The 49871-nt window shown below is 71.0% G+C and carries 31 protein-coding genes, 2 rRNA genes and 1 pseudogene (1 of these 34 running past the window's edge); 21 read left to right on the top strand and 13 right to left on the bottom strand.

Features of this window, described 5'->3' with window-relative positions; all coding sequences use genetic code 11:
* Window positions 1-119 precede the first annotated feature (119 nt).
* Window positions 120-3261 (top strand): 23S ribosomal RNA (locus OG552_RS13295).
* Between the two features lie 93 nt (window positions 3262-3354).
* Window positions 3355-3471, top strand: a 5S ribosomal RNA gene (rrf, locus tag OG552_RS13290).
* Window positions 3472-3573: 102 nt separating this feature from the next.
* Here rrf and OG552_RS13285 read toward each other — a convergent pair.
* A complete protein-coding gene (locus OG552_RS13285; RefSeq protein WP_329132510.1) occupies window positions 3574-4497 on the bottom strand; it encodes a hypothetical protein in 924 nt (307 codons plus the stop codon).
* A 431-nt stretch (window positions 4498-4928) separates the two neighbouring features.
* Between OG552_RS13285 and mtnA the strand changes: the two genes are divergently transcribed.
* The 7 genes from mtnA (at window position 4929) to OG552_RS13250 (ending at window position 13310) form a co-directional block, all read left to right on the top strand.
* Window positions 4929-5978 carry an S-methyl-5-thioribose-1-phosphate isomerase gene (gene mtnA / locus OG552_RS13280; RefSeq protein ID WP_329132508.1) on the top strand — a complete coding sequence of 350 codons (1050 nt, stop codon included), beginning with the start codon at window positions 4929-4931 and terminating at the stop codon, window positions 5976-5978.
* Window positions 5979-6108: 130 nt separating this feature from the next.
* Complete coding sequence (gene mtrA / locus OG552_RS13275; protein WP_329140790.1) at window positions 6109-6798, top strand: MtrAB system response regulator MtrA; 690 nt, start codon at window positions 6109-6111, stop codon at window positions 6796-6798.
* 1 nt (window position 6799) lies between these two features.
* Complete coding sequence (gene mtrB, locus OG552_RS13270; RefSeq protein ID WP_443070924.1) at window positions 6800-8779, top strand: MtrAB system histidine kinase MtrB; 1980 nt, start codon at window positions 6800-6802, stop codon at window positions 8777-8779.
* Entirely contained in the window at window positions 8779-10629 is a 1851-nt protein-coding gene (locus OG552_RS13265) for an LpqB family beta-propeller domain-containing protein (RefSeq protein WP_329132506.1), read from the top strand. The genes mtrB and OG552_RS13265 overlap by 1 nt, the downstream gene beginning before the upstream one ends.
* A gap of 104 nt (window positions 10630-10733) precedes the next feature.
* Window positions 10734-11489, top strand: coding sequence for a ComF family protein (locus tag OG552_RS13260; protein WP_329132505.1), 756 nt, complete (start codon window positions 10734-10736; stop codon window positions 11487-11489).
* 274 nt (window positions 11490-11763) lie between these two features.
* Window positions 11764-12459: a ribosome hibernation-promoting factor, HPF/YfiA family gene (hpf, locus tag OG552_RS13255; RefSeq protein ID WP_329132503.1), complete on the top strand. Its 696-nt coding sequence runs from the start codon at window positions 11764-11766 to the stop codon at window positions 12457-12459.
* A gap of 110 nt (window positions 12460-12569) precedes the next feature.
* Entirely contained in the window at window positions 12570-13310 is a 741-nt protein-coding gene (locus tag OG552_RS13250) for a response regulator (protein WP_443070923.1), read from the top strand.
* Here the strand turns inward: OG552_RS13250 and OG552_RS13245 are convergent.
* Window positions 13307-14485 (bottom strand): winged helix-turn-helix domain-containing protein, encoded by a 1179-nt coding sequence (locus OG552_RS13245; RefSeq protein ID WP_329132500.1) that lies wholly within the window; start codon window positions 14483-14485, stop codon window positions 13307-13309. The two genes, OG552_RS13250 and OG552_RS13245, sit on opposite strands and share 4 nt — an antisense overlap.
* Before the next feature lie 62 nt (window positions 14486-14547).
* Window positions 14548-15135, bottom strand: coding sequence for a GNAT family N-acetyltransferase (locus OG552_RS13240; RefSeq protein ID WP_329132498.1), 588 nt, complete (start codon window positions 15133-15135; stop codon window positions 14548-14550).
* Window positions 15136-15386: 251 nt separating this feature from the next.
* Here OG552_RS13240 and secA point away from each other — a divergent pair, with 251 nt between their 5' ends.
* Window positions 15387-18194, top strand: coding sequence for a preprotein translocase subunit SecA (gene secA / locus OG552_RS13235; protein ID WP_329132496.1), 2808 nt, complete (start codon window positions 15387-15389; stop codon window positions 18192-18194).
* Window positions 18195-18273: 79 nt separating this feature from the next.
* On the opposite strand, the gene OG552_RS13230 is transcribed toward secA, so the two are convergent.
* Window positions 18274-18780: an Rv3235 family protein gene (locus OG552_RS13230; RefSeq protein WP_329132494.1), complete on the bottom strand. Its 507-nt coding sequence runs from the start codon at window positions 18778-18780 to the stop codon at window positions 18274-18276.
* A gap of 139 nt (window positions 18781-18919) precedes the next feature.
* Between OG552_RS13230 and OG552_RS13225 the strand changes: the two genes are divergently transcribed.
* From OG552_RS13225 to OG552_RS13215, 3 genes are all read left to right on the top strand, one after another.
* Complete coding sequence (locus tag OG552_RS13225; RefSeq protein WP_329132492.1) at window positions 18920-19426, top strand: DUF6912 family protein; 507 nt, start codon at window positions 18920-18922, stop codon at window positions 19424-19426.
* Window positions 19427-19519: 93 nt separating this feature from the next.
* On the top strand, window positions 19520-20173 hold the full coding sequence (locus OG552_RS13220) for an HAD family hydrolase (protein WP_329132490.1): 654 nt from the start codon (window positions 19520-19522) through the stop codon (window positions 20171-20173).
* A gap of 266 nt (window positions 20174-20439) precedes the next feature.
* Window positions 20440-25404, top strand: a complete 4965-nt coding sequence (locus OG552_RS13215) for an NAD-glutamate dehydrogenase (RefSeq protein WP_329132488.1) — start codon at window positions 20440-20442, stop codon at window positions 25402-25404.
* Window positions 25405-25571: 167 nt separating this feature from the next.
* Here the strand turns inward: OG552_RS13215 and OG552_RS13210 are convergent, their stop codons facing one another.
* The 6 genes from OG552_RS13210 to OG552_RS13185 form a co-directional block, all read right to left on the bottom strand.
* Entirely contained in the window at window positions 25572-27110 is a 1539-nt protein-coding gene (locus OG552_RS13210; RefSeq protein ID WP_329132486.1) for a hypothetical protein, read from the bottom strand.
* Between the two features lie 8 nt (window positions 27111-27118).
* The gene (locus OG552_RS13205) at window positions 27119-28981 is read right to left on the bottom strand and encodes a hypothetical protein (protein ID WP_329132484.1); all 1863 of its coding nucleotides are present in this window, start codon (window positions 28979-28981) and stop codon (window positions 27119-27121) included.
* A gap of 306 nt (window positions 28982-29287) precedes the next feature.
* Entirely contained in the window at window positions 29288-30217 is a 930-nt protein-coding gene (locus OG552_RS13200) for a carbohydrate ABC transporter permease (protein WP_329132482.1), read from the bottom strand.
* Window positions 30214-31608, bottom strand: a complete 1395-nt coding sequence (locus OG552_RS13195) for a carbohydrate ABC transporter permease (protein ID WP_443070922.1) — start codon at window positions 31606-31608, stop codon at window positions 30214-30216. Before OG552_RS13195 ends, OG552_RS13200 begins: the two co-directional genes overlap by 4 nt.
* 6 nt (window positions 31609-31614) lie before the next feature.
* Window positions 31615-33039: an ABC transporter substrate-binding protein gene (locus OG552_RS13190; protein WP_329132480.1), complete on the bottom strand. Its 1425-nt coding sequence runs from the start codon at window positions 33037-33039 to the stop codon at window positions 31615-31617.
* A gap of 155 nt (window positions 33040-33194) precedes the next feature.
* Entirely contained in the window at window positions 33195-36866 is a 3672-nt protein-coding gene (locus tag OG552_RS13185; protein ID WP_329132478.1) for an FtsK/SpoIIIE domain-containing protein, read from the bottom strand.
* A gap of 639 nt (window positions 36867-37505) precedes the next feature.
* Here OG552_RS13185 and OG552_RS13180 point away from each other — a divergent pair.
* From OG552_RS13180 to OG552_RS13165, 4 genes and pseudogenes are all read left to right on the top strand, one after another.
* Window positions 37506-39233, top strand: coding sequence for a serine/threonine-protein kinase (locus OG552_RS13180; protein WP_329132476.1), 1728 nt, complete (start codon window positions 37506-37508; stop codon window positions 39231-39233).
* Window positions 39234-39455: 222 nt separating this feature from the next.
* Window positions 39456-40760 (top strand): annotated as a pseudogene (locus OG552_RS13175) (serine/threonine-protein kinase); the annotation flags it as partial.
* Between the two features lie 1313 nt (window positions 40761-42073).
* On the top strand, window positions 42074-43192 hold the full coding sequence (prfB, locus tag OG552_RS13170; protein ID WP_329132474.1) for a peptide chain release factor 2: 1119 nt from the start codon (window positions 42074-42076) through the stop codon (window positions 43190-43192).
* 249 nt (window positions 43193-43441) lie between these two features.
* Window positions 43442-44317 (top strand): hypothetical protein, encoded by an 876-nt coding sequence (locus tag OG552_RS13165; RefSeq protein WP_329132472.1) that lies wholly within the window; start codon window positions 43442-43444, stop codon window positions 44315-44317.
* A 183-nt stretch (window positions 44318-44500) separates the two neighbouring features.
* On the opposite strand, the gene OG552_RS13160 is transcribed toward OG552_RS13165, so the two are convergent.
* Window positions 44501-44692, bottom strand: a complete 192-nt coding sequence (locus OG552_RS13160) for a hypothetical protein (RefSeq protein WP_329132470.1) — start codon at window positions 44690-44692, stop codon at window positions 44501-44503.
* A gap of 357 nt (window positions 44693-45049) precedes the next feature.
* Here OG552_RS13160 and ftsE point away from each other — a divergent pair, with 357 nt between their 5' ends.
* From ftsE to smpB, 4 genes are all read left to right on the top strand, one after another.
* Window positions 45050-45739 (top strand): cell division ATP-binding protein FtsE, encoded by a 690-nt coding sequence (gene ftsE, locus OG552_RS13155; protein ID WP_329132468.1) that lies wholly within the window; start codon window positions 45050-45052, stop codon window positions 45737-45739.
* Between the two features lie 42 nt (window positions 45740-45781).
* The gene (ftsX, locus tag OG552_RS13150) at window positions 45782-46699 is read left to right on the top strand and encodes a permease-like cell division protein FtsX (RefSeq protein WP_329132466.1); all 918 of its coding nucleotides are present in this window, start codon (window positions 45782-45784) and stop codon (window positions 46697-46699) included.
* 123 nt (window positions 46700-46822) lie between these two features.
* Window positions 46823-48109 carry a S41 family peptidase gene (locus OG552_RS13145; protein WP_329132464.1) on the top strand — a complete coding sequence of 429 codons (1287 nt, stop codon included), beginning with the start codon at window positions 46823-46825 and terminating at the stop codon, window positions 48107-48109.
* Window positions 48110-48127: 18 nt separating this feature from the next.
* Window positions 48128-48607 carry an SsrA-binding protein SmpB gene (gene smpB / locus OG552_RS13140; protein ID WP_329132463.1) on the top strand — a complete coding sequence of 160 codons (480 nt, stop codon included), beginning with the start codon at window positions 48128-48130 and terminating at the stop codon, window positions 48605-48607.
* Between the two features lie 17 nt (window positions 48608-48624).
* Here the strand turns inward: smpB and OG552_RS13135 are convergent, their stop codons facing one another.
* Both OG552_RS13135 and OG552_RS13130 read right to left on the bottom strand, forming a co-directional pair.
* Window positions 48625-49629 carry a helix-turn-helix domain-containing protein gene (locus OG552_RS13135; RefSeq protein ID WP_329132461.1) on the bottom strand — a complete coding sequence of 335 codons (1005 nt, stop codon included), beginning with the start codon at window positions 49627-49629 and terminating at the stop codon, window positions 48625-48627.
* A 208-nt stretch (window positions 49630-49837) separates the two neighbouring features.
* Window positions 49838-49871 carry the 3' end of a S8 family peptidase gene (locus OG552_RS13130; protein WP_329132460.1) on the bottom strand. The gene runs 3833 nt beyond the window's last position, so only the last 34 of its 3867 coding nucleotides appear in the window; its start codon lies beyond the right edge, outside the window; the stop codon is at window positions 49838-49840.

Raw genomic sequence — 49871 nt, 5'->3', positions numbered from 1 at the left:
GCGTGGAACGTGAATCGCAATTGACTGGGTTGGGCGCGCTGTTGGGTTCTCAGGGAATGGTGGTTTGTTTCCTTGAGTGTTGGTTGTTTGAGAACTGCATAGTGGACGCGAGCATCTGTGGCCAAGTTTTTAAGGGCGCACGGTGGATGCCTTGGCACCAGGAACCGATGAAGGACGTGGGAGGCCGCGATAGGCCCCGGGGAGCTGTCAACCGAGCTGTGATCCGGGGGTGTCCGAATGGGGAAACCCGGCAGTCGTCATGGGCTGTCACCCGTGCCTGAATATATAGGGCATGTGGAGGGAACGCGGGGAAGTGAAACATCTCAGTACCCGCAGGAAGAGAAAACAACCGTGATTCCGGGAGTAGTGGCGAGCGAAACTGGATGAGGCCAAACCGTATGCGTGTGATACCCGGCAGGGGTTGCGTATACGGGGTTGTGGGAGTGGGCTTTCATGGTCTGCCGGCTGTGAGACGAGTCAGAAACCGTATGGATAGGCGAAGGACATGCGAAAGGTCCGGCGTAGAGGGTAAGACCCCCGTAGCTGAAATCTGTACGGCTCGTTTGCTTACCACCCAAGTAGCACAGGGCCCGAGAAATCCTGTGTGAATCTGGCGGGACCACCCGTTAAGCCTAAATATTCCCTGGTGACCGATAGCGGATAGTACCGTGAGGGAATGGTGAAAAGTACCGCGGGAGCGGAGTGAAATAGTACCTGAAACCGTGTGCCTACAAGCCGTGGGAGCGTCGCATCGAGTGCTTGCGCTTGGTGTCGTGACTGCGTGCCTTTTGAAGAATGAGCCTGCGAGTTTGCGGTGTGTTGCGAGGTTAACCCGTGTGGGGGAGCCGTAGCGAAAGCGAGTCCGAACAGGGCGCCGTCTTTAATTAGACATTTAGTAGCATGCTCAAGACCCGAAGCGGAGTGATCTAGCCATGGGCAGGTTGAAGCGGCTGTAAGAGGTCGTGGAGGACCGAACCCACCAGGGTTGAAAACCTGGGGGATGACCTGTGGTTAGGGGTGAAAGGCCAATCAAACTCCGTGATAGCTGGTTCTCCCCGAAATGCATTTAGGTGCAGCGTCGTGTGTTTCTTGCCGGAGGTAGAGCACTGGATAGGCGATGGGCCCTACCGGGTTACTGACCTTAGCCAAACTCCGAATGCCGGTAAGTGAGAGCGCGGCAGTGAGACTGTGGGGGATAAGCTCCATGGTCGAGAGGGAAACAGCCCAGAGCATCGACTAAGGCCCCTAAGCGTACGCTAAGTGGGAAAGGATGTGGAGTCGCAGAGACAACCAGGAGGTTGGCTTAGAAGCAGCCATCCTTGAAAGAGTGCGTAATAGCTCACTGGTCAAGTGATTCCGCGCCGACAATGTAGCGGGGCTCAAGCGTACCGCCGAAGTCGTGTCATTGCAGCGTGAAGGGTTAACGCCCGTTGTGATGGGTAGGGGAGCGTCGTGTGCCGGGTGAAGCTGCGCCGGAAGGCAGTGGTGGACGGTTCACGAGTGAGAATGCAGGCATGAGTAGCGATACAAGAGTGGGAAACTCTTGCGCCGATTGACTAAGGGTTCCTGGGTCAAGCTGATCTGCCCAGGGTAAGTCGGGACCTAAGGCGAGGCCGACAGGCGTAGTCGATGGACAACCGGTTGATATTCCGGTACCCGCTTTGGAACGCCCAGTACTGAATCTTCTGATGCTAAGGCCGTGAAGCCGCCTTTGATCTCTTCGGAGTGATGGGGAGTGGTGGAGCCGCTGATCCGATGGGGTAGTAGGTAAGCGATGGGGTGACGCAGGAAGGTAGTCCAGCCCGGGCGGTGGTTGTCCCGGGGTAAGGGTGTAGGGCGTGCGGTAGGTAAATCCGTCGCACATGAAGTCTGAGACCTGATGCCGAGCCGATTGTGGTGAAGTGGATGATCCTATGCTGTCGAGAAAAGCCTCTAGCGAGTTTCATGGCGGCCCGTACCCTAAACCGACTCAGGTGGTCTGGTAGAGAATACCGAGGCGTTCGGGTGAACTATGGTTAAGGAACTCGGCAAAATGCCCCCGTAACTTCGGGAGAAGGGGGGCCATTCCTGGTGATGGGATTTACTCCTTGAGCTGGGGGTGGCCGCAGAGACCAGCGAGAAGCGACTGTTTACTAAAAACACAGGTCCGTGCGAAGCCGTAAGGCGATGTATACGGACTGACGCCTGCCCGGTGCTGGAACGTTAAGGGGACCGGTTAGTCATGCTTTGGTGTGGCGAGGCTGAGAACTTAAGCGCCAGTAAACGGCGGTGGTAACTATAACCATCCTAAGGTAGCGAAATTCCTTGTCGGGTAAGTTCCGACCTGCACGAATGGCGTAACGACTTCTCGACTGTCTCAACCATAGGCCCGGTGAAATTGCACTACGAGTAAAGATGCTCGTTTCGCGCAGCAGGACGGAAAGACCCCGGGACCTTTACTATAGCTTGATATTGGTGTTCGGTTCGGCTTGTGTAGGATAGGTGGGAGACTGTGAACCAGTGGCGCCAGCCATTGGGGAGTCGTCGTTGAAATACCACTCTGGTCGTGCTGGATGTCTAACCTCGGTCCGTGATCCGGATCAGGGACAGTGTCTGGTGGGTAGTTTAACTGGGGCGGTTGCCTCCTAAAGGGTAACGGAGGCGCCCAAAGGTTCCCTCAGCCTGGTTGGCAATCAGGTGTTGAGTGTAAGTGCACAAGGGAGCTTGACTGTGAGACTGACGGGTCGAGCAGGTACGAAAGTAGGGACTAGTGATCCGGCGGTGGCTTGTGGAAGCGCCGTCGCTCAACGGATAAAAGGTACCCCGGGGATAACAGGCTGATCTTCCCCAAGAGTCCATATCGACGGGATGGTTTGGCACCTCGATGTCGGCTCGTCGCATCCTGGGGCTGGAGTCGGTCCCAAGGGTTGGGCTGTTCGCCCATTAAAGCGGTACGCGAGCTGGGTTTAGAACGTCGTGAGACAGTTCGGTCCCTATCCGCTGCGCGCGTTGGAGTCTTGAGAAGGGCTGTCCCTAGTACGAGAGGACCGGGACGGACGGACCTCTGGTGTGCCAGTTGTTCTGCCAAGGGCATGGCTGGTTGGCTACGTTCGGGAGGGATAACCGCTGAAAGCATCTAAGCGGGAAGCCTGCTTCGAGATGAGGGCTCCCACCCACGTGATGGGGTAAGGCTCCCAGGAGACGACTGGGTTGATAGGCCGGATGTGGAAGCCCTGTGAGGGGTGGAGCTGACCGGTACTAATAGGCCGAGGGCTTGTCCATGTGTGCTCGCGTCCACTGTGTGGTTCTGAAACAACCAGCCACCAATCCCTGCCCCTGGGTTTTCGGGGTGGGTTGGTGTGTGTTTCATGGTGTTTCGGTGGTCATAGCGTTAGGGAAACGCCCGGTTACATTCCGAACCCGGAAGCTAAGCCTTTCAGCGCCGATGGTACTGCAGGGGGGACCCTGTGGGAGAGTAGGACACCGCCGAACAAATCTTGAAAAGAAGCCCCCGTTCCGAGTTTTCGAACTCGGAACGGGGGCTTCTTTGCGTTCCCGTCTTCCGTGGCGGGCGGGCCGCAGCCCGCCCCCCTCTCAGGCCACCTTGTCCGAAACCGGTTCTGCCGCAGCCGCACGTACCAGATCGACGTCCAGGGACTCACGGCGAATGCGCTGGTCCATGTAGAGAAGCGCGGTGACGCCGGCGCTGATCGGCAGGGTGAGCGCCGAGGCAAGCACCTGACCGACACCGTTGACGATCAGATACGTCCAGCTCGGATTGCCGCTGGAGCCGAACATTGAAGTGCCGCCGTCATCGGCGACCCCCGCGGCGATCAGACCGAAGGGCGCTTCCACGACGGCGGAGATGAGGAATGCCAGCAGGATGCCGACGAGCTGTACGCCGAGCACCCGCCACCATGTGCCGCTCACCAGCTTGGCGGACCGTTTCAACGCAGCGACGATGCCCTGTTTTTCGAGGGACAGCGCCGGCGCCGCCAGGGTCCACTGGACCCAGAGCCAGACCGAGATGACCGAGCCGCCGAGCAGCCCGAGGGTCGCCAGCGAGGCCCCGCCGTCCGCTGAGCCGGCCAGTGCCACCAGGACTCCGGGGAGCGCGCAGAGGGCGATCACCGCACAGAGAATCACCGCGATCAGGACGGTCAGGCCGATGAGCTGGGGCAGTCGCGGGCGGGCGTCGCGCCACAGCTCCCGGCCCTTGAGCGGACGGCCGACGACAGCCCGGCCGGCGACCAGGGCGATCGTTCCGGTGGCCAGTACCGTCGCGATCATCGTGACCAGCAACGTCACGCCCAGTGCGGTGAACGAGCCGCTGGCGCTGTGCAGGATCTCCCTGACACTCGGGTTGGGGTCGTCCCGGAGGCTCCTGAGGCGGGTGTCGTCCAGGAACAGCCCCTGAATGACGACCGAGATGGTCTCGGTGACCAGGGCGATCATGAAGGTGGCAGTGAGGATCACCCGCCAGTGGATCCGTAGCGTGGTGAAAGCGCCGTCCAGCATGTCCCCGACGGCCAGCGGGCGCAGGGGGATGACGCCGGGCTTGGGAGCTTCGGGCCGCGCGGCCCAGGGGCCCGGCTGCCAACCGCCGCCCGGCGGGGGCGGTGCGCTCCGGCCACCCCAGCCCGGTCCGCCGCTCTGCGGCGGTGGAGGGTGTACTTCGGACGGGGGAGTCCACTGGGCCCAGCCGCCGGCGGCCGGGGGCTGCCGCGGGGACCAGCGGGCGGAACTGACGTCCTGAGCGGGGGGTTCGGGAAGAGGGGAGGCGGGGCTCTGGCCGTCGTCCGGCTCAGCGGAGTCGGAGGAGGATCCGGGCGATTCGGAGCCCGGAGTGGTGGTCATCGGAAGCTGCCCCTTCGGGTTGCGCTGCTCTACTGGTCGCCCATCGTGTCACGGGCTGACGTCAACAAGCCTTTGCAGGGCAGACTGAGGGGATGGGCGATCACATCACGCGACCTGACAACGGCTTCACCCCCGCGCTGCGATGGGAGGAACCGCCGGAAGGCCCGGTACTCGTGCTGCTCGATCAGACCCGGCTTCCCCAGGAGGAAGTCGAGTTGGTCTGCACGGACGTACAGGCGCTGGTGGCGGCGATCCGTTCGCTCGCGGTGCGCGGGGCTCCGCTGCTCGGACTGGCCGGCGCGTACGGCATCGCGCTGGCAGCCGCGCGCGGATATGACGTGGAAGAGGCGGCGGATCTGCTGGCGCGGGCGCGGCCCACAGCGGTGAATCTGGAGTACGGGGTGCGGCGCGCGGTGGAGGCGTACCGGAAGGCGCCGGCGGAACAGGGGGCCGCCGCGGCGCTCGCGGCGGCACGCGCGCTGCATGCCGAGGACGCTGCGGCGAGCCGGGCGATGGTGGAGCACGGTGAGCGACTGCTGGCCGAGCTGGCGCCCGGCGGCGGTTACCGGCTGCTGACGCACTGCAATACCGGCGCTCTTGTGTCGGGTGGTGAGGGAACCGCGCTCGGCGTGGTCCAGGCGGTCCACCGGTCCGGTGAGCTGCGGCGGCTGTGGGTGGACGAGACCCGGCCGCTGCTGCAGGGTGCGCGGCTGACAGCGTACGAGGCGGCGCGGGCCGGGATGCCGTACACGCTGCTCGCGGACAGCGCGGCGGGGTCGCTCTTCACGGCGGGCGAGGTGGACGCGGTGCTCGTGGGGGCGGACCGGATCGCCGCGGACGGGTCGACGGCGAACAAGGTGGGCACTTATCCGCTCGCGGTGCTGGCCCGCTACCACCATGTGCCGTTCATCGTTGTGGCGCCGACCACTACGGTGGACCTGGGAACGCCGGACGGTGCCTCGATCGAAGTCGAGCAGCGGGCGGGCAGCGAGGTCACTGATTTCGCTCCGTCACCGCTGGGCACGCAGGCGTACAACCCGGCCTTCGACGTGACCCCGCCGGAGCTGATCACGGCCATCGTGACGGAGAACGGTGTGGTCTCGCCGGTCACGGCGGAGCGCCTGGCGGCGGTCTGCCGCTGATCAGGGCCGGTGCCCGCACGTTGTCCACAGGCCGGCGATAGGGGGCGGCGCAACTGCGGACAACCAGGGACAATGGTCGCGTAGCGTGACCTCGATCACCAAAGGTCACCAGCATCGATACGTAAATGGGATGATGGTCGGTATGAAGGGACGTGTCCTGGTCGTCGACGACGACACTGCGCTGTCAGAGATGCTTGGCATCGTGCTGCGCGGAGAGGGTTTTGAGCCGTCGTTCTGCGCGGACGGCGACAAGGCGTTGGCTGCTTTCCGGGAGACCAAGCCCGATCTGGTGCTCCTCGACCTGATGCTGCCGGGACGGGACGGCATTGACGTGTGCCGGCAGATCCGGGCGGAGTCCGGTGTGCCGATTGTGATGCTCACGGCGAAGAGCGACACGGTGGATGTGGTGGTCGGCCTCGAATCGGGGGCGGACGACTACGTCATCAAGCCGTTCAAGCCGAAGGAGCTGGTGGCCCGGGTCCGGGCCCGGCTGCGGCGGGCGGAGGAGCCGACCCCTGAGCAGCTGGCGATCGGTGATCTCGTGATCGACGTCGCCGGTCACTCGGTGAAGCGCGAAGGGCAGCCGATCGCACTGACCCCGCTGGAGTTCGATCTGCTGGTGGCGCTTGCCCGTAAGCCGTGGCAGGTGTTCACCCGGGAGGTGCTGCTGGAGCAGGTCTGGGGTTATCGGCACGCCGCTGACACCAGGCTGGTGAATGTGCATGTGCAGCGGCTGCGGTCGAAGGTGGAGCAGGACCCCGAGCGTCCGGAGATCGTCGTGACGGTCCGCGGGGTCGGGTACAAGGCAGGACCGGGCTGAGATGTGCGCGTCGTACGAGCGTGAGCGGTTGGAGAACCGGCTTGCGGACCCCATGCGGGGTCTGCTGCCGGTGATCCGCTCGTGCGTGCGCTGGGCCCGGCGTCCGCTGCAGCCGGCCGTACGGCTGTGGCGGCGGAATCTTCAGCTGCGGGTGGTCGCCTTCACGCTGCTGATGTCGGTCGGCGTGGTGCTGCTGCTCGGCTTCGTGGTGATCGGGCAGGTCAAGAACGGGCTGCTCGACGCCAAGGAGAAGGCGGCCGAGAATCAGGCGACGGGCGGTTTCTCGCTCGCCCAGGACATGGCGGACAAGGGCATCCAGACCCAGGACACCTCCGGGTCGGGCACGCCGCACAGCACGGAGGACTCAGGGAACTGGCTGACCGGCCTGGTCACGCAGTTCGCCAGCGGCGGCAAGGGTGCCTACTGGATCGTCACCCTCAGCCCGGCCAACGGGGACGAGCAGTCGTTCGGCGAGGGCAGTGTGAACGCGCACGGTCCGCGTGGCTCGGGCGGCATCCTGCCCGAGGCGAGTATCCCGAAGTCGCTCAGCGACGCGGTTCAGGCGCATCCGGGCGCCCTTGAGCAGTACACAACGGTCAGGACCAGCGACGGCAGCCCACCGCGTCCCGCCCTGGCGATCGGCAAGCGGCTGCAGGACATCAACAAGAACACGTATCAGCTGTACTACCTCTTCTCCTTCGACCAGGAGCAGAAGACGCTCGGCCTGGTCAAGGGCACTCTGGCCACCGCGGGGATCTTCGTGGTGGTGTTGCTGGGCGCGATCGCCTGGCTGGTGACGCGGCAGGTCGTCACACCTGTGCGGATGGCAGCCGGGATCGCCGAACGGCTGGCCGCCGGCCGATTGCAGGAACGTATGCAGGTCACCGGCGAGGACGACATCGCCAGACTCGGCGAGTCCTTCAACAAGATGGCGCAGAATCTCCAGAGCAAGATCCAGCAGCTGGAGGACCTCTCCCGGATGCAGCGCCGCTTCGTCTCCGATGTCTCGCACGAGCTGCGGACCCCGCTGACGACGGTGCGGATGGCCGCGGACGTCATCCACGACGCCCGCAGCGCCTTCGATCCGGTGACCGCCCGGTCCGCTGAGCTGCTGCAGAACCAGCTGGACCGCTTCGAATCACTGCTGTCGGACCTGCTGGAGATCAGCCGGTTCGACGCGGGCGCCGCGGAGCTGTCGGCGGAGCCGATAGACCTGCGCGAGGTGGTCCGCCGGGTGGTGGACGCCGCCGATCCGCTCGCCGAGCGCAAGGGCAGCCGGGTGGTGATACGCGGCGACGCGCAGCCGGTGATCGCCGAGGCCGACCCCCGGCGGGTGGAGCGCGTCCTGCGCAACCTGGTGGTCAACGCCATCGAGCACGGCGAGGGCCAGGACGTGGTGGTACGGCTGGCGACCGCCGACGGGGCGGTGGCCGTCGCGGTGCGGGACTACGGAGTCGGGCTGAAGCCGGGTGAGGCGACCCGGGTCTTCAACCGCTTCTGGCGGGCCGACCCGGCACGGGCGCGTACCACCGGGGGCACCGGTCTCGGCCTGTCCATTGCGGTGGAGGACGCCCGCCTGCACGGCGGCTGGCTGCAGGCATGGGGTGAACCCGGTGGCGGATCGCAGTTCCGGATGACGCTGCCGCGGACGGCGGGAGACAGTCTGCGGGGCTCGCCCATACCGCTGGAGCCCGACGACTCGCGCCGCAACCGCGCGCTGAAGTCGGCGGGTCCGCCCGCCGGGGCCCTGGCACCGGTCGGTGTGCCGGTTCCGCGTGCCGGTTCCGCCGACACCACGACAGCTGACGGCGGCAGCTGGACGCGGGAGTCCGGCGCCCATGCGCTCACGCCGCGGATGCCGGGCATACCGCCGGTGCCCAGTGCCCCGCCGCATCCGCCGACGGCCGACCCGGCGGCGCTGCCCGGGAATCGGGCACAGTTGGTCCAGCGCAGGGAATCCGCTCAGGAGGACGACGTCTGATGGCTGCGAAGGGGGGCCTGGGACGGCGCCTGCGCAGGGTCGCGCTGCCGGCGACTGCCGCGCTGCTGCTGGCCGGCTGTGCGTCGATGCCCAGCAGCGGCGAGGTGCGCAAGGCCGGTGACGGGCAGCGTGCGGACGCCGACACGCAGGTGCGGGTCTATCCGTTCGCGCCGCTCCCGGGCGAGGCGGCCTCGCAGATCGTCAACGGTTTCCTGGAGGCGACGACCAGCTCCGAGACCGACTTCGCGACGGCGAAGAAGTACCTCACCAAGGGCCTGGCCGCGCACTGGAACCCGTTCCAGCAGATCACCGTGTACTCCGGGAGCCTGGTCCCGGTGGCCGACGACAGCACCGGCACCAGCCGCAAGGACGGCTACACGACGGTCGACCTGACCGGGACGAAGTCGGCCATGGTGGACTCCAAGCACGCCTACGAGCCGGCCCGCGGTGCTTTCCGGGCGAGCTTCCACCTCGTCAGGGAGCACAACGAGTGGCGGATCGACGGGCTCGCCGACGGCCTCGTGCTCTCCGAGCTGGACTTCGACCGGCTCTACCACCCGGCGAACATGTACTACTTCGCCAACCTCGGGCCGGACGCCGACCGTGACGGCATCGCCCGGCGCACCCTGGTCGCCGATCCGGTCTATCTGCGGGACGAGAACGACCCCCTGCTCTCCACCCCGTCGCTGGTCTCCACCGTCTCGGCGCTGCTCGACGGCCCGACCGACTGGCTGAAGCCCGCGGTGACCAGTGCGGCGCCGGCCGGTGCCCGGCTGTATGCCAAGGCGGCGGACCACGGCGTCACTCTCGACGACTCCCAGCATCTGCGGGTGCGGCTGGACCGCAGCGCGGACCATATGACCGCGCAGCGCTGCGTCCTGCTGGGCGCGCAGCTGTTCGCCACGGTCCAGGCCCAGGCGTCGGCGCAGCTCTCCGCCGTGCAGGTGCAGCGGGCGGACGGGAGCAGGCTCTGCAGTGCGCTCAGCGGTGACATGCAGAGTTACGGCCCGGAGAACCTGGCCGGGAACGCGACGCGGCAGTACTACATCTCGGCCGACCACAAGCTGCTGGCGCTGCCCGAGACGGGCCTGACGGCGGCACCGGTGCCGGGGCCCTTCGGTGCGGACAAGGCCGGTCTGACCTCGGTGGCGATCCGCCGCGACGAGCTGGTGGCCGCGGGCGTGCGGGCGAGCGGACGGGAACTGGTGGTCGGGTCGCTGACCATCCCGGGACAGTTCGCCTCGCCGCTGGTCAGAAGCGAGGCGACGGACTCGAAGAACGGTCTGAGCGCTCCCAGCTGGGACGGCCTCGGCGACCTGTGGGTGGCGGACCGTGATCCGCAGAATTCGCAGCTGCTGATGCTGCGGGGCGGCGCCGGGCAGCCGCATGAGGTGTCGGTACCCGGTCTGCTGGGGCGGGTGGAATCGCTCCGCGTCTCCTCCGACGGGGTGCGGATCGCGCTGATCGTGCGGCAGGGCGGCGACTCCACGCTCCAGCTCGGCAGGATCCAGCGGGGCACGGCCAAGGATCCGGACGCTTTCACGGTGACGGGACTGCGCACCCTCACCCCCGTCGGGGAGAAGGTCACCTCGGTGTCCTGGGCAGGCGTCAGCCGCCTGGTGGTGCTGGGCAGCGAGACCGGTGGTGTGCAGCAGATCCAGTACATGAACACCGACGGTTCTGCGGCGCCCGCCCTGGAGGGGATAAACGAGGCGGCGTCCGTGGCGGCCTCGGAGATCGAGGACAAGCCGCTGCTGGCGTCCTACAACGGCCGGGTCTACCGGCTGCCCGCGGAAGCGAACTGGAAGCAGGTCAATCCGAAGGGCAGCGGTCCCGTCTACCCGGGCTGAACCCTGCTTCTTCGGCGGTCGGCGGAGTCCGTTCGCCCGGAGTTTTCCACAGCCCTCGAAAGAGTGACTGGCGGCGCGTGCGATCCGGACCGCACAGTTGAGTCATGCGGGGCTGGTGGCAGGAGATCACCGGGCTGGTACTGCCGGTGGACTGCGCGGGGTGCGGGCTGCCGCGGACGGAGTTGTGCGAGCGGTGCACGGGGCTGCTGGGCGGGGCGGCCTCGGTACGGCGGGTACGGCCGTCCCCGGAGCCGCCCGGACTGCCACCGGTCTACGCGGCCGGACGGTACGGCGACGAGGTGCGGGCCGTGGTTCTGGCGCACAAGGAACGGGGTGCGCTGGGACTGGCACGGCCGCTCGGCGGCGCACTGGCCGCGGCGGTACGGCGGGTGGGCGCTGCCGGACCGCTCCTGCTGGTGCCGGTGCCCTCGGCCCGGCGGGCGGTGGCCCAGCGAGGGCACGACGCCACCGCGCGGATGGCCCGCGCGGCGGCCCGGGAGCTGCGCGGGGGAGGCGTCCCGGCCAGGGCGGTGGCCGCGCTGCGGCAGCGGCGGCCGGTCGCCGACCAGGCCGGACTGACGTCGGCCGAGCGGCTGGCCAATCTGTCCGGTGCCCTTGTGGCGGTCGGGAGCCGGGCCCCGCTGCTCACCACCGCGGCGGTGGTCCTGGTCGACGACCTGATGACCACCGGTGCCTCGCTGGCCGTCGCGGCGGGCGCGGTGGCGGCGGCCGGCGGACGGGTGGCCGGGGCGGCGGTGGTGGCGGGGCCGCACGATCCGGAGATCCGTTCGGACACAGGCCCGGCAGGTGGTTCGGACACGCGCGCGGGCAGCCGCTCGGACGCACATGACCCGAGGTAGCGGGGAGGGGGAATCATTCGAACGAGGTACCCCTGTCGTTGGGGATGCCGACCTCCACTCTCCGGGTCTATGTTCGGGGTAGAGGGAAGCGGCCCTATCGGGGTGTTGATCTTCCCAGCGGGGCAGGAGGAGGTGAAAGCCGCGGCTTCGCATCCCGGAGGCCCCGGGCGGCGAGGCAGCAGCCGACGCAGCGCCGGACAGGTCTCGGACCCGTCCCGGCCTCAGGAAAGGGACTGCCTCCGCGTGGCGGGAGCGGTCCGGAACGGAGTTCTGCGTGGACATCGTCGTCAAAGGCCGCAAGACCGAGGTGCCCGAGAGGTTCCGCAAGCATGTGGCCGAGAAGCTGGACAAGATCCAGAAGCTCGACGGCAAGGTGATCAGCCTCGACGTCGAGGTGTCCAAAGAGCTCAACCCGCGGCAGGCGGACCACGCCGACCGCGTGGAGATCACGCTGAACACCCGCGGGCCCGTCGTCCGTGCCGAAGCGGCAGCGGCCGACCCGTACGCGGCTCTGGACGCCGCCGTGACGAAGCTGGAGGCGCGGCTGCGGAAGGCCGCGAGCAAGCGCCACACCCGACGGGGACAGGGCAGGACGCCGGCCGCGGATGTGCCGGCGAGTGTGCCGGAGGCCGCCACACTGAACGGCAACGGCGGGCTCATCGCCAGCCGTGCCGCCAGCGACGGTGTGCCGACGACCAGGATGGGTCCGCTGGAGGTACGCGGCGAGGGGCCGCTGGTGGTCCGGGAGAAGACGCATGTGGCCGGCCCGATGGCGCTCGACCAGGCGCTGTACGAGATGGAGCTGGTCGGGCACGACTTCTACCTGTTCGTGGACAGTGAGACGAAGCAGCCGAGCGTCGTCTACCGCCGGCACGGGTACGACTACGGGGTGATCCACCTGAACGCCGACGAGGCGGGGAGCGCGGCGCCGGGCGGGGCCGGGGACGCGCTGAACAACCATCACGTCTGACCGGCAGACGAGCGGCAGTCGGTGCCCCCGGGAACGTCCTGGGGGCACCACCGTGCGGGGACGTGAAATGCTGGACCCGTGCCCAACTCCGGTCCGAGGGGGAAGATCTGATGCCGGACTTCGACCAGGGGGCTCCCGGTGCGCGCGGCCCGGCCCCCTATGACGATCCGCCCGTGAGCCCGGCCCGCGCCGAACCGATCCGGGTGCTGGTGGTCGATGATCATGCGCTGTTCCGGCGGGGGCTGGAGATCGTTCTCGCGCAGGAGGAGGACATCCAGGTCATCGGTGAGGCCGGTGACGGGGCGGAGGCGGTGGAGAAGGCCGCCGATCTGCTGCCCGACATCGTGCTGATGGATGTCCGGATGCCGCGGCGGGGCGGGATCGAGGCGTGCACCTCGATCAAGGAGGTGGCACCCAGCGCCAAGATCATCATGCTGACCATAAGCGACGAGGAAGCGGACCTCTACGAGGCGATCAAGGCCGGGGCGACGGGCTATCTCCTCAAGGAGATCTCGACCGACGAGGTGGCGACCGCGATCCGGGCGGTCGCCGACGGACAGTCGCAGATCAGCCCCTCGATGGCGTCGAAGCTGCTCACCGAGTTCAAGTCGATGATCCAGCGCACGGACGAGCGGCGGCTGGTGCCCGCGCCGAAGCTCACCGACCGGGAGCTCGAGGTGCTCAAGCTGGTGGCGACCGGCCTCAACAACCGGGACATCGCCAAGCAGCTCTTCATCAGCGAGAACACCGTGAAGAACCACGTCCGCAACATCCTGGAGAAGCTGCAGCTGCACTCCCGGATGGAGGCCGTGGTCTACGCGATGCGCGAGAAGATCCTGGAAATCCGCTAGACCCGGCTCTTGAGCTCGGTGACCAGCGGTTCCCGCAGCGTCTCCGGCAGCACCTTCTCCACCCGAGCCTCGGTGCAGCCGACCCAGCCGGCCGCCTCGGCGATGGCGTCGGCGGCGGGCGCGACCGCCTTCGGCCCGTCGAGGGTCACCTGCCGGGCGACCAGGGTGCCGCCCTCGCGTGCCGGGTCCACCCGGCCGACCAGCTTCCCGCCCGCCAGCAGCGGCATCGCGAAGTAGCCGTGGATCCGCTTGGCCTTCGGGGTGTACGCCTCCAGCCGGTGGGTGAAGCCGAAGATCCGCTCGGTGCGCGGACGGTCCCAGATCAGGGAGTCGAACGGGGAGAGCAGCGTCGTGCGGTGCCGGCCGCGCGGCTCGTTCGCCAGCGCCGCCGGGTCCGCCCAGGCGGGCTTGCCCCAGCCCTCGACCTCGACCGGGACCAGGCCGGTGTCGCCGATCACCGCGGTGACCTGCTCGCCCTTGAGGCGGTGGTAGTCCGCGAGGTCGGACCGGGTGGCCACCCCCATCGCCGCCCCCGCCTGGGCGACCAGCCGGCGCATGCACTCGGCGTCGTCCAGGTCGTCGTGCAGGAGCTGCCCGGGGACGGCCCGCTCGGCGAGGTCGTAGATCCGCTTCCAGCCGCGCCGCTGGGTGCAGACCACCTCACCGGTGTCGAGGAGCCACTCGACCGCGATCTTCGTCTCGGACCAGTCCCACCACGGGCCGCCGTTCTTGGCGCCGCCGAGCTGGGTGGAGTTCAGCGGGCCCTCGGTCCTGAGCTGGTCCAGCACGGCGTCCACCGAGCGCTCGGCGTCGGCCAGGACGTGCCAGCGGTGGCCACGGGCCCGTCGGGCGCGGCGGCGGAAGGCGAAGTGCGGCCACTCCTCGATGGGGAGGATGCAGGCGGCGTGGGACCAGTACTCGAAGGCGTGGTTCTCCGTCCAGTACGCCTGCTCGACCGCGTCACGGCCGACCGCGCCGAGCCGGGCGTACGGGATCAGCTCGTGCGACCTGGCCAGCACCGAGATGGTGTCGAGCTGCACCGCGCCCAGCGACCGCAGGACACCGCGGGTGCCGCCGCGCCGGTCCGGGGCACCGAGGAAGCCCTGGGCGCGCAGGGCGATCCTGCGGGCCTCGTCGGCGGACAAAGTGAGCTGAGGCGGCGGCAGGAGCGTCATGCCCGACAGCGTAGAACCGCCCACTGACAATCGCGCTGACCTGCACGTATCCGGACGGCCTGCTACTTTCCGTACGGCAGGTACGCCGTGGCCGTCTCCAGCCCCCAGTCCGAGGGCAGCAGCGAGCCGGTCCAGGCGTCGCGCCGGGTGCCCCCGTGCAGGATTCGCGACCGTATGGTCCCCTCCATGACGAAGCCCAGCTTCAGTGCCACCGCGCGGGAAGCTTCGTTGCCGGCCTCGGCGTACCACTCGAGCCGTTCCACCCCGAGCGACGCGAAGGCCCAGCCGCAGACCGCGCGGCCGGCTTCCACCGTGAAGCCCTTGCCGCGCTGCTCCTTCGCCGTCCAGTAGCCGAGTTCCGCCTGGTGGTCGGGGGCGGCGAGCTGGGCGAGGCGTACCAGGCCCATGGAGCCGACCAGGGCGCCGGTGTCCCGGGTGAAGACGCCGAAGGTGTACTGGGTGTCCTCCCGCCAGCCGGCGGGGCCGGTCCTGCCGGTGAAGTCCGCCGCGTGCTGCCGGGTGTAGGGCGAGGGGACGGTCGTCCAGCGCGGGATCTCGGGGTCCTGACAGGCCGCGTGGACCGCGTCCGCGTCGGCTGCTTCCAGCGGGCGCAGGTGCAGGCGGTCGGTGGTCAGAGTGATCGTTTCCATGCTGAACCGCACCTTCCGGCGGGAGGCAGGCGGACCTGCCGACGGGTGTCAGGTGAGTATCACCGAGCCCCAGGAGCCGCGGAAAACCGTTTTGCCTCCGCCGGGCCTCCCGGCCCGCTGGTCTCCTCGCTTACGATGGCCGTTGCAGCTGGGCCCGAGACCGTCCGAACCCTGTCCGAGACAGTCGAGAAACCCCCCGCTGTGCCAGCGCGGGAGCCGCGCCAGGCCCGACCGGCAAGGAGCCAGCCTACGTGTCCGTCATCAGCAAGATCATGCGTGCAGGTGAAGGCAAGATCCTGCGCAAGCTGCACCGCATCGCGGACCAGGTCAATTCCATCGAAGAGGACTTTCTCGACCTCTCCGATGCCGAGCTGAGGGCTCTCACGGACGAGTACAAGGAGCGTTACGCGGGCGGCGAGTCCCTGGAGGACCTGCTTCCCGAGGCGTTCGCCACCGTCCGTGAGGCGGCCAAGCGCGTTCTGGGACAGCGCCACTACGACGTTCAGATCATGGGCGGCGCCGCGCTGCACCTCGGTTATGTCGCCGAAATGCGCACCGGCGAGGGCAAGACCCTGGTCGGCACCCTGCCCGCTTATCTGAATGCCATTTCCGGCAAGGGTGTTCATCTGATCACCGTCAATGACTACCTCGCCGAGCGGGACTCGGAGTGGATGGGCCGGGTGCACAAGTTCCTCGGCCTTGAGGTCGGCTGCATCCTGGCGAACATGTCGCCGGCCGAGCGCCGCGAGCAGTACGCCTGCGACATCACTTATGGCACGAACAACGAGTTCGGTTTCGACTACCTGCGCGACAACATGGCGTGGTCGAAGGACGAGCTGGTCCAGCGCGGCCACAACTTCGCGATCGTCGACGAGGTCGACTCGATCCTGGTGGACGAGGCCCGTACGCCGCTGATCATTTCCGGTCCCGCCGACCAGGCCACCAAGTGGTACAGCGACTTCGCCCGCCTGGTGAAGCGCCTCAACCGCGGAGAGGCCGGCTCGCTGGGCAAGGAGGAGACCGGCGACTACGACGTGGACGAGAAGAAGCGCACCGTCGCGATCCACGAGTCGGGCGTCACCAAGGTCGAGGACTGGCTGGGCATCGACAACCTCTACGAGTCGGTGAACACCCCGCTCGTCGGTTATCTGAACAACGCCATCAAGGCCAAGGAGCTCTACAAGAACGACAAGGACTACGTCGTCATGGACGGCGAAGTCATGATCGTCGACGAGCACACCGGCCGTATCCTCGCCGGCCGCCGCTACAACGAGGGCATGCACCAGGCGATCGAGGCGAAGGAAGGGGTGGACATCAAGGACGAGAACCAGACCCTCGCCACGATCACCCTGCAGAACTTCTTCCGCCTGTACGACAAGCTCTGCGGTATGACCGGTACGGCGATGACCGAGGCGGCGGAGTTCCACCAGATCTACAAGCTCGGCGTGGTCCCGATCCCGACCAACCGCCCGATGCAGCGGATGGACAAGCCGGACCTGATCTACCGGACCGAAGAGGCGAAGTTCGCGGCCGTGGTCGAGGACATCGTGGAGAAGCACGAGAAGGGCCAGCCGGTCCTGGTCGGCACCGTCTCGGTGGAGAAGTCCGAGTACCTGTCGGCGCAGCTGTCCAAGCGTGGTGTCCCGCACGAGGTGCTGAACGCCAAGCAGCACGACCGTGAAGCGTCGATCGTGGCGCAGGCGGGCCGTAAGGGCGCGGTCACCGTCGCCACCAACATGGCCGGCCGCGGCACCGACATCAAGCTCGGCGGTAACCCCGACGACCTCGCCGAGGCGGAACTGCGGCAGCGCGGCCTGGACCCGGGCGAGCACGTCGAGGAGTGGGCTGCGGCTCTGCCCGAGGCGCTGGAGCGCGCGGAGGCGGCCGTCAAGGCCGAGTTCGAAGAGGTCAAGGAGCTCGGCGGCCTGTATGTGCTGGGCACCGAGCGCCACGAGTCCCGCCGGATCGACAACCAGCTGCGCGGCCGTAGCGGCCGGCAGGGCGACCCGGGCGAGTCCCGCTTCTATCTGTCGCTGGGCGACGACCTGATGCGCCTGTTCAAGGCGCAGATGGTCGAGCGTGTGATGTCCATGGCGAACGTGCCGGACGACGTGCCGATCGAGAACAAGATGGTCACCCGGGCCATCGCGTCGGCCCAGTCGCAGGTCGAGCAGCAGAACTTCGAGATCCGCAAGAACGTCCTGAAGTACGACGAGGTGCTCAACCGGCAGCGCGAGGTCATCTACGGCGAGCGCCGCCGCGTCCTGGAGGGCGAGGACCTGCAGGAGCAGGTGCAGCACTTCATGAACGACACCATCGACGCCTACATCGACGCCGAGACCCGCGAGGGCTTCGCCGAGGACTGGGACCTGGACCGGCTGTGGGGCGCTTTCAAGCAGCTCTACCCGACCAAGGTCACCATCGAGGAGCTGGAGGAGGCGGCCGGCGACCGGGCCGGCATCACCGCCGAGTTCATCGCCGAGTCGGTCAAGGACGACATCAGCGAGCAGTACGCCGAGCGGGAGAAGCAGCTCGGCGAGGAGATCATGCGCGAGCTGGAGCGGCGCGTGGTGCTCTCGGTGCTGGACCGCAAGTGGCGTGAGCACCTCTACGAGATGGACTACCTCCAGGAGGGCATCGGGCTGCGCGCGATGGCGCAGCGCGACCCGCTGGTGGAGTACCAGCGTGAGGGCTTCGACATGTTCACCGCCATGATGGACGGCATCAAGGAGGAGTCCGTCGGCTACCTGTTCAACCTGGAGGTCCAGGTCGAGCAGCAGGTCGAGGAGGTGCCGGTGGCCGACGCGATCGAGGACGCGGTCCCGTCGCTGATCAAGGAGGCTCGTCCGGAGATCCGCGCCAAGGGCCTGGACGCCCCCAAGCGGGCCGACCGCCTGCACTTCTCCGCTCCTTCGGTGGACGGTGAGGGCGGTGTCGTCGAGGGCGAGTTCGAGGGCGCCTCGGTGGACGCCGGCGGTGCCGATGCCGGCGAAGAGGTCGGTACGACGCGCGCGGAGCGCCGCCGGGCGGCCAAGGGCGGACGCCGCCGCAAGAAGTAGCGGGGGCGGCAGGACGCGGGAACACCGGCTCGGGGCCGGGCCGACACGGTCCGGTCCCGGGCCGTTTCCGTGCCCCGGCTCACTGGGCGGCGACCGCGGTGCAGCGCCAGCGGGCGTCCCCGTAGCCCGGCCCCGACTCCTCGTCGCCGGGTTCGAGGCGGAAGGCGAGTGCCCGGAAGACGTCCTGGTCGAGCGCGACCACGGCGGAGACTTCCAGGGCTCCGTCGGGGGTGCGGAAAAACCGGCAGCGGTACACGTACGGGGTACGGCCGCGGACCTGGCGGCGCCAGTCCGCGCGGGCCGCGTGCAGCTCCCACAGCCGCTGGTACGCCTCGTCCCGGACCCGTCCGGCCAGGCAGGTCAGCGGCCGGCGGCCGGTGAGGACGTCGAGCAGGCGGCCGGCGAACCAGATGTGGGGCGGGAGCGGGCGGGCAGGGGCCCCTGGGCGGCCCGCCGGGCGCCGGGTGTCACGGCGGCCCGGTGGGGCGGTGCCGGCGCCGGGACGGCGGATCACGGGCGCCTGGGCTGTGGTGACGGACGGGGGTACGGACGAGGGCAGGGACGAGTGCGGGGCTGAGTTGCGCACGGGGGACTCCGAAGATCGTTACCGGGTGGTAGGGCCGGTTGTAGGGGTCCGCGGGAGTTCCGGGCAAGCTCTCGGTGCGCTGCCGGGGGGCCGCCCGAGATTCACCTATCAGGATGGCGGCGCACGTATGCTTCACGCCATGCGCGTCTACATTCCCACCACTCTCGCCGGGCTGGCCGAGGGCTACAAGGCAGGCGAGATCGGGCCCGCGCCGCTGGACGCCTTCGCGGTGACGCCCGGACTGCGCGAGTGGTACGTCTCCGACGACATCGAAGAGCTGGAGTACGCGGCGTTGACGCGAGCGGCCCAGGCGTCACTGCGGCTGCTGGCGGTCCACCCGGACACCCCGCGCCGCCGGGTGGTGGTCGCGGTGGACATCGCCGACGGCGAGGTGGCCCACGACCCGGACCGCGGGCTCGACCCGGCCGCGCTCGGCGAGGTACGGCTGGCCCGCCCGGTGCCCTTCACCAAGACGGCGGCGGTCCACGTCGACGCGGACGACGCGGTGTCCGATGTCAGCGCGGCGGCCGAGGCGCTGGGCGCGGCCGACGCCGGGGACGACGACGCGCAGTTCACCGTGGACGGGGTGGAGGACCATGAACTGCTCTGGTACGCCACGCAGGAGATTCCCCATCTGATCGGGTGACCCGGCGGCGGCCGTGAGCTGAGGTCGCCGGGCGGACGAAAGTTATCCACAGGCTGGAAACGGGGCGTCGCCCTGCGCGAGTACGGTTTTCCTGTGAACGCGCATCTGGTGTGGGACTGGAACGGCACCCTGTTCCACGACATGGACGCGGTGATCGGGGCCACCAACGCCTCCTTCGCCGAACTCGGCTTGCCACCGATCACTTTGGACCGCTACCGCGAGCTGTACTGCGTGCCGGTGCCCCGCTTCTACGAGCGGCTCATCGGCCGGCTGCCCACCGACGCGGAGTGGGAGGTCATGGACGCCACCTTCCACCGGCACTACTGGGCCATGGCCGAGGCGTGCGGCCTCGCCGAGGGCGCCCGGGAACTCCTCACCGCCCGGCAGGCGGCCGGCCTCACCCAGTCGCTCTGCTCGCTCGCCCCGCACGAGCAGTTGCTGCCCATGGTCACCACGCACGGCATCGACCGGCACTTCGTGCGGGTGGACGGACGCACCGGCCCCTCCACCGCGGGCAAGGCCGAGCAGATGGCCCTCCACCTGGCCTCGCTCGACGGGGTGGACACCAGCACCGTGGTGGTGATCGGCGACGCTCTCGACGACGCCGCGGCGGCGGCCCATGTGGGCGCGTACGCGGTCCTCTACACCGGTGGTTCCGGCAGCCGGCAGAGCCTGGAGTCGGCGGGGGTGCCCGTGGTGGACACCCTTACGGACGCCGTCGCACTGGCCGAGCGAATAGCCCGCTGACCTGCGGCGGAACGTGACTTGTGGCCAATCGGGCCAAAGACGGACGGCCGATTTGTACGAAGGCGGCGCGCACGGGCACCCCGACCGGAGCGATAGCCTTGCGCGCGTGATCACCGTTGATCCGCGCACCCGGGGCAGATATGCGCTCACGGGCTCGACGAACCCCTTTTCCGGCATAGCGTCGTCCCGTAGCGGTAACCCCGCGCCGCGGGAAGACGTGCCATCACCCGACGTCACGCAACGGCGCGCGACAGGAGCTAGAGGACATGCAGACCAAGCTGGACGAAGCCAAGGCCGAGCTGCTGGAACAGGCAGCGCGGGTCGGTGAGAACAGCCCGGCGGGGGGAGCACCCGGCCAGGGCCTCGACGCGGAGACGCTGACCGCGTTCCTCCAGCGTTACTACCGGCACACCGCACCAGAGGACTTGATGGGCCGCGATCCGGTCGACGTCTTCGGTGCCGCGCTCTCCCACTACCGGCTGGCGGAGGTACGCCCGCAGGGCACCGCCAACGTGCGGGTGCACACGCCGACCATAGAAGAGAACGCCTGGCAGTGCAGCCACACGGTGGTCGAGGTCGTCACCGACGACATGCCGTTCCTGGTGGACTCGGTGACCAGCGCGCTCAACCAGGCCAACCGGGCCATCCATGTCGTCGTCCACCCGCAGTTCCAGGTCCGCCGGGACGTCACCGGCAAGCTCCTGGAGGTGATCGGCTCCGCCTGCGGCAATGACGACGAGCCGCTGCCGCACGACGTGCTGACCGAGTCGTGGATCCACGTCGAGATCGACCGCGAGACCGACCGCGACGACCTCAAGGAGATCACCGCCGACCTGCGGCGCGTCCTGTCCGACGTCCGGGAGTCCGTCGAGGACTGGACGAAGATGCGCCAGGCCGCGCAGTCCATCGCCGACGAACTGACCACCACGCCGCCGCCGGTCGCCGAGCAGGAAGCGGTCGAAGCGGTGGAGCTGCTGCGCTGGCTCTGCGACGACCACTTCACCTTCCTCGGCTACCGCGAGTACGAACTGACCAGCGAGGCAGGCCCGGACGGCGCCGCGGAGGACGTGCTGGTGGCCGTCCCCGGTACCGGCCTCGGCATCCTGCGCTCCGACCCGGTGCACCCGCGGGCCGACAGCATCCAGCCCGGTCACCCGGCCCACGCCAACTCGCCGTCGTTCAGCCGGTTGCCGGCCGACGCCCGGGCCAAGGCCCGCGAGCACCATCTGCTGATCCTCACCAAGGCGAACAGCCGTTCCACCGTGCACCGGCCGTCCTACCTGGACTATGTGGGGGTCAAGCGGTTCGACGCCGAGGGCAATGTGATCGGCGAGCGGCGCTTCCTCGGCCTGTTCTCGTCGGCCGCCTATACCGAGTCGATCCGCCGGGTCCCGGTGATCCGCCGCAAGGTCGAAGAAGTGCTGGACGGCGCCGGGTTCTCGCCCGAGAGCCACGACGGCCGCGACCTGCTGCAGATCCTGGAGACCTACCCGCGCGACGAGCTGTTCCAGACGCCAGCCGACGAACTGCGGTCCATCGTCACCAGCGTGCTGTACCTCCAGGAGCGCCGCAAACTCCGGCTGTTCCTGCGGCAGGACGAGTACGGGCGGTACTACTCCGCACTGGTGTACCTGCCGCGGGACCGCTACACCACCGCGGTACGGCTGCGGCTGACCCACATCCTCCAGGAGGAGCTGGGCGGCCACAGCGCCGACTTCACCGCGTGGAACACCGAGTCGGTGCTCTCCCGGCTGCACTTCGTGATCCGGGTCGACGCGGGCACCCCGCTGCCGCAGCTCGGCGACGCCGATGTGGAGCGGATCGAGAACCGGCTGTCGGAGGCGACCCGCTCCTGGGCGGACGGGTTCGGCGAGGCACTGACCGCCGAGTGCGGCGAGGAGCGGGCCGCCGAACTGGCCCGCCGGTACGCGCACGCCTTCCCCGACGGCTACCGGTCGGACTTCACCCCGCGCTCCGCGGTCGCCGACCTCCAGCATGTCGAGAGCCTGGGCGCCGACGACTTCACGCTCAGCCTCTACGAGCCGGTGGGCGCGGCCCCCGAGGAGCGGCGCTTCAAGATCTACCGCACCGGCGCGCCGGTCTCGCTCTCCGCGGTGCTGCCGGTGCTCCAGCGGCTCGGCGTGGAGGTGGTCGACGAGCGGCCCTACGAACTGCGCAGGACCGACAACTCCCGGGCCTGGATCTACGACTTCGGCCTGCGCCTCGACCCGGCGCTGGGGGACCTCGGGGACGACGCGCGCGAGCGGTTCCAGCAGGCGTTCGCCGCCACCTGGACCGACCGGGCGGAGAACGACGGCTTCAACTCGCTGGTGCTGCGGGCCGGTCTGGACTGGCGGCAGGCGATGGTGCTGCGGGCGTACGCGAAGTATCTGCGGCAGGCCGGTTCGACCTTCAGCCAGGACTACATGGAGGACACCCTCCGCAGCAATGTCCACACCACCCGGCTGCTGATCAACCTCTTCCAGGCCCGGCTCTCCCCGGACCACCAGCGGGCCGGCAGCGAGCTGACCGACGGCATCCTGGAAGAGCTCGAAGGGGCGCTCGACCAGGTGGCCAGCCTGGACGAGGACCGCATCCTGCGGGCCTTCCTCACCCTCATCAAGGCCACACTGCGGACCAACTTCTTCCAGAAGGACGCCGAGGGCAATCCGCACCCCTACCTGTCGGTCAAGTTCGACCCGCAGGCCATCCCGGAGCTGCCGGCGCCCCGCCCGGCGTACGAGATCTGGGTGTACTCACCGCGGGTGGAGGGCGTCCACCTGCGGTTCGGCAAGGTCGCCCGCGGCGGTCTGCGCTGGTCCGACCGCCGGGAGGACTTCCGCACCGAGGTGCTCGGCCTGGTCAAGGCGCAGATGGTGAAGAACACCGTCATCGTGCCGGTTGGCGCCAAGGGCGGCTTCGTCGGCAAGCGGCTGCCCGACCCGGCGGCGGACCGGGACGCGTGGCTCGCCGAGGGCATCTCCTCGTACAAGACCTTCATCTCCGGGCTGCTCGACATCACCGACAACCTGGTGGCCGGCGAGGTGGTCCCGCCGCAGAACGTGGTGCGGCACGACGAGGACGACACCTATCTGGTGGTGGCCGCCGACAAGGGCACCGCGTCCTTCTCCGACATCGCCAACGAGGTCGCGACCGGCTACGGCTTCTGGCTCGGCGACGCCTTCGCCTCCGGCGGCTCTGTCGGGTACGACCACAAGAAGATGGCCATCACCTCCAGCGGCGCCTGGGAGTCGGTGAAACGGCACTTCCGGGAGACCGGCCACAACACCCAGGAAGAGGACTTCACCGTCGTCGGCATCGGCGACATGTCCGGTGACGTGTTCGGCAACGGCATGCTGCTCTCCGAGCACATCCGGCTGGTCGCCGCCTTCGACCACCGGCACATCTTCCTCGACCCCCACCCGGACGCGGCCACCTCTTATGCCGAGCGGCGCCGGCTCTTCGAGATGCCGCGCTCCTCGTGGGCCGACTACGACACCTCGAAGATCTCCTCGGGCGGCGGCATCTACCCGCGCACCGCCAAGGCGATCCCGCTGAACCAGACCGTCCGCGCCGCGCTCGGCATCGACACCACCGCCGCGAAGATCACCCCCGCCGAGCTGATGAAGGCGATCCTGCAGGCTCCGGTGGACCTGCTGTGGAACGGCGGTATCGGCACCTACGTCAAGGCGTCCACCGAGACCCATGCCGACGCCGGCGACAAGGCCAACGACGCGATCCGGATCAACGGCTCGGAACTGCGGGTCAAGGTGGTCGGCGAGGGCGGCAACCTCGGCTTCACCCAGCTGGGCCGGATCGAGTTCGCCCGCTCCGGCGGCCCGGACGGCTCCGGCGGCCGGATCAACACCGACGCCATCGACAACAGCGCCGGGGTGGACGCCTCCGACCACGAGGTGAACATCAAGATCCTGCTCAACAGCGTCGTCGCCGAGGGCGATCTGACGGTGAAGCAGCGCAACGCCCTGCTGGCCGAGATGACCCACGAGGTCGGCAACCTGGTGCTGCGCAACAACTACGCGCAGAACGTGGCGCTGGCCAACAGCATGGCGCAGAGCGCCAGCCTGCTCCACGCCCACCAGCGGTTCATCCGCCGGCTGGCGCGCGAGGGCCACCTGGACCGGGGGCTGGAGTTCCTGCCCACCGACCGGCAGATCCGGGAGCGGCTGGCGGCCGGCCAGGGCCTGACCCAGCCCGAGCTCGCGGTGATCCTCGCCTACGCCAAGATCACCGCGGCCGAGGAGCTGATCCATACCGATCTGCCCGACGACCCGTATCTGCGCGGATTGCTGCACGCGTACTTCCCGGTCCCGCTGCGCGAGCGGTTCGAGCAGCAGATCGACAACCACGCGCTGCACCGCGAGATCATCACCACGGTGCTGGTCAACGACACGGTGAACTCCGGCGGTACGACGTTCCTGCACCGCTTCCGGGAGGAGACCGGCGCGACGACCGACGAGATCGTCAGGGCGCACATCGCGGCCCGGGCGATCTTCGGTCTCGGCCGGATCTGGGACGAGGTGGAGGCACTCGACAACACCGTGCCCGCCGACGTGCTGACCCGGATCAGGCTGCACTCGCGGCGGCTGGTCGAGCGCGGCACCCGCTGGCTGCTGAACAACCGGCTGCAGCCGTTGCAGATCGCCGAGACCATCGACGTCTTCACCGAAGGGGTGCACACGGTCTGGTCGCAGCTGCCGAAGCTGCTGCGGGGCGCCGACCTGGAGTGGTATCAGACGCTGCACGACGAGCTGACCGGCGCCGGGGTGCCGGAGGAGCTGGCGAACCGGGTGGCCGGGTTCTCCTCGGCGTTCCCGTCGCTGGACATCGTGGCTGTCGCCGACCGCAGCGGCAAGGATCCGCTGGACGTCGCCGAGGTCTACTTCGACCTCGCCGACCGGCTGGGCATCACCCAGTTGCTCGACCGGATCATCCTGCTGCCCCGTGCCGACCGCTGGCAGTCCATGGCGCGGGCCGCGATCCGCGAGGACCTGTTCGCGGCGCACGCGGCGCTCACCGCCGACGTGCTCTCCGCGGGCAAGGACGGGGCGACGCCCGAGCAGCGCTACAAGGGCTGGGAGGAGCAGAACTCCGGTCTGATCAGCCGGGCCCGCACCACGCTGGAGGAGATCCAGGGGGCGGAGGAGTTCGACCTGGCCAGCCTCTCGGTGGCCATGCGGACCTTCCGGACGCTGCTGCGCACGCACCGATGAGCCGCCGGTAGCCGCCGGTAGCCGCCGGGTGGCCCCTGGCGAGCCCGCGCGGGCGACGTGCGGGGCAGTGGGTGGGGCAGCGGGCGGGGCAGTGCGCAGCGCAGTGGGCGGGTGGTCGGGCCGTACGGCAAGCCGGTACGGCCCGGCCGCCCGGGCAGGGTGGCGGGTCAGTGCTCGCGGGGCGGCTCGTAGAGCCTGATCAGCCGCTCCTGCGAGTCCTGGCTCCACGCCACCGACTGCCCCTCGTACGGCACGTCCTGGCCCCGGGTCAGCAGCAGCCAGCGCGCGTCGTAACGCCGTACGATCTGCCGCCGCACGGCGGTGGGAGTGCGCGGGTCGAGGTAGCCGTACAGGGCGGCGAACCGGCGGGCGGTCTCGGCGGCCGGGATCGCCGGGTCCGGCCAGGTGGGCGCGACCAGGAAGATGCCGTAGGCGGGCAGCACATGGGTGGCCGCGTATCCGTCGGTGAGCACCACGTCGCCGGCCGGCACCAGGTCCGTCACCCAGGTGTAGCTGTGCCAGCGCCGCGGGTGGTCAAGGGCGACCGGCAGATAGCGGCGCGGGACCACCGCGCCCGCCTGCGCCACCAGGCCGCAGCACACCGCGACCGCGGTGAGCGGCACCAGCCACCGCCGCGCCCGGGGCCAGGGCCGGGGCGCGGCCAGCTCCACCGCGAGGGAGAACTGGAGGGGGACGAGCGCCAGCGCGAAGACCCGGCCGTAGACGTAGTGGGCACTGAGCCAGCCGTAGCCGGCGATCACGGTGTCCGCCGCGAACATCACCACCAGTGGGTCCCGCAGCCGCTGCCGGGCCCGCCACAGCAGGGCAGGCAGGCCGGCCGCGGCCAGCCCGTACCACGGGAAGGGGTGCTGGTAGAGCTTGCGGTGCAGATAGTCCAGGGAGGTGTCGCCGGCCAGCGCGAACACGTCGAAGTACGGCCAGGCCGCGGCCAGTGCCACCGCCACGGCCGCCGTCGGCGCCCAGCCGCCGGCCGCCCGCCAGGACCACGACCGCTGCCGGCCCGCCACGATCGCGGCCACCCCCACCCCCGCCGCCAGCGCCGTCACCGGGTGGATCAGCAGCAGCACCGCGCCGAGCAGCCCGAGCCCCATGCAGGGGAGCGCCCGGGCGCCGTGCCGGGCCAGCCGGTCGGTGCCCGTCCACAGCACGAAGGAGAGCCCCACCGCGAAGGTGCTCGGATAGGAGGCCCCGCGGGTCAGCGACCACACCCCGCAGAAGCCGCTCCACTCCGCGGCCTTCGGCCCCCACAGCAGGACGAAGGCGAGCAGCGCGTACACCGGTGCCCAGCGGCGCCCGGTCAGCGTCTTCGTGTACGCCCCCACCCCGGCGACCAGTACCGCCAGATTCAGCGCGCCGCACCACCGCAGGACCAGCCAGCCCGCGGTGCCGGTCGCCTTCGCCACCAGGCCGAGCAGCACGATGTAGGGCGAGTAGTAGGGGCTGCCGGTGCCGGGGGCCTTCAGCAGCGGGTTCCCCGGGTGGCGCCAGTTCGCCTTGACCTGTTCCACCGCGGCCGCGTGCTGTCCGAAGTCCGAGGCGATCGGGGTGTGCCAGGTCACCACCGCGAGCAGCAGCCAGCAGGCCCCGCCGACCAGGAGGTACGGCCCGGGACGCCACCGGACGGCACGGTTCCGCGGCGGGCGGCTGGGAAAGCGTGGCGGCTGCCGGGTCTCGGTCGCCGTCATGGGTCGGCTCACGGGCCGCACAGGGTGCGTTCGGCCCTGACGGGGTCGTCGGGGTAGCGGAAGGAGGTGCGGGTCCAGGCGCCGCGGAGGTTGTCCAGGAAACGGCCCGGGGTCATCGGGGCCCGGACGGACGCCTGGAGTTCGGCGAGCGGACCGCAGGTCAGGGCGTGCCGGGCGGCGGCCACCCGGGCCGGGGCGATACCGGGCGGCAGCGGGGTGCCCGGGTCGGTGTAGTCGGCGACGATCCAGGCGGGGTCGAGCGGCTTCTCGTGCCCGGAGCGGCCGGCGGTACGGGACGCGGCGCGGGACTGGTGGGCGGCCAACGGGTAGGCGAGGCCGAGCGGGTCGACCGAGGTGTCGGCCAGCGGGGTCACGATGCCGTTGTAGCCGAGCAGGTCGTACGAGGCGGCGAGCCGGTCGCCGAACCGGTGGGCCAGGGGCAGCGAGACGAGCTTGCCGCCCGGGGCCTGGAGCAGCAGGACGGGGCGGCCCGCCGCGCCGGCCGCGCGCAGGGCGGGGCGCAGCGGTTTGGCCCGGTGCGCGTGCGTGGCTTCGGAGATCGGGTGCGGGTCGCCGGTGTAGACGACGTACTGCCGCTGCTCGTCGAGGATCAGATACGGGTTCCCGGTCGACGCCACCGGCCGCCACAGCAGCGCGCAGCACACCGCCCACACCACCAGCGCGCCCAGGACGGCGCCCACCGGCCGGGACAGCGGGACCGCGCACAGCGGCAGCATCAGCAGCAGGAGGCCCGGCACCAGCAGCCGTCCGTGCATGAAGTCGCCGCCGACCCGGCACACGTACAGCCACGACAGCAGCCCCGCGACCGGCGGCGCGAGGAGTTCCGGGCGGACCGCGGTACGGGGGAGGAAGGCGGCGAGCGCGGCCAGCAGCATCAGCGGGAGCCAGAGGCGGTACGGGTCCGCGAAGTTGGCGAAGTAGGCGAAGCCGCGGGTCCACACCGCGTCGGAGGCTTCCTTGGTGAGCGCGGGGAGCGGGACGAGGACGCCGAAGTAACCGGCGCGGAAGATCTCGTATGCGGCCGGGAGGGCGCCGGCGCAGAGCAGTGCCAGCAGGGTGCGGCGGGCGTCGGGGCGGCGCAGCCACCACAAGGCGGCCAGGAAGACGCCGCTCACCAGGGTGAGGTCGGGACGGACGAGGGGGCCGAGGCCGATGACGAAGGCGGCGGCGTAGCCGGGGGACCGGGGGGTGCGGGGCCGGAGGCGGCCGGCCGGGATGGGGGTCGGCGGGGCCGCGGTCGGGGTCGTGGCCGGGGTCGTGGCCGAGGCCGGGGCCGGGCCGGCGGGCCCGGCGGGGCGGGCCCGCACCAGCAGCCACCAGGAGAAGCCGATCCATCCGGTGCTGAGCCCGTTCTCCAGGCCGGAGGTGGCGTAGTCCCAGTCGGCCTTCACGGCCAGCAGGACCAGCATGCCCAGTGGGAGCAGCGGGACCGTGCTGAGTGGCCGGACGGCTGTGCGGGCGGCCGCCATGGCGAAGGCGTAGCCCGCGCCGGTGAGGAGGATGCCGAGGGCGACGGCGACCATCGAGGGGTCACGGCCGCAGAGGTAGGCGGCGCCGGCCACCAGCCACTGCCAGAGGGTGCCGGTGGAGGCTTCGGCGCGTTCGCCGAGGTTGAAGACGGGGCCGTGGCCGGCCAGGAGCTGCCGGACGGTGCGGGTGTAGATCATGCCGTCGTCGCCGACCCAGCGCTGCCGGTAGCCCAGCAGCATGGCGATCAGGGCGGGGGCGCCGATGATCGCGGCTTCGCGGAGCCGGCCGCCGGGGCGCAGCATCCCGGAGCGTTCGGCGCGCCGGGCCGGTCCGGTGACCGATGGGCGCCGCGAGTCGGGGATCAGGTCGGGTGATGTCATGACAGCTCCAGGTTCCGGCGGCGTCGCCACCAGAGCCTGCCCCGGTCCCCGCACCCCGCGGCCCCGCCACGCGGACGACCCCCGCCCGACCCTCCGGGTGGCGGACCCCGACCCCCCGCTGGAGCCCTGCCCCGGAGTGCCCGCCCGTGCCCGCGGCGGCCACTTCACGCCCCCGCCCGACCCTCCGGCTGGCGGACCCCGACGCCTCGGGGTCCGCCTCGGAGTGCCGTCAGGCGCCGCGGTGGGGGCCGGGGCTCACCCGCCGGGACGGGGTTGCCTGCGCCCCGGCCGGGCGGCCCCGGGGGGCTACTTGACCGCCCCCGCCATCACGCCGGAGACGAATTGCCGCTGGAAGGCGAAGAAGACCACCAGGGGGATCACCATCGACACGAAGGCGCCGGGCGCCAGGATGTCGATGTTGTTGCCGAACTGGCGGACCTGCTGCTGCAGGGCCACCGTGATCGGCTGCGAGCCGCTGTCCGCGAAGATCAGCGCCACCAGCATGTCGTTCCACACCCACAGGAACTGGAAGATGCCCAGCGAGGCGATGGCCGGGCCGCCCAGCGGCATGACCACCTGGGTGAAGAGCCGCAACTCGCCCGCCCCGTCCAGCCGCGCCGCCTCCAGCAGCTCGCGCGGGATCTCGGCGAAGAAGTTCCGCAGCAGGAAGATCGCGAACGGCAGCCCGAACGCGGTGTGGAAGAGCACCACCCCGATGATGTCGCCGAAGATGCCGATGTCCCCGAAGAGCCGGGCCACCGGCACCAGTGCCACCTGGACCGGCACCACCAGCATCGCCACCACCGCCAGGAACCACCAGTCCCGCCCGCGGAAGTCCATCCACGCGAAGGCGTAACCGGCCAGCGAGCCGATCACCACCACCAGCACCGTGGCCGGCACCGTGATCAGCGCCGTGTTCAGCAGCGAGTCGGTGATCGCGTGATTGTCCAGCAGGGTGCGGTAGTTGCTGACGGTCAGCTGGGACGGCGAGGTGAAGACCTTCCACCAGCCGCTGGCCGAGATGTCGCTCGGGGTACGGAGGCTGGACAGCAGCAGCCCGATCGTCGGCAGCAGCCAGAAGAGCGCCACCAGCAGCAGCACGATCCGCAGCACCCCGCCGCTCGCCCGCGCCGCCAGCCGGGCGGCGAGACTGCGCCGCGGCCGGCCCGCCGGCGCCGACACCTTCGCCCGCAGGCCGGGCACACCCGCCGCGTCCGTTGTCGCGTCCGCGCTCATCGCCGCCCCTCCCTGCGCAACCGCCGGATGTTGAAGATCATGACGGGCAGCACCAGCAGCAGCAGGATCACACCGATCGCACTGCCGACGCCCTGGTCGTCACCGCCGCCGAACGACGACAGATACAGCTGCAGCGCCAGCACGTTGGCATTGGACTGGGTGTTGCTGGGCGCGATGATGTACACGAGGTCGAAGATCTTCAGCACGTTGATCATCAGCGTGACCATCACCACGACCAGCACCGGGGCCAGCAGCGGCACGGTGATCCGGCGGAAGACCTGCCACTCGTTGGCGCCGTCCACCCGGGCCTGTTCCATCAGTTCGCGCGGCACTCCGGCCAGCCCCGCCGCGATGAGCACCATCGCGAAGCCGGCCCACATCCACACGTAGGAGCCGATGATGGACGGGGTGACCAGATCCGGGCCGAGCCAGTTGATGCCGCCGTACTTCTCCGCGAAGTTGGAGGCGGGAAGCCGCAGTTGGGCGCCCGCGGCCTTCTCCGGGAGCTGATAGGTGCCGTCCTTGCCGGACTTGGCCGAGGCGATCACCTTGCCGTCCTTGACCGCCTGCACCTTCACCCCGGACAGCGCCTTCTCGCCGGGGTCGATCACCCCGGGCCTGCCGGTGCCGCCGGGCCGGAAGTCCAGCCATACGGTGCCGGTGACCGCGTCCGGGCGCTGCGCGGCCGGCTTGGCCTGCTGGGCGCCGGCCGGCACCTTGTTCTGCGGGATGCCGACCAGTGGCAGGTCCGCCGATGTGTCCGCCCTGGCGGTCGACGTGGAGGTGAACGAGCCGCCCGCGGTCGGCACCAGGTCACCGCCGGGGCGCGGCCGGGCCCCGGGATAGGCCGCGTTGTCGGTGAAGGTGTCGTGCACCGTCACCACCACCGCGTTGGCCACGCCCTGCGACGGGTCCTGCTCGTAGACCAGCCGGAAGATGATGCCGGCGGCCAGCATCGAGATGGCCATCGGCATGAAGACGACCAGCTTGAACGCTGTTCCCCAGCTGACCCGTTCGGTGAGCACCGCGAAGACCAGGCCGAGCGCGGTCGCCACGGTCGGCGCCACCACCACCCAGATCGCGTTGTTGCGGACCGCGGTGAGGATGCCGTGGTCGCTGAAGACGGTGCCGAAGTTCTTCAGCCCGACGAAGCCGCTGCCGTCGGCGTCGAAGAGGCTGCGGTAGACGGTGAAGCCGATCGGATAGGCCACCAGCGCGCCCAGCAGGATCAGCGCGGGCAGCAGGAAGAGGGCGGCGACCCAGGGGCGGGTGCCCAGGATGCTGCGGCGGAGGCGGGGCGGGGCGGCGCCGGGTCCCTTGCCGGAACCCGGCGCGACCGGCGCGGCACCCATGATGCCGCCCCCCGCTTCCGGAACGGAGGCGTCGGCCATCCGGCCTCAGCTCCCGTACGCCTGTGCCGCGTCCGCTTCCAGCTTCGCCTGCGCGCCCGCCACATCGGACGGCTTGCTGAGGAAGTCCTGCAGGTCCTTCCACTCACCCTGGCCCTTGGTGCCGCCGAAGGCCGCAGGTGCCTGGTCCGACATGTCGAACCGGAAGTCGTCGCCGGAGGCGATCAGCGACTTGGCGATGTCGCGCTGCACGTCGTCCGGGTAGGCCGACAGGTCGAGCGACTTGTTCGGCGAGAGGTAACCGCCGCCCTGCGCCCAGATCTTGGCCGCGTCGGTCGAGGCGATGAAGGTCAGCAGCGCCTGTGCGCCCTTGCTGTCCTTCAGTGCGACGCCCACGTCACCGCCGCTGACCACCGGCGCCTTCCCGGAGCCGACCGCGGGGAACGGGAATTCCTTGGCGTCGGTGCCCACTTTCGCCTTGGTGTTGGCGCTGATGAACGCCGAGACGAAGTCGGCCTCGTAGACCATCGCGGCGCCGGGCGGATTGCCGGTGAAGACGGTGGTCACGGACTTCGGGAAGTCCGCCGCGAGCGCACCGCTGGTACCGCCGGCGATCAGGTCTTTCCTGCCGAAGAGCTGTCCCAGTGTGGTGAGCGCGTCTTTCACCGACGGGTCGGTCCATTTGATCTGGTGCGCGGCCAGTTGGTCGTACTTCTCCGGACCGGCCTGCGAGAGATAGATGTTCTCGAACCAGTCGGTGAGCGTCCAGCCGTCCCCGCCGCCGATCGATACCGGCGCGGTGCCCGACTCGAAGATGGTTTCCGCGGTCTTCAGAAAGTCGGCCCAGGTCGTGGGTACGGTCGCGCCCGCATTCTCGAAGGCGGCGTTGTTGTACCAGATCATCGACTTGTTGGAGACCTTCGCGTACACGCCGTACTGCTTGCCCTTCCAGGCGCCGAGTTTCTGCCAGCCCGGCGAGAAGTTCTGGGTCAGCTGCGCCTGCGCCTCGGGGCCGAGCGGTTTCAGCCAGCCCTTGTCGGCGAATTGGTGCAGCACCCCGTTCTGGGCGAGGAAGGCCACGTCAGGCGGTGCACCGCCCTCGATCTTCGTGCCCAGGAAGGTGGACTGGCTGTCGCCGGTCGGTACGAAGGTGGATTTCGCGCCGGTCCGTTTGTCGAACTCGTCAAGAACTTTCTGGAAGTTCTTCTGCTCGGGGCCGGTCCAGACGGCGGCCACCTCGATCTTCTGGCCGTGCAGATCGGGAAGCTGCAGCCCGGAGGCGGACGCCGATGGGGAACTCGCCGATGGCGAGCCCGATGTGTCGTCCTTCTTGTCGCCGCCACCGCCGCAGGCGCTCGCGGTGAACGCGAGTGCGCCGGCGGCGAGTACGGCGACCGCTGTCCGGAGCGTGCGCGGATTGCGGGTTCCGTGTGCGGTTCTTGTGCGCGAGCTTTTCCTTGCTGACGTGGCCATTCGGTCATCCCCTCAGTCCCGTGGCGTCAGTCCTACGCCCGGGTCAACCGGCCCGCAAGACAGGGCGGGGGAGCGCGCGAGTCATCGTGACCATGCCGTGATCTTGGGGTAAACATGCCGTGGGTTGGCTGATCTTTTACCCACGCGATGATCGATCAGATAAGGGGAGTTGCCCGGGACGCGGCGGAGAAGGTGCCTTCTTCCGATGAGTCGGCGGATTCGGCTGCCGCCGCAGCGGATTCGGCCGCGGCCCGCTCCAGCGCACTGGCCAGCAGGGCGAGATCGGTCGGGCCGTTGCCCAGCTCACGCACCTGGCGGCGGGCCGGCGGATCACCCATCCGCTCCCACTCCAGCGGTACGACGGTGGGCCGCAGGGTCGCGGTCCGCGGGATACGGGTGCTGACCCGGGCCGCCTGGAACGGTGTCACCGCGCCGCCGGGGCGGCGCAGATAGCCCCGGCCGGGCACGGCGTCGTCCAGCCCCGCCGGATCCTCCACGTGCACCAGCAGCGTGGCCGACTCCGGGTCCGGCATCCGCAGCGCGATCCGCAGCCGGGCCCGCTCGTCCGCCTCGGTACCGGCGGTGCGCTCCGGGCGCCCGGTGGTGAACACCAGGTGCACACCCAGGCGTTCGCCGTCCCGGGCGACCGCTTCCAGCGCGCGGACGACGCTGCCGGCGGCGGGCCGGCCAGGGCTGCCGAGGGCGGGGGCGACCAGGGCGTCGAAGTCGTCCACGACGAGGACGAGGCGGGGGAGGGCGGGGGGCCGGCCGCTGCCCTGCTCGGCACCGTGTTCGTGCGCCGTCCCGGGGCCGCCGCTCTGCCGGGGGATGTCCGCGCGGGGCGCCGTGTCGCCGACCGGGCCCTCGGGCCAGCGGGCGGCGTCCGGGGTCGCGGGCTTGCGGCCGGCCGTGCCGCCCTGGTGCGGCAGCGTCGCCGTGACCAGCCGGGCGGCGTGCCAGGCGGCGAAGTCCTGCTCGCCGAGCACTTCGGCGCGGCGCTTCAGCTCGGAGCTCAGCGCCTGGGCGAACTCCCGCATCCGGACCGGGTCGGCGGCGACGAGATGGGTCGAGACGTGCGGGAGGTCGGCGCACGGGCGCAGGCCCTCGCCGCGTTCGCCACCGGCGCCGTCCACCAGCGCCAGGGCGAGCCGGTCCGGCCGTTCGCCGGCGGCCAGCGCGGCGGCGAACGACCGCAGCAGTTCCGTCTTTCCGGCGCCGGGCGCGCCGCCGATCGCGACGTGCGGTCCTTCCGCCACCAGGTCCACCACGACCCGGCCGCCGGCGCCCCTGCCGAGCACCGCACCGGCCGCGGCGCACGCCGCCGGTGCCTCGGCCCACCGCGCCCCGATCCTGGCGGGCGTCGCCAGCGCGAGGTCGAGTTCGTCCAGCAGCCGTACGGTCACCGGCAGCGCGTGCCGCGACCTCGTCCCCCCGGCCTGCGCCTCCGCCTCCCGCAAGGGCGCGAGCGCCCGCGCGAAGTGCTCCGCCCAGGCGGCGGAGACAGCATCCACGACGATCCCCTCCGGGGGGCTGACCAGCGCGGTGCCCTGCCCGGCACCGGTACGGTCCCCATACGCGGCCCCCGCCCCGCCCGCACGATCTCCCGCGCCCGCGGTGGCCCCGGGGGTGCCGGGGCCGGTGGCGCGTGTGGTCTGCGATGGCTCCCAGCCGGCGGCAGCCGTGTCGTCCGTGCCCGTACGGGCAGGCGTACGCTCCCGGCTGTCCGCCGGGTTCTGGCCGGCGGTGGACCCGGGGGTTCCGGGGCCGGTGCCGCGTGTGGTCGGCGGCGGCTCCCAGCCGGCGGCAGCCGGGCCTTCGGTGCCCGTGCGGCCCCCTGCGCCTGCGGCCGGCGTACGCTCCCGGCTGTCCGCCGGGTTCTGGCCGGCGGTGGACCCGGGGGTTCCGGTGCTGATGCCGGGTGTGGTCTGGGGAGGCTCCCAGCCGGGGGCAGCCGGGCCGTCCGTGCCCGTACGGGCCGGCGTACGCCCCCGGCCGTCCGCCGGGCCCGTGCCGGCCGCGGCCTGCGGGTCGTTCCGGGGGCCGGCTTCGCCGGGACGGCCCGCCGGGCCCGCCGCAGGCGTCACGTGGAGGGTGGTGGAGACGTCGCCGGAGAGGCGGGCCAGCAACCCCGTGGAGATCACCGGGCGTTCGCCGGTCTCGGTGAGACACAGGACGTGGATGCCGGAAGCCGGGCCGGAGGCCGCCAGGCGGGCGACGGTTTCGCGCAGGGCGACGGAGCCGGGGTCGCCATCGATGACCAGGACGGTGAAGGGGCCGTCGTAGGCGGCGGTCGCGGCGGCCACCTCGGGGGCCGGGGCGGCGGCCCAGCGGGGGCCAAGCGGGCCGGATTCGAGGCGGCGGGTGAGTTCGGTGGTGCGGGACTCCGCCTGGTCGCGGTCGAACGCGAGCAGCAGCCGGCAGTCCTGCCCGTGCGCGGGACGCAGGTGGGGCACCCAGTTGAGCCAGGACCACTCCTCGGCCCGCTGGTCCGCCCCGCGCGAGCGGTCCGCGCTGATCAGCACGATCTCCAGGGCCGCGGGCGAGTGCAGCGCGCAGAGCTGGGCCAGCACCGCCCGGGCGAGCCCGGCCAGCCGGGGGCGCGGCCCGGCCAGGGTCAGCGCGCTGCTCCACGGCGCCCGCAGGTCCACGGTGAAGGGGACGTCGGGCAGTTGCCGCGCACCGTCCCCGGAGAGCAGGTCCGCGGTCCCCAGCCGTACGGTCAGGGCGTCCGGGTGCCCGGTGCCCCGCTCCCACAGCCGCCGCCCGGGGCCGAGCGCGGTCAGCAGGACGGTCGCCGGGTCCGGCCACCGCTCGCGCAGCGCCTCCGCCTCGCCGTCGTCCGCCGCGGTCGGGACCGGCCCGGCCGCCGGACGTCCGCCGCGGATACGGCGCTTGGCCCAGGCTCCTATGGCGCCCGCGACCCCGGAACCCGCGGCTTCGCCCTGGCCGTGGCCGCCGCGGGCGCGCTCCCCGGTGGCCCGGCGGCGCCCCTCCGGGTCCGCGGCGTCCTCCGGTACCGCGAGCGCGGTCAGACCCGACTCCGGGGTGGCGAAGCCGCGGCCGAAGGTCGCCGCCTCCGACGAGGGCACCGCCTTCTCGTACGGAAGCGCGTCCTCGTCGCGCAGCGAGACCCTGAGGTGGCCGTCCGCGTCCGGCACCGAAGGCAGCGGCGCCGGTTCTGGTGCGTGCGCGGCGGCCAGCCGCAGGGTGGACTCTCCGATCCCGAGCAGCGCTCCCGGCGGGAAGACCACCGGCCGCTCGCCGACCGCCCGGCCGGCGAGCTTGGTGCCGTTGGTGGAGCCGAGGTCCGCCACGGTGACCTCGCCGTCGGTGCCGACGGTGACCTCGCAGTGCAGGCGGGAGACGTCCGGGTCGTCCAGCGGCACGTCCGCGTCCGCCGAGCGGCCGATCCGGGCCTGGCCGCCGGGCAGCAGGTGGACACCGCCCGCGTCGGGGCCGCCGACCACGTGCAGCCGGGGGAGGCCGGCCGGCGGGCGGCCGTACTCCCCGAAGCGCCCGTACTGGCCGTGGTCCGTCGGGCCGGCGCCCTCGCCGTACTGCTCGGCGGGGCTGTGCAGCGACACCAGCGCCCCGTCCACCAGCGGCGGGACCCCGAGGACGGCGGTCGGTGCGAGCCGCTCGGTGCCGGCGTAGAGCACCACCGAGGAACCCCCGGACCTGCCCCCCGGCTGTCCCGACCCTGCGGCGGACGCCAGGGCCCCGGACACCGCTCCCAGCGCCGTGCCCGCGGGCGCCGTGATCAGCACGTCGCAGCCACGCGCGGCCCGGCCGCTGCGCGGCCCGAGGACGGTCAGCCGGATCTGCATCTCGTCCGCGGTCCCTTCTCCCCGGGCCCGGGCCACACGTCCGGAAAGGGAAGTCCCTCCCCGGCCGCGCACGGGCGCGTCGACGTACAACGGATGCATCCTCCCACCCGCCACCGACAGTTCGCCGCCGGTCCCGCCCCCGGTGATCTTGATCGATCGGTGGGCGATCATCCCATGTCCGTTCCGGTACGGGAAACGACCGAAGTCCGCGGGGCAACCAAGCGCCCGGTGACCGCGTCCTACCAGGGACTCGCGGTCACCGGCCCGCGGGCGGATCCGGCCGGGGCGGACCGCTTTCCGGCGGCGCCGCCCCGACGCCTTCCGGTCCGGCGGCACTACGCTTGCCGGAGCCGGGCGGCGCCGCGGCGGTATGGCGGTGGCATGACAGCAGAACCTGCCGTCCGACCGCGGTACCGGGCGGCAGCCGGGGCAGGACGCACAAGTGCACAGGACGCTGACGGCGAAGAAGCCGCGGAAGCCGCAGAAGGCCGCGGAAACCGGCGGCGACGAGAAACGACCGGAACAACCAGTACGACCGGAACAACCAGTACGACCAGTACGACCAGTACGACCGGAACGCGGTACGACCGGACACACGACCGGACGGACGAGCCACTACGGAGCTAGGGAGCGCATGACGTGCGGCCGGTAGGCAGCAAGTACCTCCTGGAGGAGCCGCTGGGACGCGGCGCCACAGGCACCGTCTGGCGCGGCCGGGTGCGTGCCGAGGACGGCTCCGTCGTGCCCGGCGAGGCCGTCGCGGTCAAGGTGCTCAAGGAAGAGCTGGCCGGCGACCCGGACGTGGTGATGCGCTTCCTGCGCGAGCGGTCCGTGCTGGTCAGGCTCCGCCACCCGCACATCGTCCGGGTCCGCGACCTGGTCGTCGAGGGGGACCTGCTCGCCCTCGTCATGGACCTGATCGACGGCCCCGATCTGTACCGCTACCTGCGGGAGAACGGCCCCTTCTCGCCGATCGGCGCCGCCCTGCTCACCGCGACCGTCGCCGACGCGCTCGCCGCCAGCCACGCGGACGGCGTGGTGCACCGGGACCTGAAGCCCGCCAATGTGCTGCTCGCCACCGTCACCGGCGAGGACGGCACCGAGCGGATGCACCCGATGCTCACCGACTTCGGCATCGCCCGGCTCGCGGACTCCCCGGGTGTCACCAGGACCCACGAGTTCGTCGGCACCCCGGCCTATGTCGCGCCCGAGTCGGCGCAGGGCCGCCCGCAGACCTCCGCGGTGGACATCTACGGCGCCGGCATCCTGCTCTACGAGCTGGTCACCGGCCGGCCGCCGTTCCGCGGCGACAGCGCGATCGAGGTGCTGCACCACCACCTCAACGACGCGCCCGAGCGTCCCGGCAATGTCCCCGAGCCGCTGTGGACGGTCATCGAGCGGTGCCTGCGCAAGGAGCCCACCCAGCGGCCCAGCGCGGAGAATCTGGCCCGGGCGCTGCGGGTGGTCGCCGCCGGCGTCGGGGTGCACGCCACGCCCGCCCAGGCCGAGGCGGCCTTCGGGGTGGGCGGCCTGCTCGGCCCGGACCAGACCCCGACGCTGGTGCCCGACACCGGTGCGGGTTCCTCCGACCCGACGCAGGTGCTGCCGTCCGGTGCGGGTTCCTACGACCCGAACGCGGTCACCAGCGTCCTGCCGAACGACTCCCGCGCGTCCGACCGCACCCCTGACGGCACCCGGCTGCTCCCGCCCGCCCCGCAGGCCGCGCCCCAGCCGCCGCAGGGCCCGCACCCGTGGGAGTCGCAGCTCAGCGCGGCCCGGCACCGCAACGAGCAGACCGAGATCCAGCAGCACCTTCCTCCCGAGGAGGACCCGCTCCGCCGCCGCCCGCGCCGCCAGCAGGGCCCCGGGCCGCAGGGCCAGCAGCCGCCGCAGGCGTACGGGCAGCAGCAGTACGAGGGCAGGCCGCAGCAGCAGGGGCAGCCGGGCCGGCAGGGTTACGGCTATCCGCAGCAGGGCGCCCAGCAGCCCCAGCAGCGCCGTGCGGCCCCCCCGCCGCCGAGCCGCCCGCAGCCGCAGCAGCGGTACGAGCCGCAGGCGTACGAGCGCCGGCAGCCCCCGGCCCCGGCCGCACGGCCGCCCGCGCCCGAGGCGCCCAGGGGCCGCGAACCGCGCGGCCGCACCGCCAACCCGATGAAGATCCCCGGTCTCGGCTGCCTCAAGGGCTGCCTGATGGTGATCCTCGTCGTCGTCGTGATCTTCGTCCTGATCTGGTACACCACCCCGCTGCCCGACTGGGTGAACAGCACCCGCAACCTGTGGGACGCCTCGTCGAGCTGGGTGAGCACGGTCTGGGACAAGCTCTCCGCGATCACCGGTGACTCCAGCGGCGGCTCCGGCAACTCCTGAGCTGCCGGTCCCGGGCCGGCCGCGAGCCGCCCGGGACCGTTCGCGCCGCCCTTACGGGCCGTCAATCCCCGCCGAAGGTACCGAGGTTGGCGATTTGTCGACTTCCAGAGGGTGATTTCTCCGCCGATACGCCTCCGCACCGCCCGCACGTACCCCGAACAGCCGCTGACCCGCGTAGTTTTGTCGCCAACGCGACGGACCTTCGGAGGAGTCGGAGCAGCCTTGGCCAGGAAGATCGGCAGCCGGTACACCGCACACCAGGTGCTCGGGCGGGGGTCCGCGGGCACGGTGTGGCTCGGCGAGGGCCCTGAGGGGCCGGTCGCGATCAAGCTGCTGCGCGAGGACCTCGCCTCCGACCAGGACCTCGTCGGCCGCTTCGTCCAGGAGCGCACCGCGCTGCTCTCGCTCGACCACCCGCACATCGTCGGCATCCGCGACCTGGTGGTGGACGGCGCCGACCTGGCCCTGGTGATGGACCTGGTCCGCGGCACCGACCTGCGCTCCCGTCTCGAACGCGAACGCCGGCTGGCCCCGCAGGCCGCGGTCGCCATCGCCGCCGATGTCGCCGACGGCCTGGCCGCGGCGCACGCGGCGGGCGTCGTGCACCGCGATGTGAAGCCCGAGAACGTGCTGCTTGACTCGGCCGCGCCGCCCGGCGCCGGCGGCGCCCCGCCCGCGCTGCTCACCGACTTCGGCATCGCCCGGCTGGTCGACTCCCCGCGCCGGACCCGGGCCACCCGGATCATCGGCACCCCGGACTACCTCGCCCCGGAGATCATCGAGGGCCTGCCGCCGCGTGCCTCGGTCGACATCTACGCCCTGGCCACCGTGCTCTACGAACTGCTGGCCGGCTTCACACCCTTCGGCGGCGGCCACCCGGGCGCGGTGCTGCGCCGGCACGTGACCGAGACCGTACAGCCGCTGCCCGGCCTGCCGGGGGAGCTGTGGCAGGTGCTGGCCCAGTGCCTCGCCAAGGCGCCCGCCTCCCGGCTCACCGCCGGGGAGCTGGGCACCCGGCTGCGCGGCCTGCTGCCCGCCCTGGCCGGGGTGCCCGCCCTCGACGTGGCCGCGCCCGGCGCCGACGGCGCCGCCGCCGAGACCCCGTACGGGGACGGCACCCCCGCCGAGCCGCGGGAGTCGCCTTTCGCGCCCGGCCACGGTCCCGGCACCGGCGCCGCCCCTGAACCCGACCGCAAGCGCGGCGCCGTACCCCTGGTGCGGGGCGCCGCCCCGGACTCCAGCCGGGACACCCACACCAGCATCAAGCTGCCGACGGCCGACGAGCTGGCGGCGGTCGGCCGGGTCTCCGGGCGCGGCGCCAAGGGCCGGGCCTCAGCCGCCGGGCGGCCGGCCGGCCCGCGCCACCGCGCGGTCTCCGACGCGCTGCGCCAGCGCCGTATCAAGGTCGCGGCGGCCGCCGCCGCGGCCCTCGCGGTGGCCGGGCTCGGCGGCTGGGGCATCGCCGCCGCGGGCTCCAACGGCGCGGCCGGCTCCGGCACCTCCCGTGACGACCAGCCGCCGAGCCCGTCCCCTTCGCCCTCCGCGACCTCGGCGACCTCCGACCAGGACACCACCCCTGCCGCGCCCACCGCGGGCGCGCCCTCCCCGCAGGGGGTGACCGGCGCGCCCGTCGCCCTGCCGCAGTGGACCGCCTACCGGGACGTCCCCACCCCCGCGGTCCGGCTCACCGGCGGCCCCCGCGCGCTGGTCATGGACGGGGCGACGTACGTCTTCGCGCGCGGCGCCGACAAGAACGTCTGGTACGTCGTCCACGACGGCTCCGGTTACGGCCAGTGGCACCGGCTGACCGGAATAAGCACCGCCGACGACCCCGCCGTCGCCTCCGCACGGCCCGGCCGGATCGACCTCTTCTCGCTCGGCACCGACGGCCTGCTCTACCGCCGTACCTTCACGGCCGGCCTGTGGAACAACTGGTCCCAGGTGGACGAGCGCACCCACTTCGACGCCGCGCCCGCCGCCGCCTCCTCCGCGCCCGGCCGGGTCGACCTCGTCGGACGGGTCGGCGGCGATCTCGTCACCGCCTCGCTGGTCGGTGGCCGCTGGAACGCCTGGGCGCTGGTCCCCACCGCAGGCCGTATCACCGCGGCGCCTGCGCTGGTCTCGCGCTCCGACGGGACGCTGGACGCCTTCGTGGTCCGCAAGGCGGACGGGGCGGTGCTGCGGCTGCCGTACTCCGGCGGGGCGTGGCGGCCGTCCCTGGTGGTGGACGGCCTGGACGCGGCCGGCCACCGGCCCGAGGCGGTGGCCGCGGGCAACCGGCTGTACGTCTTCGCGGGCGGCGCGCAGTCCGCGGGCAGCGGCCCGGCGGAGGCGCTGCCGGACGGCGGGGGCACGGGAGCGGTGGCCGCTGCCGCGGCGGACCGGACACTGCAGCTGTTCACCCGGACGGAAAAGGGCGGGCTGGTCCGGGCGACCGCGTCTGCCTGAGGCCCCCGGCCCCGGGGTCCTTCCCGCCCGGACGGACCGCGCGGCGCCGTGCAGGGGAGTGGCGGGCTGTTCTGCCGGGGCTGGTGCGGGCGACCGCGTCTGCCTGAGGCCCCCCGGCCCCGGGGTCCTTCCCGCCCGGACGGACCGGGCTGCCCCGTGCAGGGGAGCGGCGGGCTGTTCCGCCGGGGCTGGTGCGGGCGACCGCGTCTGCCTGAGGCCCCTCGCCCCCGGGCCCTTCCCACCCGGGCGGGCTGCGCGGCGCCGTGCAGGGGGGAGCGGCGGGCCTCCGCCGGGCAGGGGCGGGGGTCTTCGCAGGGTCGCGGGCGCCGCGTGGGGAGCGGGCCTGTGGACAACGGAAACGGGTCCGTTCGCCCAGCCGGTAGGCTGGATGCGTGGCGATCGTCGATGTATCCGAAGAACTGAAGTCCCTCTCCTCCACCATGGGGTCGATCGAGGCTGTCCTCGACCTGGACCGGATGCGGGCCGACATCGCCGCGCTGGAGGAACAGGCCGCGGTGCCGTCCCTGTGGGACGACCCGGAGAGCGCGCAGAAGATCACCAGCCGCCTCTCCCACCTCCAGGCCGAGCTGCGCAAGGTCGAGGCCCTGCGCGGCCGGATCGACGACCTGTCGATCCTCTTCGAGCTGGCCGAGGCGGAGGCCGACGCCGACGCGCAGGCCGAGGCCGAGGCAGAGCTGGAGTCGGTCCGCAAGGCGCTCGACGAGATGGAGGTGCGCACCCTCCTGTCCGGCGAGTACGACGCCCGTGAGGCCCTGGTCAACATCCGGGCCGAGGCGGGCGGTGTCGACGCCGCGGACTTCGCCGAGCAGCTCCAGCGGATGTATCTGCGCTGGGCCGAGCGGCACGGTTATGCCACGGAGATCTACGAGACCTCGTACGCGGAAGAGGCAGGCATCAAGTCCACCACCTTCGTGGTCAAGGCGCCGTACGCCTACGGCACCCTCTCCGTCGAGCAGGGCACCCACCGCCTGGTGCGGATCTCCCCGTTCGACAACCAGGGGCGCCGCCAGACGTCCTTCGCCGGCGTCGAGGTGCTGCCGGTCGTGGAGCAGTCCGACCATGTGGAGATCGACGAGTCGGAGCTCCGGGTCGACGTCTACCGCGCGTCAGGCCCCGGCGGCCAGGGCGTCAACACCACGGACTCCGCGGTCCGGATCACCCACCTGCCCACCGGCATCGTCGTCTCCTGTCAGAACGAGCGCTCCCAGATCCAGAACAAGGCGAGCGCGATGAACGTCCTGCAGGCGAAGCTGCTCGAACGCCGCCGGCAGGAGGAGCAGGCCCTGATGGACTCGCTCGGCAAGAGCGACGGCGGCAACTCCTGGGGCAACCAGATGCGTTCGTACGTCCTGCACCCGTATCAGATGGTCAAGGACCTCCGCACCGACTTCGAGGTCGGCAACCCCCAGGGTGTCCTCGACGGCGACATCGACGGCTTCATCGAGGCGGGCATCCGCTGGCGCAAGTCCCATGAGAAGGCCGCGGCCTAAGCCTCTCCGCCGCCTCACGCACTTCCGATGTCACAGTGATGTAGCGAACTCCCGGTCGTACCGGGCCAATTCGGCCATCCCACGCGTAACCGCCTTGACGCTCCCCGTGAAACCCACGAGGGTGTTGCGCGGCATGCGCACGATCGAGGCGTAAGCGCACGGGGGCGAGCGCACCGATCCTCCCAGCAGCACCACACTCCTCCGTGGCCGCGCAGCCTGAAGCAGACATCTACTGGGGGTACTTGACTCATGAGCAAGCGCAACACACGGCTGCGCGTAGCCCGCATAGGTGCCGCCGCGGTCATCGCGGCCGGCGTCTCCCTGACCGCGGTCGGCGTCGCCCAGGCCGCGTCCACCAACGGTGTCCAGATCAAGGCCCTGGACGACGACACCATCGGTGGGATCACGAGCGGCGTCACCGACGGGGGTGCCACGACGACCGACGGCGGCGCGACCACGACGGACGGCGGCGCCACCACCGACGGCGGTGCGACGACCACGGACGGTGGCGCGACCACGACCGATGGCGGTGCGACCACCACCGACGGGGGTGCCACGACGACCGACGGCGGCGCGACCACGACGGACGGCGGCGCCACCACCGACGGCGGTGCGACGACCACGGACGGGGGTGCCACGACGACCGATGGCGGTGCGACCACCACCGACGGGGGTGCCACCACCACCGACGGCGGCGCGACCACGACGGACGGCGGTGCCACCACCACTGACGGTGGCACGACGACCACCACCGGCGGGACCGGCACGACCGGCTCCACGACCACCGGCGGTTCTTCCACCACCGGCGGTTCCAGCACCACGGGTGGTTCTTCCACCACCGGCGGCTCGACCTCGGGTGGCACGACGACCACGTCCGGTGGTTCGTCCACCACGGGTGGTAACGACAACACCTGCACCCTGACCGGTGAGAGCGTCGACTGCGGGAACAACAACCCCGGCACCGACAACACCCAGCAGGTGCCGCAGGGCGCCACCACGAGCCAGCTCGCCGAGACCGGCTCCAGCGGCACCACGTACCTCCTGCTCGGCGCCGCCACCCTCATCGCGGGTGGTGTCGGCTTCCGCCTGTCCCCGCGGCTGGCCGGCCGCCGCGACGCCGCCTGACGCACCCGCGCAGCGGCGCACCACACCAAAAGGCGGGGCCCGGAACGCAGTTCGGCGTTCCGGGCCCCGCCTTTGTCCGCTGGAGGCCGCTGTCCGCTGATGCTCGCTGAGCCGGCCCGCGGACGAGGGGCGCATGCCCTTGGCGGCGGTGTCAGGCGGATGCAGGCGGCAGAGGGCGGGCCGTCAGGCCGTGGCGTGCTCGACGACGAGGACGAGCGCCAGGAGGGCCACCAGGAAGGCGATGAGCGCCGCCGGGGTGATGGAGGACCAGCCGTTCTCACGTTCCATGCGGGCGCGGCTGGCGCGGCACACGGGGCAACGGCCCTCGCTCACCGGGCCGGCGCAGTTCGCACACACCAGTCGGTCGCACGTCATGCGATCTCCTCCTCCGTCCGGTGAACGCCCCCGGTGCGGAAATGGTTCCCTCGGGGGTGCGGTCCTACGCCGCGGGCCCGCCGCGGATCTCTCCGGATCCCGGGGTGGACCTTGTCGCGTCCACTCCATGTACACGCACTTTCCACTGTGCCAGGTTCCGGCGGATTCGGCGCCCCCACAGGAAACCGCGCGACGGCGGCGGCGCGGAACCGGCCGCCGGGGGCAATGACGGGTTTGTCCGATGATGCCCTGTGGGCAAGGCCACCAACCTCCGACGGCGACTGCGCGCCCTCCGCGCGGTCGCGTAGTGTCGCCCCCACATCCCCTGTCCGCTCACCCCGCAAACCTGGTGCGAACGTGATCCGATTCGACAGCGTCAGCAAGACCTACCCCAAGCAGAACCGTCCTGCCCTGCGGGACGTCTCGCTGGAGATCGAGAAGGGGGAGTTCGTCTTCCTGGTGGGCTCGTCCGGCTCCGGGAAGTCGACCTTCCTGCGGCTGGTCCTGCGCGAGGAGCGTACGGACACCGGCATGGTGCACGTCCTCGGCAAGGACCTGAACCGGCTCTCCAACTGGAAGGTTCCGCACATGCGGCGCCAGCTGGGCACCGTCTTCCAGGACTTCCGGCTGCTTCCCAACAAGACGGTCGCCGAGAACGTGGCGTTCGCCCTCGAAGTGATCGGCAAGCCCCGCGGCACCATCCGCAAGACCGTCCCCGAGGTGCTCGACCTGGTCGGCCTGGCCGGCAAGGAGGACCGGATGCCCGGTGAGCTCTCCGGTGGTGAACAGCAGCGTGTGGCCATCGCCCGCGCCTTCGTCAACCGCCCGATGCTGCTGATCGCGGACGAGCCGACCGGAAACCTCGACCCGCAGACCTCGGTCGGCATCATGCGCCTGCTGGACCGGATCAACCGGACCGGCACCACCGTGGTGATGGCCACCCACGACCAGAACATCGTCGACCAGATGCGCAAGCGCGTCATCGAACTTGAGAAGGGGCGACTGGTGCGCGACCAGTCGCGCGGTGTCTACGGCTACCAGCACTGACTGTCCGCCGCAGCCACCAGCCCCTGGAAGGAACCTGACACCATGCGCGCCCAGTTCGTCCTGTCGGAGATCGGCGTCGGTCTTCGCCGCAACCTCACGATGACCTTCGCGGTCATCATCTCGGTGGCGCTCTCGCTCGCCCTCACCGGTGGTGCCCTGCTCGTCAACAAGCAGGTCAACGCGATGAAGGGCTACTGGTACGACAAGGTCCAGGTCACCATCTACATGTGCAACAAGGGCGACGCGGTGACGACGCCCAACTGCGCCAAGGGCGCGGTGACCGACGACCAGAAGGCGAGCATCCTCGCCGACCTGAAGAAGCTGCCGGTGGTGGAGAAGGTCTACTACGAGTCGGCGGAGGGCGCGTACAAGAACGCCCAGCAGCAGTTCAAGAACTCGCCGCTCTACAGCTCGATCACCCCGGACCAGATGCAGGAGAACTACCGGATCAAGCTGAAGGACCCGACGAAGTTCGCGGTCATCGCCAGCGCGTTCACCGGGCACCCAGGGGTGCAGTCCGTCGAGGACCAGCGACAAGTGCTGGAGAGCCTCTTCGGACTGCTGAACGGAATGACCCGGGTCGCCTATGTCGTGCTCGCCTTCATGCTCACCGTCGCCATGCTGCTGATCGTCAACACCGTCCGGGTCTCGGCGTTCAGCCGGCGCCGGGAGACCGGGATCATGCGGCTGGTCGGCGCCTCCAGTTTCTACATCCAGATGCCGTTCATCATGGAGGCCGCCTTCGCGGGACTCGTGGGCGCGGGGCTGGCCTGTGTGATGCTGCTCACCGGCCGGTACTTCCTGATCGACGCCGGTCTCCGGCTCCAGGACAAGATCCAGACGGTGTCGTTCCTCGGCTGGGGCCCGGTCGTCGGCGTCCTGCCGCTGGTGCTGCTGATCGGGCTGATCATGCCGGCCATCGCCGCCTTCGTGGCCCTGCGCCGCTACCTGCGGGTCTGACCCCGGTCCGCGCACAGCGGGCCGAAGCCGGCCCAAAGCGGGACCTTACGGTTGCGGCTGCCCCGGGTCCGGGGTAGCCGCGACTTTCCGTGTGGCGCCCCTTTCTGGCCTAGACTTCCGGCCATGTCCGGCCCGTCGTTGTTCGGGACGCCCCGCCGCATGCGCCGCGGGGCCACCCTGACGTTGGTGTTCGGCACGATGCTCGCGACCGGCGCGGCGGCCGGCAGCCTCACTGAACCGGCCCAGCGCACCCCCGGCACCCGGATCGCGGCCGAGTCGGTGACCGGCACGGGGCACGGCGGCCCCGGCACCGCGGCGCAGGGCCCGGCGAAGGCGGCCGGCGAGGAAGCGGGCAAGAACGGCGAGAGCGCCGGGAAGGCCGGGACGGACGCCGCACGGGACAGCGCCAGGAAGGCGCCCCTCCTCGACACCGGCCGCATCGCCCAGGAGATCCAGGACGGGGACGTCGGCCCGGCGACCGTGCAGAAGCTCGTCAGCCGCAGCGGGGACCGCTGGTCGTCCTTCTACACCGCCCAGGAGTACGCCGGCCTGCAGCAGGCGCTCGACGGGAAATACGTGGGCACGGGGCTGTGGGTGCGGCGGATCGACGGCGGCCGGATCGAGGTGGCCCGGGTGCAGAGCGGCAGTCCGGCCGCGCGGGCCGGCATCCGGGTCGGCGACGTACTCGCCGCCATCGGCGCCACCAAGTGCACCGGCCTCGCGGTCACCGAGGTCGTGGCGGACCTGCGCGGCAACGGCGTGCCCGGCAGCCAGGTCGTGCTCTCCGTGCGGCGCGGCAAGGTCAGCACGACGTACACCCTGCACCGCGCCACCCTGACCACCGAAGCCGTCACGGTCACCCGGCCCGCCAAGGGGCCGACCGTCATCACCATCGACGCTTTCTCGGCCGGCGTCGGCAAGCAGGTCGCCGCGGCGGCCAAGGACGCCCCGCACGGGGTCCTGCTCGATCTGCGCGGCAACTCCGGCGGTCTGGTCACCGAGGCGGTGGCCACCGCCTCGGTCTTCCTCGACGGCGGCCTGGTCGCCACCTATGACGTGCACGGCAAGCAGCAGGCGCTGTACGCGGCCCCCGGCGGCGACACGGCCGTACCGCTGGTGGTGCTGGTGGACGGCGGCACGATGAGCGCGGCGGAGATGCTGGCGGGCGCGCTGCAGGACCGCGGGCGGGCCGTCGTCATGGGGTCGCGGACCTTCGGCAAGGGGTCGGTGCAGATGCCCAGCACCCTGCCGGACGGCTCGGTGGCCGAGCTGACCGTCGGGCACTACGACCTGCCCGGCGGCCGCGGCGTGGACGGCAAGGGCATCACCCCGGATGTGACCGTGCCGGACGGCCAGGACCCGGTCGCCGACAGCCACGAGGTATTCGCTGGCCTCGGAGCCCCCTCCTAGTGGGACAATGGGCCCGCTATGGCAAAAGAGACGGGTCGCAAGATGATCGCGCAGAACAAGAAGGCGCGACACGATTACCTCATCCTCGACACCTTCGAGGCGGGCCTGGTGCTGACCGGCACCGAGGTCAAGTCCTTGCGTCTGGGGCGCGCGTCGCTGGTCGACGGCTTCGCGCAGCTGGACGGCGGCGAGGCGTGGCTGCACAACGTGCACATCCCGGAGTACACCCAGGGCACCTGGACCAACCACACCGCCCGCCGGAAGCGGAAGATGCTGCTGCACCGGTCGGAGATCGACAAGCTGGTCCAGAAGTCCCAGGAGAGCGGCTTCACCATCGTGCCGCTCGCGCTGTACTTCAAGGACGGCCGGGCGAAGGTCGAGATCGCGCTGGCCAGGGGCAAGAAGGAGTACGACAAGCGGCAGACGCTGCGGGAGAAGCAGGACCGGCGCGAGTCGGAGCGCGCGATGTCCGCGGTCCGCCGCCGCCAGCGCGCCTGAGCGGCCCGCCCGCCCGCTCAGAGCCAGCCGCGGCGGGCGGCCTGCCACCCCAGCTGGGTGCGGGTCGCCGCGCCCGCCAGCACCATCATCTGCTGGATACGGCGCTGCACCGTGCGCCGGCTCAGCCCCGTCTGGGTGGCGATGGCCTTGTCCGCGACGCCCGCGACCAGCAGCGACAGCAGACGCCGGTCGGTGGTGGTCAGCGGGTCCGCGGCGCCCACCGCCTCGGTGCCGGTGACCGCGCCGGTGGCGTCCACCAGCAGCGGCACGGCGTCCTCCCAGTACTGCTCGAAGAGCGCGATGAGCGCTTCCAGCAGGCTGCTGTCGCGGACCAGGGCGGTCGTCGGCTCCTCGGGGCTGCCGTTGGGGCCGCCGGGGACCAGCGGGACGATCCCCACCTGCCGGTCGGCCACCGCCATCCGCAGCGGCAGGTGCGGGACCGCGCGGGCGTCCTCACCGGCCCGTACGCCCTCCGCGACATTGCGGACCGCGCCCTCGTCGTCGAAGAACGCCCGCTCGTAGAGCACCCGGTAGCGCACCCCGCGCTCCAGCGCCTCGTACTCGGCCCGGTTGCTGCCCGACGGCATCGCCACGAACTGCGCCTTGCAGAACCAGAGCATCTCGTCCCGGGCGTTCGCCTGGATCTGGCGCAGCCGCTGGCGGAGTGCCTCGGACCCGGTGACCACCTCGATCAGCAGCCCGGCGTCGCGGCGGCGGGTGGCGGCCCGGTAGGTCTCCAGCAGGCCGGCCGTCGCCGAGCGCGCCAAGTCCAGGGCGTCGGAACGGCGTTGGAGCTGCGGCAGCAGGGCCACATCGGGCGGGTTGGCCCGGTAGCGCGGTGGCCGCCCGTCGGTGGGACTGACCATCGCCTTGGCGACCAGACCGGCCAGCGCCGCCCGGATCTCGTCCGGAAGCAGCTCCGAGCGGTCCGCCATCTCCTCGGCCGAGGCGCTGTCGGTGGTCACCAGCAGTCGGTACACGGCCTCTTCGGCCTCGGTGATCCCGGCAGCCTGCAGAGCCATGGAATCCTCCTCGCAAGCCACCGGCTCGACGGAGGGCACGGTACTACACACCGCGCCCGGCACCCTGGTGGTTTCCGGGTGCCGGGCGGTGGAGGGGTGAGTGGAGGGGTGAACTGCTCTACGGGTGAGGGCGGGTGGGCGGGCCCCGATCCGGCCCGCCCACCCCGGCAGCCGGCTGCGGCTGCCGCTCAGCTGTGGCCGGGCCCCCTCATCCCTGCCACAAGTACGCGCGCCGCACGGTC

Source organism: Streptomyces sp. NBC_01476 (assembly GCF_036227265.1).
In the GTDB taxonomy this organism is placed as follows: domain Bacteria; phylum Actinomycetota; class Actinomycetes; order Streptomycetales; family Streptomycetaceae; genus Actinacidiphila.
The sequence above is the reverse complement of the archived record's forward strand: the minus strand, read 5'-3'. Positions and strand labels throughout refer to the sequence as shown.

Coding starts and splice junctions, on each gene's coding strand:
- OG552_RS13285 (WP_329132510.1), bottom strand. CDS start 4,497: ATGCTGGACGGCGCTTTCACCACGCTACGGATCCACTGGCGGGTGATC.
- mtnA (WP_329132508.1), top strand. CDS start 4,929: ATGGGCGATCACATCACGCGACCTGACAACGGCTTCACCCCCGCGCTG.
- mtrA (WP_329140790.1), top strand. CDS start 6,109: ATGATGGTCGGTATGAAGGGACGTGTCCTGGTCGTCGACGACGACACT.
- mtrB (WP_443070924.1), top strand. CDS start 6,800: ATGTGCGCGTCGTACGAGCGTGAGCGGTTGGAGAACCGGCTTGCGGAC.
- OG552_RS13265 (WP_329132506.1), top strand. CDS start 8,779: ATGGCTGCGAAGGGGGGCCTGGGACGGCGCCTGCGCAGGGTCGCGCTG.
- OG552_RS13260 (WP_329132505.1), top strand. CDS start 10,734: ATGCGGGGCTGGTGGCAGGAGATCACCGGGCTGGTACTGCCGGTGGAC.
- OG552_RS13250 (WP_443070923.1), top strand. CDS start 12,570: ATGCCGGACTTCGACCAGGGGGCTCCCGGTGCGCGCGGCCCGGCCCCC.
- OG552_RS13245 (WP_329132500.1), bottom strand. CDS start 14,485: ATGACGCTCCTGCCGCCGCCTCAGCTCACTTTGTCCGCCGACGAGGCC.
- OG552_RS13240 (WP_329132498.1), bottom strand. CDS start 15,135: ATGGAAACGATCACTCTGACCACCGACCGCCTGCACCTGCGCCCGCTG.
- OG552_RS13225 (WP_329132492.1), top strand. CDS start 18,920: ATGCGCGTCTACATTCCCACCACTCTCGCCGGGCTGGCCGAGGGCTAC.
- OG552_RS13215 (WP_329132488.1), top strand. CDS start 20,440: ATGCAGACCAAGCTGGACGAAGCCAAGGCCGAGCTGCTGGAACAGGCA.
- OG552_RS13210 (WP_329132486.1), bottom strand. CDS start 27,110: ATGACGGCGACCGAGACCCGGCAGCCGCCACGCTTTCCCAGCCGCCCG.
- OG552_RS13205 (WP_329132484.1), bottom strand. CDS start 28,981: ATGACATCACCCGACCTGATCCCCGACTCGCGGCGCCCATCGGTCACC.
- OG552_RS13200 (WP_329132482.1), bottom strand. CDS start 30,217: ATGAGCGCGGACGCGACAACGGACGCGGCGGGTGTGCCCGGCCTGCGG.
- OG552_RS13195 (WP_443070922.1), bottom strand. CDS start 31,608: ATGGCCGACGCCTCCGTTCCGGAAGCGGGGGGCGGCATCATGGGTGCC.
- OG552_RS13190 (WP_329132480.1), bottom strand. CDS start 33,039: ATGGCCACGTCAGCAAGGAAAAGCTCGCGCACAAGAACCGCACACGGA.
- OG552_RS13185 (WP_329132478.1), bottom strand. CDS start 36,866: ATGCAGATCCGGCTGACCGTCCTCGGGCCGCGCAGCGGCCGGGCCGCG.
- OG552_RS13165 (WP_329132472.1), top strand. CDS start 43,442: ATGAGCAAGCGCAACACACGGCTGCGCGTAGCCCGCATAGGTGCCGCC.
- OG552_RS13160 (WP_329132470.1), bottom strand. CDS start 44,692: ATGACGTGCGACCGACTGGTGTGTGCGAACTGCGCCGGCCCGGTGAGC.
- ftsX (WP_329132466.1), top strand. CDS start 45,782: ATGCGCGCCCAGTTCGTCCTGTCGGAGATCGGCGTCGGTCTTCGCCGC.
- OG552_RS13145 (WP_329132464.1), top strand. CDS start 46,823: ATGTCCGGCCCGTCGTTGTTCGGGACGCCCCGCCGCATGCGCCGCGGG.
- smpB (WP_329132463.1), top strand. CDS start 48,128: ATGGCAAAAGAGACGGGTCGCAAGATGATCGCGCAGAACAAGAAGGCG.
- OG552_RS13135 (WP_329132461.1), bottom strand. CDS start 49,629: ATGGCTCTGCAGGCTGCCGGGATCACCGAGGCCGAAGAGGCCGTGTAC.